At 65.3% G+C, this 56,967-nt stretch carries 51 protein-coding genes and 2 tRNA genes (2 of these 53 running past the window's edge); 41 read left to right on the top strand and 12 right to left on the bottom strand.

What is annotated here, in order from left to right; genetic code table 11:
• The 20 genes from ACTIGJ_RS00775 to pnp all read left to right on the top strand — a co-directional run.
• Positions 1–1,029 carry the 3' portion of an amidohydrolase gene (locus tag ACTIGJ_RS00775; RefSeq protein ID WP_439638363.1) on the top strand. 297 nt of this gene lie to the left of the window's left edge, so only the last 1,029 of its 1,326 coding nucleotides appear in the window; the start codon falls outside the window, past its left edge; its stop codon occupies positions 1,027–1,029.
• A 44-nt stretch (positions 1,030–1,073) separates the two neighbouring features.
• Positions 1,074–2,132 (top strand): PA0069 family radical SAM protein, encoded by a 1,059-nt coding sequence (locus ACTIGJ_RS00770; RefSeq protein WP_439638362.1) that lies wholly within the window; start codon positions 1,074–1,076, stop codon positions 2,130–2,132.
• A 180-nt stretch (positions 2,133–2,312) separates the two neighbouring features.
• Positions 2,313–3,464, top strand: a complete 1,152-nt coding sequence (carA, locus tag ACTIGJ_RS00765) for a glutamine-hydrolyzing carbamoyl-phosphate synthase small subunit (protein ID WP_439638642.1) — start codon at positions 2,313–2,315, stop codon at positions 3,462–3,464.
• Positions 3,457–6,684 carry a carbamoyl-phosphate synthase large subunit gene (gene carB / locus ACTIGJ_RS00760; RefSeq protein ID WP_439638361.1) on the top strand — a complete coding sequence of 1,076 codons (3,228 nt, stop codon included), beginning with the start codon at positions 3,457–3,459 and terminating at the stop codon, positions 6,682–6,684. Before carA ends, carB begins: the two co-directional genes overlap by 8 nt.
• Entirely contained in the window at positions 6,681–7,160 is a 480-nt protein-coding gene (greA, locus tag ACTIGJ_RS00755) for a transcription elongation factor GreA (RefSeq protein ID WP_439638360.1), read from the top strand. The genes carB and greA overlap by 4 nt, the downstream gene beginning before the upstream one ends.
• Before the next feature lie 7 nt (positions 7,161–7,167).
• Complete coding sequence (gene rlmE / locus ACTIGJ_RS00750; protein WP_439638359.1) at positions 7,168–7,797, top strand: 23S rRNA (uridine(2552)-2'-O)-methyltransferase RlmE; 630 nt, start codon at positions 7,168–7,170, stop codon at positions 7,795–7,797.
• A gap of 43 nt (positions 7,798–7,840) precedes the next feature.
• Positions 7,841–9,769 carry an ATP-dependent zinc metalloprotease FtsH gene (gene ftsH / locus ACTIGJ_RS00745; protein ID WP_439638358.1) on the top strand — a complete coding sequence of 643 codons (1,929 nt, stop codon included), beginning with the start codon at positions 7,841–7,843 and terminating at the stop codon, positions 9,767–9,769.
• A gap of 125 nt (positions 9,770–9,894) precedes the next feature.
• Positions 9,895–10,698: a dihydropteroate synthase gene (gene folP, locus ACTIGJ_RS00740; protein WP_439638357.1), complete on the top strand. Its 804-nt coding sequence runs from the start codon at positions 9,895–9,897 to the stop codon at positions 10,696–10,698.
• A gap of 7 nt (positions 10,699–10,705) precedes the next feature.
• Positions 10,706–12,067: a phosphoglucosamine mutase gene (glmM, locus tag ACTIGJ_RS00735; RefSeq protein WP_439638356.1), complete on the top strand. Its 1,362-nt coding sequence runs from the start codon at positions 10,706–10,708 to the stop codon at positions 12,065–12,067.
• Positions 12,068–12,087: 20 nt separating this feature from the next.
• A complete protein-coding gene (tpiA, locus tag ACTIGJ_RS00730; protein WP_439638355.1) occupies positions 12,088–12,870 on the top strand; it encodes a triose-phosphate isomerase in 783 nt (260 codons plus the stop codon).
• Between the two features lie 23 nt (positions 12,871–12,893).
• Positions 12,894–13,310: a preprotein translocase subunit SecG gene (gene secG / locus ACTIGJ_RS00725; protein WP_439638354.1), complete on the top strand. Its 417-nt coding sequence runs from the start codon at positions 12,894–12,896 to the stop codon at positions 13,308–13,310.
• A gap of 45 nt (positions 13,311–13,355) precedes the next feature.
• Positions 13,356–13,440: transfer RNA gene (locus ACTIGJ_RS00720), tRNA-Leu, on the top strand.
• 79 nt (positions 13,441–13,519) lie between these two features.
• A tRNA-Met gene (locus tag ACTIGJ_RS00715) sits at positions 13,520–13,596 on the top strand.
• A 101-nt stretch (positions 13,597–13,697) separates the two neighbouring features.
• Positions 13,698–14,168: a ribosome maturation factor RimP gene (rimP, locus tag ACTIGJ_RS00710; RefSeq protein ID WP_439638353.1), complete on the top strand. Its 471-nt coding sequence runs from the start codon at positions 13,698–13,700 to the stop codon at positions 14,166–14,168.
• Positions 14,165–15,658: a transcription termination factor NusA gene (nusA, locus tag ACTIGJ_RS00705; protein ID WP_439638352.1), complete on the top strand. Its 1,494-nt coding sequence runs from the start codon at positions 14,165–14,167 to the stop codon at positions 15,656–15,658. Before rimP ends, nusA begins: the two co-directional genes overlap by 4 nt.
• Positions 15,659–15,678: 20 nt before the next feature.
• Entirely contained in the window at positions 15,679–18,390 is a 2,712-nt protein-coding gene (gene infB / locus ACTIGJ_RS00700; protein WP_439638351.1) for a translation initiation factor IF-2, read from the top strand.
• Positions 18,391–18,396: 6 nt separating this feature from the next.
• Entirely contained in the window at positions 18,397–18,807 is a 411-nt protein-coding gene (rbfA, locus tag ACTIGJ_RS00695; protein ID WP_439638350.1) for a 30S ribosome-binding factor RbfA, read from the top strand.
• On the top strand, positions 18,788–19,747 hold the full coding sequence (truB, locus tag ACTIGJ_RS00690) for a tRNA pseudouridine(55) synthase TruB (RefSeq protein WP_439638349.1): 960 nt from the start codon (positions 18,788–18,790) through the stop codon (positions 19,745–19,747). Before rbfA ends, truB begins: the two co-directional genes overlap by 20 nt.
• Before the next feature lie 79 nt (positions 19,748–19,826).
• The gene (rpsO, locus tag ACTIGJ_RS00685) at positions 19,827–20,096 is read left to right on the top strand and encodes a 30S ribosomal protein S15 (RefSeq protein ID WP_292999902.1); all 270 of its coding nucleotides are present in this window, start codon (positions 19,827–19,829) and stop codon (positions 20,094–20,096) included.
• A 48-nt stretch (positions 20,097–20,144) separates the two neighbouring features.
• Entirely contained in the window at positions 20,145–22,244 is a 2,100-nt protein-coding gene (gene pnp, locus ACTIGJ_RS00680; RefSeq protein ID WP_439638348.1) for a polyribonucleotide nucleotidyltransferase, read from the top strand.
• Between the two features lie 409 nt (positions 22,245–22,653).
• On the opposite strand, the gene phaR is transcribed toward pnp, so the two are convergent.
• Together phaR and gluQRS are read right to left on the bottom strand one after the other, a co-directional pair.
• A complete protein-coding gene (phaR, locus tag ACTIGJ_RS00675; protein WP_439638347.1) occupies positions 22,654–23,160 on the bottom strand; it encodes a polyhydroxyalkanoate synthesis repressor PhaR in 507 nt (168 codons plus the stop codon).
• Between the two features lie 103 nt (positions 23,161–23,263).
• Positions 23,264–24,178, bottom strand: a complete 915-nt coding sequence (gene gluQRS / locus ACTIGJ_RS00670; RefSeq protein WP_439638346.1) for a tRNA glutamyl-Q(34) synthetase GluQRS — start codon at positions 24,176–24,178, stop codon at positions 23,264–23,266.
• Positions 24,179–24,292: 114 nt separating this feature from the next.
• On the opposite strand from gluQRS, the gene ACTIGJ_RS00665 reads away from it, so the two are divergent.
• A complete protein-coding gene (locus tag ACTIGJ_RS00665; protein WP_439638345.1) occupies positions 24,293–24,607 on the top strand; it encodes an antibiotic biosynthesis monooxygenase family protein in 315 nt (104 codons plus the stop codon).
• A gap of 43 nt (positions 24,608–24,650) precedes the next feature.
• Here the strand turns inward: ACTIGJ_RS00665 and queF are convergent, their stop codons facing one another.
• On the bottom strand, positions 24,651–25,076 hold the full coding sequence (gene queF, locus ACTIGJ_RS00660) for a preQ(1) synthase (protein WP_439638344.1): 426 nt from the start codon (positions 25,074–25,076) through the stop codon (positions 24,651–24,653).
• 165 nt (positions 25,077–25,241) lie between these two features.
• On the opposite strand from queF, the gene smc reads away from it, so the two are divergent.
• The 3 genes from smc to ligA are packed head-to-tail and all read left to right on the top strand — an operon-like array spanning position 25,242 to position 31,698.
• Positions 25,242–28,799, top strand: a complete 3,558-nt coding sequence (smc, locus tag ACTIGJ_RS00655) for a chromosome segregation protein SMC (protein WP_439638343.1) — start codon at positions 25,242–25,244, stop codon at positions 28,797–28,799.
• Positions 28,800–28,855: 56 nt separating this feature from the next.
• A complete protein-coding gene (locus ACTIGJ_RS00650) occupies positions 28,856–29,632 on the top strand; it encodes a cell division protein ZipA C-terminal FtsZ-binding domain-containing protein (protein ID WP_439638342.1) in 777 nt (258 codons plus the stop codon).
• A 2-nt stretch (positions 29,633–29,634) separates the two neighbouring features.
• The gene (ligA, locus tag ACTIGJ_RS00645; RefSeq protein ID WP_439638341.1) at positions 29,635–31,698 is read left to right on the top strand and encodes an NAD-dependent DNA ligase LigA; all 2,064 of its coding nucleotides are present in this window, start codon (positions 29,635–29,637) and stop codon (positions 31,696–31,698) included.
• A 17-nt stretch (positions 31,699–31,715) separates the two neighbouring features.
• Here ligA and ACTIGJ_RS00640 read toward each other — a convergent pair whose 3' ends face one another.
• Together ACTIGJ_RS00640 and ispZ are read right to left on the bottom strand one after the other, a co-directional pair.
• A complete protein-coding gene (locus tag ACTIGJ_RS00640; RefSeq protein WP_439638340.1) occupies positions 31,716–31,988 on the bottom strand; it encodes a BolA family protein in 273 nt (90 codons plus the stop codon).
• Positions 31,972–32,523 carry a septation protein IspZ gene (gene ispZ / locus ACTIGJ_RS00635; protein WP_439638339.1) on the bottom strand — a complete coding sequence of 184 codons (552 nt, stop codon included), beginning with the start codon at positions 32,521–32,523 and terminating at the stop codon, positions 31,972–31,974. Before ispZ ends, ACTIGJ_RS00640 begins: the two co-directional genes overlap by 17 nt.
• 123 nt (positions 32,524–32,646) lie before the next feature.
• On the opposite strand from ispZ, the gene ACTIGJ_RS00630 reads away from it, so the two are divergent.
• Positions 32,647–33,297, top strand: a complete 651-nt coding sequence (locus ACTIGJ_RS00630) for an L-threonylcarbamoyladenylate synthase (protein ID WP_439638338.1) — start codon at positions 32,647–32,649, stop codon at positions 33,295–33,297.
• Between the two features lie 49 nt (positions 33,298–33,346).
• Positions 33,347–33,583, top strand: a complete 237-nt coding sequence (locus ACTIGJ_RS00625; RefSeq protein ID WP_439638337.1) for a histone H1 — start codon at positions 33,347–33,349, stop codon at positions 33,581–33,583.
• Here ACTIGJ_RS00625 and ACTIGJ_RS00620 read toward each other — a convergent pair.
• From ACTIGJ_RS00620 to ACTIGJ_RS00610, 3 genes are read right to left on the bottom strand one after another with little or no spacing between them, the layout of a single operon-like run.
• Positions 33,580–34,059: a hypothetical protein gene (locus ACTIGJ_RS00620; RefSeq protein WP_439638336.1), complete on the bottom strand. Its 480-nt coding sequence runs from the start codon at positions 34,057–34,059 to the stop codon at positions 33,580–33,582. The genes ACTIGJ_RS00625 and ACTIGJ_RS00620 overlap by 4 nt on opposite strands.
• Before the next feature lie 14 nt (positions 34,060–34,073).
• Complete coding sequence (locus ACTIGJ_RS00615) at positions 34,074–35,195, bottom strand: helix-turn-helix domain-containing protein (RefSeq protein ID WP_439638335.1); 1,122 nt, start codon at positions 35,193–35,195, stop codon at positions 34,074–34,076.
• Between the two features lie 9 nt (positions 35,196–35,204).
• Positions 35,205–35,501, bottom strand: a complete 297-nt coding sequence (locus tag ACTIGJ_RS00610) for a type II toxin-antitoxin system RelE/ParE family toxin (protein WP_439638334.1) — start codon at positions 35,499–35,501, stop codon at positions 35,205–35,207.
• A gap of 113 nt (positions 35,502–35,614) precedes the next feature.
• Between ACTIGJ_RS00610 and ACTIGJ_RS00605 the strand changes: the two genes are divergently transcribed.
• The 8 genes from ACTIGJ_RS00605 to ACTIGJ_RS00570 are packed head-to-tail and all read left to right on the top strand — an operon-like array spanning position 35,615 to position 43,089.
• Positions 35,615–36,493: an IS1 family transposase gene (locus ACTIGJ_RS00605; RefSeq protein WP_439638333.1), complete on the top strand. Its 879-nt coding sequence runs from the start codon at positions 35,615–35,617 to the stop codon at positions 36,491–36,493.
• 59 nt (positions 36,494–36,552) lie between these two features.
• Positions 36,553–37,215 carry a site-2 protease family protein gene (locus tag ACTIGJ_RS00600; RefSeq protein WP_439638332.1) on the top strand — a complete coding sequence of 221 codons (663 nt, stop codon included), beginning with the start codon at positions 36,553–36,555 and terminating at the stop codon, positions 37,213–37,215.
• A 20-nt stretch (positions 37,216–37,235) separates the two neighbouring features.
• Positions 37,236–38,240 (top strand): tryptophan--tRNA ligase, encoded by a 1,005-nt coding sequence (trpS, locus tag ACTIGJ_RS00595; protein WP_439638331.1) that lies wholly within the window; start codon positions 37,236–37,238, stop codon positions 38,238–38,240.
• A complete protein-coding gene (locus ACTIGJ_RS00590; protein ID WP_439638330.1) occupies positions 38,237–39,094 on the top strand; it encodes a segregation and condensation protein A in 858 nt (285 codons plus the stop codon). The genes trpS and ACTIGJ_RS00590 overlap by 4 nt, the downstream gene beginning before the upstream one ends.
• Positions 39,091–39,849 (top strand): ABC transporter ATP-binding protein, encoded by a 759-nt coding sequence (locus ACTIGJ_RS00585; protein ID WP_439638329.1) that lies wholly within the window; start codon positions 39,091–39,093, stop codon positions 39,847–39,849. The genes ACTIGJ_RS00590 and ACTIGJ_RS00585 overlap by 4 nt, the downstream gene beginning before the upstream one ends.
• Positions 39,846–41,366 carry a hypothetical protein gene (locus ACTIGJ_RS00580; protein ID WP_439638328.1) on the top strand — a complete coding sequence of 507 codons (1,521 nt, stop codon included), beginning with the start codon at positions 39,846–39,848 and terminating at the stop codon, positions 41,364–41,366. Before ACTIGJ_RS00585 ends, ACTIGJ_RS00580 begins: the two co-directional genes overlap by 4 nt.
• A 38-nt stretch (positions 41,367–41,404) precedes the next feature.
• Complete coding sequence (scpB, locus tag ACTIGJ_RS00575) at positions 41,405–42,124, top strand: SMC-Scp complex subunit ScpB (protein ID WP_439638327.1); 720 nt, start codon at positions 41,405–41,407, stop codon at positions 42,122–42,124.
• Positions 42,121–43,089, top strand: coding sequence for a pseudouridine synthase (locus ACTIGJ_RS00570; RefSeq protein WP_439638326.1), 969 nt, complete (start codon positions 42,121–42,123; stop codon positions 43,087–43,089). The genes scpB and ACTIGJ_RS00570 overlap by 4 nt, the downstream gene beginning before the upstream one ends.
• Before the next feature lie 209 nt (positions 43,090–43,298).
• Here ACTIGJ_RS00570 and ACTIGJ_RS00565 read toward each other — a convergent pair whose 3' ends face one another.
• The 4 genes from ACTIGJ_RS00565 to ACTIGJ_RS00550 all read right to left on the bottom strand — a co-directional run bounded on the left by ACTIGJ_RS00565 (position 43,299) and on the right by ACTIGJ_RS00550 (position 47,389).
• Positions 43,299–44,063, bottom strand: coding sequence for a ParA family protein (locus ACTIGJ_RS00565; protein WP_439638641.1), 765 nt, complete (start codon positions 44,061–44,063; stop codon positions 43,299–43,301).
• A 63-nt stretch (positions 44,064–44,126) separates the two neighbouring features.
• Positions 44,127–44,636 carry a hypothetical protein gene (locus ACTIGJ_RS00560; protein ID WP_439638325.1) on the bottom strand — a complete coding sequence of 170 codons (510 nt, stop codon included), beginning with the start codon at positions 44,634–44,636 and terminating at the stop codon, positions 44,127–44,129.
• Positions 44,633–46,471 carry a long-chain-acyl-CoA synthetase gene (locus tag ACTIGJ_RS00555; protein WP_439638324.1) on the bottom strand — a complete coding sequence of 613 codons (1,839 nt, stop codon included), beginning with the start codon at positions 46,469–46,471 and terminating at the stop codon, positions 44,633–44,635. Before ACTIGJ_RS00555 ends, ACTIGJ_RS00560 begins: the two co-directional genes overlap by 4 nt.
• Positions 46,472–46,531: 60 nt before the next feature.
• A complete protein-coding gene (locus tag ACTIGJ_RS00550) occupies positions 46,532–47,389 on the bottom strand; it encodes a class I SAM-dependent methyltransferase (protein WP_439638323.1) in 858 nt (285 codons plus the stop codon).
• 101 nt (positions 47,390–47,490) lie between these two features.
• On the opposite strand from ACTIGJ_RS00550, the gene ACTIGJ_RS00545 reads away from it, so the two are divergent.
• The 7 genes from ACTIGJ_RS00545 to ACTIGJ_RS00515 all read left to right on the top strand — a co-directional run.
• Positions 47,491–48,204, top strand: a complete 714-nt coding sequence (locus ACTIGJ_RS00545; protein WP_439638322.1) for a TetR/AcrR family transcriptional regulator — start codon at positions 47,491–47,493, stop codon at positions 48,202–48,204.
• 103 nt (positions 48,205–48,307) lie between these two features.
• Complete coding sequence (locus ACTIGJ_RS00540) at positions 48,308–50,494, top strand: DUF1302 domain-containing protein (RefSeq protein ID WP_439638321.1); 2,187 nt, start codon at positions 48,308–48,310, stop codon at positions 50,492–50,494.
• A 114-nt stretch (positions 50,495–50,608) separates the two neighbouring features.
• Complete coding sequence (locus ACTIGJ_RS00535; protein WP_439638320.1) at positions 50,609–52,147, top strand: DUF1329 domain-containing protein; 1,539 nt, start codon at positions 50,609–50,611, stop codon at positions 52,145–52,147.
• 73 nt (positions 52,148–52,220) lie between these two features.
• The gene (locus ACTIGJ_RS00530; RefSeq protein WP_439638319.1) at positions 52,221–53,327 is read left to right on the top strand and encodes a WD40/YVTN/BNR-like repeat-containing protein; all 1,107 of its coding nucleotides are present in this window, start codon (positions 52,221–52,223) and stop codon (positions 53,325–53,327) included.
• Positions 53,328–53,416: 89 nt separating this feature from the next.
• Complete coding sequence (locus ACTIGJ_RS00525; RefSeq protein ID WP_439638318.1) at positions 53,417–55,993, top strand: efflux RND transporter permease subunit; 2,577 nt, start codon at positions 53,417–53,419, stop codon at positions 55,991–55,993.
• Positions 55,993–56,241 (top strand): hypothetical protein, encoded by a 249-nt coding sequence (locus ACTIGJ_RS00520; RefSeq protein WP_439638317.1) that lies wholly within the window; start codon positions 55,993–55,995, stop codon positions 56,239–56,241. The genes ACTIGJ_RS00525 and ACTIGJ_RS00520 overlap by 1 nt, the downstream gene beginning before the upstream one ends.
• A gap of 6 nt (positions 56,242–56,247) precedes the next feature.
• Positions 56,248–56,967, top strand: partial view of a hypothetical protein gene (locus ACTIGJ_RS00515; RefSeq protein WP_439638316.1) — the 5' portion only. Its footprint extends 333 nt past the window's final position; 720 of the gene's 1,053 nt are visible here — the first part of the coding sequence; it begins with the start codon at positions 56,248–56,250; its stop codon lies off the right edge, out of view.

Raw genomic sequence — 56,967 nt, 5'->3', positions numbered from 1 at the left:
GCGCTGCGTGCCGACATGGACGGGCTGCCGGTGGCCGAGGAAGTCGATCTGCCATTCGCGTCGACGGTGAAATCGACCTTCGACGGCAAGGAGGTCGGCGTGATGCACGCCTGCGGTCACGACACCCACATGGCGATGCTGCTCGGTGCGGCCGAGGTGCTGATGACGCTGCGCGCGCAGCTCCCGGGCACCGTCAAGCTGATCTTCCAGCCGGCGGAGGAAGGACCGCCGCCGGGCGAGGACGCCGGCGCCAAGCGGATGATCGAGGAAGGCGTGCTGAGCAGCGCGCCGGTGCCGGAAGTGATCTTCGGCCTGCATGTGCTGACCGAATACGAAAGCGGCAAGCTGGCCTTTCGCGCTGGCGGCCTGATGGCCTCGTCCGAAGATCTGACGATCACCGTCACCGGCCGTCAGACGCACGGCGCGATCCCGTGGAACGGCGTCGATCCGATCGTTGCCAGCGCCCAGATCATCAATGCGCTGCAGACCGTGGTCAGCCGCCAGATCGACATCACCCAGGGGGCGGCGATCGTCACCATCGGCAAGATCGAAGGTGGCGTGCGCAACAACATCATTCCCGAGCGGGTGGTGATGAAGGGCACCTTGCGGGCGCTGAACCCGGAAGCGCGCATCAAGCTGGCGGAAGCGGTGCGTCGCACGGCGACCCGGACGGCGGAAGCCACCGGCGCCACGGCCGAGGTGAAGATCGGGGTCGACCACCGCTATCCGGTCACCTACAACGACCCGTCGCTGACGGCCCGCATGCGACCGACCTTGGCCCGCCTGGCCGGCGATGCCAACCTGATCGAATCGACGCCGCAGACGGTATCCGAGGATTTCTCGTTCTACCAGCAGAAGATTCCCGGCCTGTTCGTGTTTGTCGGCGTCCGCAAGCCCGGCGCCAGCAGGGACGAGTACGCGCCCAACCATTCGCCACGCTTCAAGGTCGACGAAGCCGGGCTGCCGCTGGGCGTGCGGGCGCTGGTCGGCCTGACGCTCGACTACATGAGCGGCGCCGGAAGCCGTTGATGGCCATCTGTCCGCGCGGCCGTCGGGACGCCTGAAGGCGCGCCGTGCTGCGCAAGGGCAGGGGCGCCGGCTCCAACGAGGCGGGCCGTTTCGAGACGCAAGCCGTCAACAAGGTCGATGACGGCTGGGATCTGGCGCCGGAGTCCGAGGCATCGTTCCAGACCATCGTCAGCCCGGTGCAGGCGAAATCGATCCTGACCCGCAATGAATCGCCCGACATCGGCTTCGACCAGACCATCAACCCCTATCAAGGCTGCGAGCACGGCTGCAACTACTGCTACGCGCGCCCCAGCCACGGTTACCTGAACCTGTCGGCCGGGCTCGATTTCGAGACCCGCCTGTTCGCCAAGATCAACGCCGCCGAGGTGCTGGATGCCGAACTGCGGCGGCGCCGCTACCAGCCGGTGTTCACCATGCTCGGCGCCAACACCGACTGCTACCAGCCGATCGAGAAGACCTACCGGATCACTCGCCAGGTGCTCGAAGTGCTGGCGCGCTTCCGCCATCCGGTCGGCATCATCACCAAGGGCACCCTGATCGAACGCGACCTCGACCTGCTGGCGGATCTGGCGCGCGACCGGCTGGTGACGGTCGGCATCACGCTGACCACGCTGGAATCCGGCCTGAAGCGGACGCTGGAGCCGCGCGCCGCATCGCCGGCCGCGCGCTTGAAGGTGATGCGACAGCTGGCCGACATCGGCGTGCCGGTGCGGGTGATGTTCTCGCCGATCATTCCGTTCGTGAACGACGCCGAGCTTGAAGCGGTGCTCGAAGCGGGCCGCGACCACGGCGCGACCTCGGCCAGCTACGTGCTGCTGCGGCTGCCACACGAGGTCAAGGACCTGTTTCGCGGCTGGCTGGACACCCATCTGCCGCTGAAGGCGGCGCATGTGATGAGCCTCGTGCAGCAGATGCGCGGCGGCCGTGACTACGACGCGTCGTTCGGCACGCGGATGAAGGGCGAGGGCGCGTTCGCCGACCTGATCAGACAGCGCTACCGGCTGGCCACGCGCAGGCTCGGCCTCGACCGGCCGCGCTTCGAGCCCGATATCAGCCGGTTCCGGGTGCCGTCCGCCGGGGGGCAGGGACAGTTCGAATTCTGATCGGCACGAGTTGTGCACGAAATGCCGGTGGATTGATGGACGCCTTCCGGTCGCACCGGTAAAATGGCGTCTTAATCCTGCAAGGGGGGCGAACCATCGCGGTTCGGCCCCCCTTTGCTTATGCGCGGTCGCCGTGCAGCAGGGGAATACCTCAAGCTCATCAAGGACTTCTCCTACAACATGCGTCAAACGACACCGGCTCTTCTCGCGCTCGCCGACGGCAGCATCTTTCATGGCGTCTCGATCGGCATCGAGGGTTCGACGGTCGGCGAAGTGGTGTTCAACACGGCGATGACCGGCTACCAGGAAATCCTCACCGATCCCTCGTACCGCGAACAGATCGTCACGCTGACCTATCCGCACATCGGCAATGTCGGCGTCAACCCGGAGGACGACGAGTCCGAAAAGACCCAGCTGGCCGGCCTTGTCCTGCGGGAAGTGCCGCGTCCGCCGTCGAACTTCCGCTCCAGGCAGTCGTTCGGCGATTACCTGCTGGCACAGCGCGTCGTCGCGATCGCCGGCATTGATACCCGCCGCCTGACCCGGATCCTGCGCGACAAGGGTGCGCAGAACGGCTGCATCGTCGCGGGTCACGGCATCGACGAGCAGGCGGCACTTCAGCAGGCGCAGGCCTGGCCGGGCCTGAAGAACATGGATCTCGCCAAGGTTGTCACCACGGCGGCGCCCTATGCCTGGACGCGTGGCAGCTGGGAACTCAAGACCAATGCCGAGCCGGACATCAGCGGCGGCAGCCGCCATGTCGTGGTCTACGACTTTGGCGTCAAGCGCAACATCCTGCGCATGCTGGTCGATCGCGGCTGCCGGGTGACGGTGGTGCCGGCGAAGTCGACGGCGGCCGAGGTCCTCAAGCTCAAGCCGGACGGCGTGATGCTGTCGAACGGCCCCGGCGATCCGGCGCCCTGCGATTACGCGATCGCCGCCGCCCGCGAATTCCTTGCCATGAAGTTGCCCACCTTCGGCATCTGCCTCGGCCACCAGATTCTCGGTCTGGCCAGTGGCGCCAAGACACTCAAGATGAAGTTCGGCCATCACGGCGCCAACCACCCGGTGCAGGATCTCGAAACGCGGCGCGTGCTGATCACCAGCCAGAACCACGGCTTCGCCGTTGACGAAGCCAGCCTTCCGGCCAATGCGATCGTCACCCACCGCTCGCTGTTCGACGGTTCCAACCAGGGCATCCGCCTGACCGACGCGCCGGCCTTCAGCTTCCAGGGACACCCGGAAGCCAGCCCAGGACCCCATGACGTGAGTTATCTGTTCGACCGTTTCGTCACCCTGATCGACGCCACGAAGGAGCGCGCCCGTGGCTAAGCGCACCGACCTGAAGAGCATCCTGATCATCGGCGCCGGCCCGATCGTCATCGGCCAGGCCTGCGAGTTCGACTACTCCGGCGCCCAGGCCTGCAAGGCGCTGCGCGCCGAGGGTTACCGGGTGATCCTGGTCAACTCCAATCCGGCGACGATCATGACCGACCCGGAAATGGCCGACGCCACCTACATCGAGCCGATCCGCTGGCAGACCGTCGCCCGGATCATCGAGAAGGAGCGCCCGGACGCGGTGCTGCCGACCATGGGCGGCCAGACCGCGCTCAACTGCGCGCTCGATCTGGCCCGCGAAGGCGTTCTGGAAAAGTTCGGCTGCGAGCTGATCGGCGCCAACGCCCATGCCATCGATCTGGCCGAAGACCGCCAGAAATTCCGCGATGCGATGACCGAGATCGGTCTCGGCTCGGCGCGCTCTGGCGTGGCGCATTCGATGGACGAGGCCCGCACGATCCAGGCCGGCATCGGCTATCCGGTGATCATCCGGCCGAGCTTCACCTTGGGCGGCTCGGGCGGCGGTATCGCCTACAACGTCGAAGAGTTCGAGGAGATCGTCACCCGTGGTCTGGACCTGTCGCCGACCACCGAAGTGCTGATCGAGGAATCGCTGCTCGGCTGGAAGGAGTACGAGATGGAAGTGGTCCGGGATCGCCTGGACAACTGCATCATCGTCTGCTCGATCGAGAACCTCGATCCGATGGGCGTGCACACCGGCGACTCGATCACCGTCGCACCGGCGCAGACGCTGACCGACAAGGAATACCAGATCATGCGTAACGCCAGCATCGCGGTGCTGCGCAAGATCGGGGTCGACACCGGCGGCTCCAACGTGCAGTTCGCGATCAATCCTGACGATGGCCGGATGATCGTCATCGAGATGAATCCGCGCGTGTCGCGTTCCTCGGCGCTGGCCTCGAAGGCCACCGGCTTCCCGATCGCCAAGATCGCGGCCAAGCTCGCGGTCGGCTACACGCTGGATGAGCTGCGCAACGAGATCACTGGCGGTGTCACGCCGGCCTCGTTCGAGCCGTCGATCGATTACGTCGTCACCAAGATTCCGCGCTTCACGTTCGAGAAATTCCCGACCGCCGACTCGCGCCTGACCACGCAGATGAAGTCGGTCGGTGAAGTCATGGCGATCGGCCGCAACTTCCAGGAATCGCTGCAGAAAGCCCTGCGCGGCCTCGAAGTGGGCTCCGACGGCTTCGATCCGGTGGTGCCGGACCCGAGCAGCGAAGCAGGGCTGACCAAGATTCGCGAAGAACTGGCGACGCCGCGTTCGGGCCGCATCTGGTACGTCGGCGATGCCTTCCGCGCCGGCATGAGCCTGGCGGACGTGTTCCGCTATTCGAAGATCGATCCCTGGTTCCTCGACCAGATCGCCGAGATCATCGCCGTCGAGGCCGACATCGCACGGTCGCGTGTCGACGGCGTGTCGGCAGCCGAGCTGCGCAGCTGGAAGCGGCTCGGCTTCTCGGACCGCCGCATCGCCAGATTGCTTGGCATCAAGGCCGAGGCCGTGCGCGCCCGTCGCCACGCGCTCGGCATCCGGCCGGTCTACAAGCGCGTGGATACCTGCGCCGCCGAATTCCCGTCGTCAACCGCGTACCTGTATTCCAGCTACGACGAGGAATGCGAGGCGGCGGTCAGCGATCGCAAGAAGATCATCGTGCTTGGCGGTGGCCCGAACCGTATCGGCCAGGGCATCGAGTTCGACTACTGCTGCGTGCACGCCGCGATGGCACTGCGCGAAGACGGTTTCGAAACGATCATGGTGAATTGCAACCCGGAAACCGTGTCGACCGATTACGACACCTCCGATCGCCTGTACTTCGAGCCGCTGACGTTCGAAGACGTGATGGAGATCATCGAGCTGGAAAAGCCGGTCGGCGTGATCGTGCAGTTCGGCGGCCAGACGCCGCTGAAGCTGGCGCGGGCGCTGGAAGCCGCCGGTGCGCCGATCATCGGCACCAGCCCGGATTCGATCGACCTCGCCGAAGACCGCGAGCGTTTCCAGAAGCTGGTCGACACGCTCAAGCTCAAGCAGCCGCCGAACGGCGTCGCGACGTCGCTGGAAGCTGCGCTGGCCGTCGCGCAGAAAGTGGGCTACCCGCTGGTGGTGCGACCGAGCTACGTGCTGGGCGGCCGGGCGATGGAGATCGTCCATGACGATGCCGACCTGCAGCGCTACATGACCGAGGCGGTCAAGGTGTCGAACGATTCGCCGGTGCTGCTCGATCGCTTCCTCGAGAACGCCATCGAGGTCGACGTCGATGCGCTGGCCGACGCCGCCGGCAACGTGGTGATCGGCGGCATCATGGAGCACATCGAGCAGGCCGGCGTGCACTCCGGCGACTCGGCCTGCTCGCTGCCGGCCTATTCGCTGAGCCGCAAGGTGCAGGACGACATCCGGGAGCAGATGTTCAAGCTGGCGCGGGCACTGAACGTCTGCGGCCTGATGAACGCCCAGTTCGCGCTGCAGGGTGAAACCGTCTACCTGCTGGAAGTGAACCCGCGCGCGTCGCGCACCAGCCCGTTCGTGTCGAAGGCGATCGGCCGGCCGCTGGCCAAGATTGCGGCCCGCTGCATGGCCGGCCAGACCTTGGCCAGCCAGAGCGTGGTCAAGGAGATCGTGCCGGCCTACTACTCGGTCAAGGAATCGGTGTTCCCGTTCGCCAAGTTCCCGGGTGTCGATCCGCTGCTCGGCCCGGAAATGCGCTCGACCGGCGAAGTGATGGGTGCCGGCGCGCATTTCGGCGAGGCCTTCAACAAGGCGCTGCTGGCGGCCGGCATGACCCTGCCGTCGTCCGGCACCGCCTTCGTGTCGGTCCGCGAGGCCGACAAGACGCGGGCGGTGGAACTGGGCCGTCTGCTGATCGCCAAGGGCTTCAAGGTGGTGGCGACCGAGGGCACCGCGCGCACGCTTGCGGCGGCAGGGCTGGCCTGTGAGCGCGTCAACAAGGTCAAGGAAGGCCGCCCGCACTGTGTCGACATGATCAAGAACGGCGAGATCCAGTTCATCGCCAACACCACCGAAGGCAAGAAGTCGGTCGAGGAATCGCATTCGATCCGCGCCGCCGCCATCGCCCAGAAACTGTGCTATTTCACGACCATCGCTGGCGCCTGCGCGGCGGCGATCGCGATGGATCATCTCGACCATGTCGACGTGAATCGGCTCCAGGACCTTCACCAGCAAATCGCCGCATGAGCACCAAGACCCCGATGACCCTGCGTGGCGCCGAAGCGCTGCGCGAGGAACTGCGCTACCGGAAGAGCGAACTGCGGCCGAAGATCATCGCGGCCGTCGACGAGGCGCGCTCGCATGGCGACCTGAAGGAAAACGCCGAGTACGCAGCCGCGCGCGAGGAACATGGCTTCAACGAAGGCCGCATCGGCGAGATCGAGGGCAAGCTGTCGAACGCCGTGATCGTCGATCCGGCCGGCCTGCCGAAGTCCGGCAAGGTGGTGTTTTCGACGACCGTCGATCTGGTCGATGCCGATTCCGGCGACGAACTGCGCTACCAGATCGTCGGCGAGGACGAGGCCGACATCAAGAAAGGCCTGATCTCGGTGAATTCGCCGATCGCGCGGGCGCTGATCGGCAAGTCCGAAGGCGATGTCGCCCAGGTGCAGACGCCGGGCGGCGTCCGCGAACTGGAAGTCGTGAAGGTCAGCTACCTCTGAGACGGGATTGAGCAAGGCGCGCAGTAAGAGCAGCACCCAATGGCTGGCCGAGCACGAGGCCGATCCCTACGTGCAGCTGGCCCGCAAGGAAGGCTATCGCTCGCGGGCGGTCTACAAGCTCAAGGAAATCCAGGAACGGGACCGGATCTTCCGGCCCGGAATGACGGTCGTCGACCTGGGCGCCGCGCCTGGCGGCTGGAGCCAGTACGCCCGCCCGCAGATCGGCAAGAATGGGCGGCTGGTGGCGCTCGACATCCTGCCGATGAAGGAGGTGCCGGGGGTGGAGTTCATCTGCGGCGATTTCCGCGAGGATGTGGTGCTGCAGGCGCTGGAATCCCTGGTGCCGGTCGGAGCCGCCGATCTTGTGTTGTCGGACATGGCCCCCAATATCTCGGGTATCGACGTCGCCGACCAGGCGTCCTCGATCTACCTCTGTGAACTGGCGCTGGATTTCGCTGTCCAGCGACTGAAGCCGGGGGGCGCGTTCCTGGTCAAGCTGTTCCAGGGCGAGGGATCGGAGGCGTACCTGAAGATGGTGCGGAACCGTTTCAAGACCGTGCAGATTCGAAAACCCAAGGCCTCGCGCCAGCGTAGCCCGGAGGTTTACGTTCTGGCGCGTGACCATCGGGTCGTGTAGTGTCAAAACGCTGTCCTGCCGCACAAATTCCGAGGATTTCCCGTTGAACGATCTCGCCAAGAATCTGCTGCTCTGGTTGGTCATCGCTGTGGTGCTGGTCAGCGCGTTCCAGAGCTTTTCGTCGCGCAACGGCGTCCAGGCGAAACTGGCGTATTCGGACTTCCTCGAGCAGGTGAAATCCGGCGCGGTGGATTCGGCCGAGATCGAAGGCCAGAACATCCGCGGCAAGCTCAAGAGCGGCCAGTCGTTTTCCTCGGTCAGCCCGGAAACGATCAACAGCGGCCTGATCAAGGACCTGATCGACAACAAGGTGAAGTTCGACGGCGCACTGCCGAAGGAAACGCCGCTGCTGATGCAGATCCTGCTCAGCTTCGGCCCGATCCTGCTGCTGATCGGCGTGTGGATCTATTTCATGCGGCAGATGCAGTCCGGCGGCGGTGGCGGCCGTGGTGCGATGAGCTTTGGCAAGTCGCGCGCCCGCATGCTGAACGCCGACCAGGTCAAGATCACCTTCAATGACGTTGCCGGCGTCGAGGAAGCCAAGGCCGAAGTCTCGGAACTGGTCGATTTCCTCAAGGACCCGGGCAAGTTCCAGAAGCTGGGCGGCAAGATTCCGCGCGGCGTGCTGCTGTGCGGCTCACCCGGGACTGGCAAGACGCTGCTCGCCAAGGCCATTGCCGGCGAGGCGGGCGTGCCGTTCTTCACCATCTCCGGCTCCGACTTCGTCGAGATGTTTGTCGGCGTCGGCGCGAGCCGCGTTCGCGACATGTTCGAACAGGCCAAGAAGCACGCGCCGTGCATCATCTTCATCGATGAAATCGATGCTGTCGGCCGTCATCGCGGCGCCGGCCTCGGCGGCGGTCATGACGAGCGCGAGCAGACGCTGAACCAGTTGCTGGTCGAGATGGACGGTTTCGAAGGCAACGAGGGCGTGATCATCATCGCCGCGACCAACCGCCCTGACGTGCTCGACCCGGCGCTGCTGCGTCCGGGCCGTTTCGATCGTCAGGTGGTGGTGCCGCTGCCCGACGTCCGTGGTCGCGAGCAGATCGTCAAGGTGCATCTGCGGGCGTTGCCGCTGGCGGATGACGTGAAGCCGGAAATCATCGCCCGCGCCACGCCGGGATTCTCCGGCGCGGATCTCGCCAACCTCGTCAACGAGGCGGCGCTGTTCGCGGCACGTGGCAACAAGCGCCTGGTGGGCCAGGAAGATTTCGACCGCGCCCGCGACAAGATCATCATGGGGGCAGAACGCCGCTCGATGGTCATGAGCGAGGAAGAGAAGCGCAACACGGCGTACCACGAAGCCGGCCATGCCATCGTCGGCCTGACCGTGCCGGATCATGACCCGGTCTACAAGGTCACGATCATCCCGCGTGGCCGGGCGCTTGGCGTCACCATGTTCCTGCCCGAAGAAGATCGCCACTCGCGTTCGAAGCAGAACCTGAACAGCCTGATCTGCGTGATGTTCGGCGGCCGCATCGCCGAGGAATTGACGCTGGGACCGGATGGCGTGACCACCGGTGCATCCAACGACATCGAGCGCGCCACCAGCATCGCCCGCAACATGGTCACCAAGTGGGGGCTTTCCGAAAAGCTCGGCCCGCTCGCCTACAGCGAAGACGAGGGCGAAGTGTTCCTGGGCCGCAGCGTTACGCAGCACAAGAACATGTCGGACGACACCGCCAATGCGATCGACCGCGAGATTCGCGACATCATCGACACCAACTATGCCCGGGCCAAGGAAATCCTGGTTGCCAATCTCGACAAGCTGCATGCGATGTCGGATGCGCTGATGAAGTACGAAACCATCGACGGTGACCAGATTGCCCGCATCATGCAGGGCAAGGACCCGGGTGCGCCGGGCTCCTGGACCGACGGGCCGAGGCCGTCGCCGCCGAGCAGTGGCAACAAGCCGTCACCCACGACCGTGGTTCCGCCGGTATCGCCGAAGCCTGCCAGCCAGAGCTGATCCGGCTGGAGGTGAAAAGGGTCGGCGTTCGCCGGCCCTTTTTATTTTCTGTCCCTCGCCTCCAAGCCATGTTCAACCTCGAACTTCCTGGCGCCCGCCAGCTGACTCTGTCCGAGCCGGTCGTGATGGGCGTGCTCAACGTGACGCCGGATTCCTTCTCCGATGGCGGCCGCCATGTCGACGTGCCGGGCGCGGTAGCCGCCGCGTTGCGGATGGTCGCTGACGGTGCGGCGATCATCGACGTCGGTGGGGAATCGACGCGGCCCGGTGCGGAGCCGGTGCCCGCCGACGAGGAATGCCGGCGCGTGCTGCCGGTGATCGAGGCATTGCGACAGCAGACCGATTGCCTTTTGTCGATCGACACCATGAAACCCGGGGTGATGCAGGCGGCCTGCCGCGCTGGCGCCAGCATCATCAATGACGTCAATGCCTTGCGTGCAGATGGTGCGATCCAGGCGGCCGTGCAGTCGGGTGCCGCCGTCTGCCTGATGCATATGCAGGGCGAACCACGCACGATGCAGCTTGCGCCGAGGTATGACGAGGTCGTCGACGAAGTGCTGGCGTTTCTGGGCGAGCGTGTCGACGCCTGCGTGGCTGCCGGCATCCCGCGCAGTCGTCTGCTGGTCGATCCTGGCTTCGGTTTCGGCAAGCGTCTGGACGATAACCTGGCCCTGCTGGCGCACCTGCCACGGCTGGCAGCGCTGCAGTTGCCGGTGCTGGTCGGCATGTCGCGCAAGGGCATGCTGGGTCAGCTGACCGGGCGGGGCGTCGACGAACGCCTCGCCGCCGGCCTGGCGGCGGCGTCGATTGCCGTGCTGAATGGCGCCCTGATCATACGCAGCCATGACGTCGCAGCGACGGTCGACGCGATCAAGGTGGCCGCTTCGGTCCGAGCAGCGGCGCGTGCATCGTCGTCCGTCACTTCATAATGTCGGCATGAGCAGACAATTTTTCGGCACCGACGGTATTCGCGGACGCGTCGGGCAGGCACCGATGACGCCGGAATTCGCGCTCAAGCTGGGTTGGGCGGCTGGTTGTGTCTTTGGGCGCACGCCTGGCGCACGGGTGCTGGTGGGCAAGGACACGCGGCGATCGGGTTATCTGTTCGAGTCCGCCCTTGAAGCCGGCTTCGCTGCGGCGGGCGTCGAAACTTGTTTGCTCGGGCCCCTGCCGACGCCGGCCGTGGCCTATCTGACCCGGGCTTACCGGGCGCGTGCTGGGGTGGTGATTTCGGCGTCGCACAATCCGCACTTCGATAACGGCGTGAAGTTCTTCTCCGGCGAAGGCGACAAGCTCAGCGACGCGGTCGAGGAAGAAATCGAAAGCTACCTCGGCCGCGACCTCAACTGCGTTCCGCCCGAAGCCATGGGGCGTGCACGGCGCATCGACGATGCCCAGGGGCGTTACATCGAATTCTGCAAGGGCGCATTCGCCGGCGAATCGCTGCGCGGCTTAAAGCTGGTGGTCGACTGCGCCAACGGCGCGGCCTATCGGGTAGCGCCACTGGTGTTCGACGAACTGGGCGCGCAGGTGACCGCGATCGGCGTTTCGCCGAACGGCCTCAACATCAACGAAGGCTGTGGCTCGACCCACCTCGATGCGTTGCAGGCCGCCGTGCTGGCGCACGGCGCTGATCTCGGCGTCGCACTGGATGGCGATGGCGATCGGTGCCTGCTGGTGCGTGCGGATGGCGCCGTGGTCGACGGCGACGAAATCCTGTTCGTGCTCGCACGTGAGCGGCAGCGGACCGGCAGCTTGCGCGGACCGGTGGTTGGTACCGTGATGAGCAACTTCGGGCTGGAGCGGGCCTTCGTCGAACTCGATATTCCGTTCGAGCGGGCCGCAGTTGGCGACCGCCACGTGCTGGAGCGGCTGCGGGCCGGTAACGGCATCGTCGGCGGCGAGACTTCCGGCCACACGATCTGTCTCGATCGCGCCCGGACTGGCGACGGCATCATCACGGCACTGCAAGTGCTGGAAGCGATGGCCAGCAGTGGCCAGACGCTGGCCCAACTCGTCTCGGGCATGAGCAAGCTGCCGCAGGTGCTGCTCAATGTGCCGGTGTCCGGGCGTGCGCGGGACGTGCTGGATGTCGCTGGCGTTCGGGCAGCGGCCGAAGCCGTCGAGGCGAATCTGGTAGGCCGGGGCCGCTTGCTGTTGCGTGCCTCGGGCACCGAACCGGTGGTCCGGGTGATGGTCGAGGCGACCGAACGGACGGTGGCCATCGAGGCAGCCGAACAAGTGGCAGATTCCGTACGTGCCGCTGCAGCGGTGCGCGAAACAGCAGTAGCAATCTAGATCATCGAATCGGAGGGGTGATGGCTCGCGGGTACCTGGTAGCAGGCAACTGGAAAATGAATGGCTCGTCGGCGTCGAATGCGGCGTTGCTCGAAGGGCTGGTGCGCGGCGTGGCGGAGTGCCCGGCCATCGACGTGCTGGTGTGTCCGCCGGCTGTTTATCTCGAGGCCGCGCATCGGCATTTGGCGGCCTCGCCAATCGCCCTGGGCGCTCAGAACCTGAGCGATCAGTCGAAGCCGGGCGCCTTCACCGGCGAGATCGATGCCGCGATGCTCAACGACGTGGGCTGCAGCTATGTGCTGGTCGGCCATTCCGAACGGCGCACGCTGTATGGCGAAGATGACGACTGCGTTGCGCGCAAATTCGTGGTCGCGCAGGCTGCCGGCCTGATCCCGGTGCTGTGCATCGGCGAAACACTCGACGAGCGTGAAGCGAGCACGACCGAATCGGTGTTGCAGCGGCAGCTGGAGGCGGTGATCGAAGCGGCGGGCGTTGAAGCCTTCCGCAACGCGGTGATCGCGTATGAACCGGTCTGGGCCATCGGCACCGGTCGCACCGCGTCGACAGAACAGGCACAAGCAGCGCATGCGTTCATTCGTGGCGTCGTCGCCAGCAAGGATGCTAAAGTCGCAAGCTCGGTGCGAGTTCTTTACGGCGGCAGCGTCAAGGCAGACAACGCGGCGTCCCTTTTCTCGTGCGAGGACGTCGACGGTGGCTTGATTGGTGGCGCGTCGTTGAAAGCGCCGGATTTCCTCGCCATCTGCGCAGCGGCTCAGATCCTGGCTGCGTCGCGCGACGCCTGACCTTACGACAACGATCGGTTTTCATGTACACAATCTTGGTGGTGCTGCACGTGCTGGTGTCCATTGCGCTGATCGCCCTCGTGCTGATCCAGCACGGCAAGGGCGCGGACGCGGGAGCTGCGTTCGGCAGTGGTGCATCGGGGACGGTGTTCGGCGCCCGCGGGTCGGCCAATTTTCTGACTCGTGTGACGGCATGGCTTGCCGCCGTGTTCTTCGTGCTCAGCCTCGCGCTCGCCTACATCGTGCATGGTCGCTCGAATAGCGAGAGCGTTGTCGAAGGAATTGGTGCGCCGGCTGCCGACTCGCCGGCGGCGCAAGTGCCTGCGCCTGCCGCAGCGGCAGAAGGCGCCGAACCCTCCGTTCAGATTCCGGAAGCAAAGACGGAAGAAATTGCGCCGCCGGCTGAAGAAAATGTACCCAAGCCGCAAGTTCCGCAGTAGACTATGCGACGCGCTGCGGTTTTAGATCGCAGCGAAGACGGCAGGGCCGACGTGGCGGAATTGGTAGACGCACTACCTTGAGGTGGTAGCGGCGAAAGTCGTCCGAGTTCGAGTCTCGGCGTCGGCACCACAGCTGTAAAAGCGCAGCTGGTCGTCAAATAAAAGATTGCGTGAGAGATACCGAGTCGCTATACTAGTTAACTGAACGGTGCGGGGTGGAGCAGTCTGGCAGCTCGTCGGGCTCATAACCCGAAGGTCGTAGGTTCGAATCCTGCCCCCGCTACCAATTCAGGCTGTACGTTGCATTCGGGCCCCACGTGGGCCTTTTTTATTGGATTTTTCAGAGTTCGTGGTTACGCGGTGGCGTGGCGCGAATGAGGACGTTGGGTGCTTCGAGATCGCTTGATCGAATTGCTGGAGCCAGTGGTCAATGCCATTGGCTACGAGCTTGTGCTGCTGGAATACAGTCCGCGAGACGGTTCCGGAATGCTGCGCCTGTTCATCGACACGCCGGATGGCATCACGCTGGATGACTGCGAGAAAGTCAGCCGCGAAGTGGCGGCCACGCTGGATGTCGAAGACGTGATCACCCAGGCCTATCGCCTGGAAATCTCGTCGCCCGGCCTTGATCGCCCGTTGGTCAAGCCAGAACACTATCAGCGCTTCAAGGGCGAAGTTGCCAGAATTCAGATGCTGGCCCCGGTCGCCGGTCGCCGCCGCTTCCAGGGCGTGCTGCTTGAAGCCACCGATGACGAAGTCTCGATCGACACCGCTGACGGTGTCATCACATTGCCGCTCGCCGATATCGACAAGGCGAAGCTGGTCCCGAATTTCGACAAGGAGAAGACAGGTTCATGAACAAGAACGTATTGCTCATGGTGGATGTCGTCTCCAACGAAAAAGGCGTCGAAAAGGAAATCATCTTCCAAGCCCTTGAAGCCGCGCTGGCGTCGGCCAGCAAGGAACACTACGGTTCCGAATGGGATATCCGGGTCACGATCAATCGCGAGACCGGCGACTATGAAACCTGGCGGCGCTGGACGATCGTTGACGACGAGGACGAGAACTTCGAGTCCCCGCTGCGTCAGATCCTGCTGGCGCGCGCGCAGGAGTCGGCGCCGGATGCCAAGCCGGGTGACGTCCGCGAGGAATCGCTGCCGTCGATCGAGTTCGGTCGCATCGGCGCCCAGAAGGCCAAGCAGGTCATTTTCCAGCGCGTCCGTGACGCCGAGCGCGCCCGCATCGTCGATTCGTATGCCGATCGTGTCGGCGAATTGATGACCGGCCTCGTCAAGCGCATCGAACGCGGCGCGATCATCGTCGACCTCGGCGGCACGACCGAAGCCATCATTCCGCGCGATCAGGTGATCCCGCGGGAGCCGGTGCGCCCGGGCGATCGCGTGCGCGGTTACCTGTACGAGGTCAGCCCGCAGGTGCGGGGGCCGCAGCTGTTTCTCAGCCGCACCGCGCCGCGCTTCCTGATCGAACTGTTCAAGCTCGAAGTGCCGGAAATCGCCCAGGGCCTGATCGAGATCAAAGGCGCTGCGCGCGACCCGGGCCTTCGCGCCAAGATTGCGGTGCAAGCCAAGGACAAGCGTATCGATCCGGTCGGTGCCTGCGTCGGCATGCGCGGCTCGCGGGTGCAGAGCGTGTCCAACGAACTGGCCGGCGAGCGGATCGACATCGTGCCCTGGGACGACAACATCGCCCAGTTCGTCATCAATGCGATGGCGCCGGCCGAAGTGGAATCGATCATCGTCGACGAGGACGCGCATGCGATGTCCATCGCCGTATCGGAAGACAAGCTCGCCCAGGCGATCGGACGCGGTGGCCAGAACGTGCGCTTGGCTTCAGAGCTGACCGGCTGGACGCTGAACGTGATGACGGCGGCCGAGGCCGAGTCGAAGAAGGAACAGGAAAACCAGGGCGTCCAGGCGATGTTCATGGAAGCGCTGGAAGTCGATGCAGAAGTGGCGCTGATCCTGGTACAGGAAGGTTTCGCCTCGCTCGAAGAAATCGCCTACGTACCGGACGAGGAACTGCTCGACATCGAGGAGTTCGACGAGCAGATCGTCGAGGAGCTTCGCAATCGTGCCAAGGACGTACTGCTGACGCGCGCGCTGGCCAAGGCCGAGCAGGCTGCCTCCGTGCAGCCTGCTGAGGACCTGCTCGCCGTGCCGGGTGTCGATGAAGACCTGGCCTATCGCCTGGCGGCGGCCGGTGTGGTGACGCGCGACGATCTCGCCGATCTCGCGACTGACGAACTGACTGAAAAAGTGCCGATGGACGATGACCTCGCGGCCCGGTTGATCATGACCGCCCGTGGCCTTGAGTCGAACAAGGCCTGAACCACTTCCGGAGCGCGCCGATGAGCAGCCTTACCGTGTTGGACCTCGCCGCCGAGCTGCGCAAGCCGGTTCCTGAAATGCTGACGCAGCTCAGGGATGCGGGTGTCGCCGTAGCCAGTGCCGATTCGCCGATCAGTCCGTCGGACAAGATCGCCCTGTTGCAGCATCTGCAGAAGATGTCGCGCATGCCGTCGACGTCGGGAACCACGTCGACGCTCGGCGCCAGCAGCCGCATCTCGATCAAGCGCAAGGAAACCACCGAGCTCAAGCTCGGCGGTGGCCGTGGTGCGCCGACCAAGACGGTCAGCATCGAAGTCCGCAAGCGCCGTACCTACGTCAAGAGCGACGAAGTCGAAGCGGCGGACAGCGCGGTGGCGGCACCCGCCGCCGCAGCATCTGCGGCGCCCGCGCCCGTGGTGGCCCCGGTGGTCGCCGAAACGGTCGCAGCGGTCGACGATGCCGCACCGGTGGTCCATGAAACAGCCGTGCCGGCACCGGCCGTCGAGGTCGTTGACGAAGCCGCGGTTGCCCGTGCGGTGGCAGAAGAAGCAGCCCGTCTGGCGCGCGAGGAAGAAGAGGCCAAGGTTCGCGAGGCCGCTGCCGAGGCGGAGCGCGTCAAGGCTGCCGAAGCCGAGCGGATGCGCACCGATCCGATCTACCGTGCGCGCATGGAAGCGGAGTCTTCGCGTCGCCGCGCAGCCGAGAACCTGCGGCGCGCCACCGAGGTGAAGATCATTCCGCCGCCGGCGCCAACGCCGCCGGCTGCTGCCGCCAAGAAGCCGGATCGCCCCGACCGCGACAAGGACCGCGCTGGAGGCGGTGGTGATCGTGGCCGCGAACTGCACCTGGCCGCCGGCAAGGGTGGCAAGCGAGACAAGAAGGCCAAGCGCAAGCCCAGCGGCCAGATCCACGTCGAGAACGCGCATACCTTCGAGCGCCCGACGGCGCCGGTCATCCGCGAAGTCGAAGTGCCGGAAGCAATCACTGTGGCCGAGCTCGCCAACCGCATGGCGGTGAAGGCGACCGAGTTGATCAAGGTCATGATGAAGAATGGCCTGATGGCGACGATCAACCAGATCATCGACCAGGACACGGCGGCGCTGATGGTCGAGGAAATGGGTCACAAGACCCGCTTGGTCAAGGACAGCGACGTCGAGGACGGCCTGATGAACGCCGCCACTGGCGACGTGCAGGAAACCAAGGCCATGCCGCGCCCGCCGGTCGTGACCATCATGGGCCACGTCGATCACGGCAAGACCTCGCTGCTCGACTACATCCGCAAGACGCGTGTCGCCGCTGGCGAAGCGGGTGGCATCACCCAGCACATCGGCGCGTATCACGTGCAGACGCAGAAGGGCGTCATCACTTTCCTCGATACCCCGGGTCACGCCGCGTTCACTCGCATGCGCGCCCGTGGCGCACAGCTGACTGACATCGTGATTCTGGTGGTCGCGGGCGATGACGGCGTGATGCCGCAGACCCGTGAAGCGATCCAGCACGCGAAGGCAGCCGGCGCACCGGTGATCGTCGCGATCACCAAGATCGACAAGCCCGATGCCGACCAGGCGCGGGTCAAGACCGAGCTGCTGAAGGAAGAGCTGGTGGCCGAGGACTTCGGTGGCGACACCCAAGTCGTCGGCGTGTCGTCGTTCAACGGCGCCGGCATCGATGATCTGCTCGACGCGATCCTGCTGCAGGCCGAAGTGCTCGAACTCAAGGCGCCGGTCGAAACCATGGGGCGCGGCGTCATCGTCGAAGCGTCGATCGAGAAGGGGCGTGGCCCGGTGGCCACCGTCCTGGTGCGCGCCGGCACGCTGCGGCAGGGCGACGTCATCATTTCCGGTGCGCACTACGGTCGCGTGCGCGCGATGTTCAACGAGGCCGGCCTGCCGGTGAAGGAGGTCGGGCCGTCGATCCCGGTGGCTGTGCTCGGACTTTCCGGCGCGCCGGATGCCGGCGATGACATCGTCGTGGTCGCCGACGAGCGCAAGGCCCGCGAGCTGACGATCCTTCGCGAGGCCAAGCAGCGCGAAGCCAAGCTGGCGTCGAATCAGGCCGTCCGCATGGACCAGGTGTTCGCGCGGATGGGCGAAGGTTCGGCCGAGCAGAAGTCGCTGAACCTGATGATCAAGACCGACGTGCAGGGCAGTGCGGAAGCGCTGGCCGAAGCACTGCGCAAGCTGCCGAGCGCCGAGGTCAAGGTCACCGTGGTGTCGAGCTCGATCGGCGGCATCAGCGAGTCCGATGTCGACCTGGCGCTGGCATCGCGCGCGATCATCATCGGCTTCAATGTCCGCGCCGACAGCGTCGCCCGTCGTCGTATCCAGGACACCGGCCTCGACGTTCGCTACTACTCGATCATCTATGACGTGCTCGACGACGTGTCGGACGCCATTGGCGGCCTGCTGGGCACCGAGACCCGCGAGCAGATCGTCGGCATCGCGCAGGTGCGCGACGTGTTCCGTTCGTCGAAGTTCGGCGCCATCGCCGGCTGCCTGGTCATGGATGGCGAAGTGCGTCGTGGTCTGCCGATCCGCGTGCTGCGCCAGAACGTCGTCATCTTCGAAGGCGAGCTGGAATCGCTGCGCCGTCACAAGGACGATGTCAACAAGGTGGTGGTCGGCACCGAGTGCGGTATCGGCGTGAAGAACTACAACGACGTCAAGGTCGGCGACCAGATCGAGTGCTTTGATCGCGTGCAGGTCAAGCGCACCGTGAAGGCCGAGGCCTAATTCCGAGTGCCGAGAGAGTATTCCCGTACCCTGCGGATCAACTCCCAGCTGCAGCGCGAGCTGTCGGAGTTGATTCGCACCGAGTTGACCGATCCGCGTATCGGGCGCTTGACGATCACGGACGTCGTCGTCGCCCAGGACGTTCGCAACGCCAAGATCTCGGTGTCCCAGCTGGGAACGGACGACGAGCTCAAACAGGCGGTGAAGGCATTGAACGGTGCGGCCGGTCGCCTGCGCCATCTGCTCGTCGATCGTTTGCGGATCCGTCACGTTCCGACGCTGCACTTTTCGGCCGACATGGCGCTGCGCGATGCCGATCGGGTCGGCGGGCTGATCCGGGCTGCGATCGCCAGCGATCAGGCCAGCGCCGCCTCTTCCAGCGACGATGCGGGTGGCGATGAGCCGTCGGCGTCGTGAACGCACGCTGATCGACGGCTTCCTGCTGCTCGACAAGCCGGCTGGCGTCAGTTCCAACAACGTGCTGCAGCAGGTTCGGCGTCTCTATGACGCCGACAAGGCGGGACATACCGGCAGTCTCGATCCGTTCGCAACCGGTCTGCTGCCGATCTGCTTCGGCCAGGCGACCAAGCTCGGCGGCTTTCTGCTGGAGTCCGACAAGCGCTATCAGGCGGAGGTACTGCTGGGCGTGCAGACCAGCACCGGCGATCCGGAAGGCGAGGTGATCGCGACGTCGGACCCGTCCGCCGTGACCCGAGAGCAGATCGAAGCCGTGCTGCCGCGCCTGCTCGGCGACATCGAACAGATCCCGCCGATGTACTCCGCCATCAAGCAGGCCGGCCGGCACCTGTATGAGCTGGCCCGTGAAGGCCTCGAGGTTGATCGTCAGCCGAGGCAGGTCCGCATCCATGAGCTGAAACTGCTTGACGTTAGCCCGTCCGGCTTCTCGTTCGAGGTGTTCTGCTCGAAAGGCACCTATATCCGCACGCTGGGCGAGGACTGGGCTGCGCTGCTTGGACAGAAAGGCCACCTGATCGGCCTTCGGCGCCTGGAAACCGGACCGTTCAGGCAGGTTCGCATGGTCACGATGGCGGATCTGGATGCCTGCAACTTCGATGCACAGCGGTTGCAGGCTTTGCTGATGCCGCTGTCCGCCGCGCTCGGCGACTGGCCGCGTCTGGAGGTCGACGATTTCGATGCAGCGCGGCTGCGGCGCGGCCTGGAATGCGGGCCTTACCCGCTGGCGGAGCCGGGCGAGGTGATCGTCTACGGCACGCATGGTCTGGCTTGCAGCATTGCCGAAGTGAACGCACAGCGGCGCGTGCTGCCGCGACGCTGGATCGGCCCCGAACCGACCGAAGAAATGCTGGCGGCGACATTCTCACCGCGCCGTCCATGACCAGCGGTTGTGACCGAAAGTCACGGCCGCTACAATAGCTGGTTTACAGAACCGTAAAAATCATCCTTGGAGCTTGACGATGTCCCTTTCCGTTGAACAGAAGTCCGCCGTTGTTTCGAAGTTTGCCCGCGCCAAGGGTGATACCGGTTCGCCGGAAGTGCAGGTTGCGCTGATCACCGAGCGTCTGAAGACGCTGCAGCCGCACTTCGAAGCCAACAAGAAGGACCATCATTCGCGCCGCGGCCTGACCATGATGGTCAACCAGCGCCGCAAGCTCCTTGACTATCTGAAGCGCGAAGACGAAGGCCGCTACTCCAAGCTGATCGCCGAACTCGGTCTGCGTCGCTAAAGCAGACGCAACGTCGCTGTTCCCTCTCCGAGTTCGACAGAGCCAGACATGGTCTATCCCGTAGCGCCCATCAAGAAATCATTCCAGTACGGTGCCCACACCGTCACTTTCGAAACCGGTGCCATCGCCCGCCAGGCGACTGCAGCGGTGCTCGTCACCGTCGACCAGACTGTCGTGCTGGTGTCGGTCGTGGCGAAGAAGGAAGCCAAGGAAGGTCAGGACTTCTTCCCGCTGACCGTCGATTACATGGAGCGCACCTACGCGGGTGGCCGCATCCCGGGTGGATTCTTCAAGCGTGAAGGCCGTCCGACCGAGAAGGAAACGCTGACCTCGCGCCTGATCGATCGGCCGATGCGTCCGCTGTTCCCGGAGGGCTATTACAACGAGATCCAGGTCGTTGCGATGGTGGTGTCGTCGAATCCGCAGATCGACGGCGACATCCCGGCTCTGCTCGGCGCCTCCTGTGCGATGTCGTTGGCCGGCGTCCCGTTCCAGGGCCCGATCGGCGCCGCGCGTGTCGGCTACATCGACGGCGCCTACGTGCTGAACCCGACACACAAGCAGCTCGAAGAATCGAAGCTTGATCTGGTCGTTGCCGGCACGGCCGATGCCGTGCTGATGGTCGAATCCGAAGCCCAGCAGCTGTCGGAAGACGTGATGCTCGGCGCCGTGCTGTACGGCCACGAGCAGATGCAGGCCGCGATCAAGGCGATCAACGAACTGGTGGCAGAAGCCGGCAAGCCGAAGCAGGCTTGGGCCGCCGCTGCCGCCAATGCCGACCTGACCGCCGCGCTGGCTGCCTACACCAGTGACGTCACCACCGCTTACGCGATCACTGACAAGAAGGCCCGCCAGGACGCCGTCAAGGCCGTTCGCGATGCCGCCATTGCGGCGCTGGCTTCGGGCGATACGCCGAAGTTCGACGCCGCCAAGGTCAAGACGGCCTTCGGCGACCTCGAGTACTCGGTGGTCCGCGACCGCATCCTGTCGGGCGCCCCGCGCATCGACGGCCGCGACAACAAGACCGTGCGCCGCCTCGACATGGGCGTCGGCATCCTGCCGCGCACCCACGGTTCGTCGGTGTTCACCCGCGGCGAAACCCAGGTGATTGGTGTCGTCACGCTCGGCACCGGCAAGGACGCTCAGCTGATCGAGAACCTGCAGGGCGAGTCGCGCGACCAGTTCATGCTGCACTACAACTTCCCACCGTACTGCGTTGGCGAAACCGGCCGCCTGAACGCGCCGAAGCGCCGCGAGATCGGCCACGGTCGTCTGGCCAAGCGTGGCGTTGCCGCTGTGATGCCGGATCTGGTCAAGGATTTCCCGTACGTCGTCCGCGTCGTCGCCGAAGTGACCGAATCGAACGGTTCCTCATCGATGGCTTCGGCCTGCGCGGCGAGCCTTGCGCTGATGGATGCCGGCGTGCCGATCAAGGCGCCGGTGGCTGGTGTCGCGATGGGCCTGATCAAGGACGGCGATCGCTGGGCGGTGCTGACCGACATCCTTGGCGACGAAGATCACCTCGGCGACATGGACTTCAAGGTCATCGGCACGACCTCGGGCGTCACCGCGCTGCAGATGGACATCAAGATCACCGGCATCACCGGCGAGATCATGAAGCAGGCACTCGAGCAGGCGCGCGCCGGCCGTCTGCACATTCTCGAGTCGATGACGGCGACGATCGCCAAGCCGCGTGCCGAGATGTCGGAGTTCGCGCCGCGCATCACCACGATCAAGATCCACCCAGACAAGATCCGCGACATCATCGGCAAGGGCGGCGTCACCATCCGCTCGATCACTGAAGAGACCGGCACCTCGATCGACATCGACGACGACGGCACGATCCGTATCGCCGCCATCGACGGCGATGCCGCCAAGGCCGCGATCGCCCGCATCGAAGCGCTGACCCGCGAAGTGCAGGTCGGCGAAGTCTACGAGGGCAAGGTTGCCAAGCTGATGGACTTCGGTGCCTTTGTGACCATCCTGCCGGGCAAGGATGGCCTCGTGCACATTTCGCAGATTTCCGAGAAGCGCGTCGAAAACGTGTCGGAAGAACTCAGCGAAGGCCAGACGGTTCGCGTCAAGGTGCTGGAAATCGACAAGCAGGGCCGTATCCGTCTGTCGATGAAGGCGGTCGACGTCGCCTAACGCTGTCAGGGCTGGCCAGCGCTGCTGCCGCTGGTCAGCCCGCAAGGATTAACCCTTGGTTTTGCTTGTAAGTCCCGCGAAGTTCATTCAAGCTCCGGGAACTGTCGATAAATCAATTATTACCAATCGTCGACGGACAAAAAAAACCCCCTGAGGCAGGGGGCAAGGTGCGAGAAAGGCGCGAGGCCTTTCTGGAGGAGACATTCAAAGCGCAGACAAGAATAATAATGTTCGCTGCGCTTTTTGTTTGTTTGTTGATTGTTGCGGTGCACTATAGACATTGACGACGGTGTTGTCAATTTTCACAATCAATAATTATCTTCAAAAATCAATACTTTAAAAATTTCTGAAAAATCTTGACGTCTACGTCAAGATTTTTCGTCATCCGATGCTCGTTGGCTAGCACTCATTATCCGGCATCAAAGTCCGTGCCACCTTTTTCTCGGCCAACGGTGACCGCCTTTGCGCGAGAGAGGTTCTTCAGGAATTCCTTGCGAACCGTGCGCCAGATCGGCACCTGACGTTCGGCAAGATCCTTCAGGCGCTGTACCGGCTGCTGGGCCTGGCCAAGCAATTCCTTCAACTGCTCACTGAAATGGGTCTGTTGCTGCAGGAAAAGCTGCAGCGACATTTCCAGATACCGGCTGATGCTGGGCTGCATCGGATCGCCGTAGAACCGGATGATGTGGGTCAGCAGTTCCGAGCTGAAGATCGGATTGCCGCCTTCTTCCTGCTCCGAAATCACCTGCAACAGGATGCTGCGGGTAATGTCTTCCTTGGTGCGCTTGTCTTCGACGCGGAACCGGACGTTGCTCAATACCAGCTGTCGCACTTCCTCCAAGGTGATGTAGCGGCTCACATTGGTGTCGTACAGACGACGGTTCGGATACTTCTTGATGACGCGAATATCGTTCATGCGAAATCTTATGTTGCGGTGCGCCAAGAATGCCAGACCTTGATGCACAGCACCATTACGGCGCGCCGGCCGTCGATCCGCCGTTTCCGGAGCCCTAAACGCCTTACGCGGGCAGGTGAAGCTGCTTCGGAATCCGGGCCGGGTCCCAATCCCGGATGGCGCGTGCCAGGATTTCATCGACACGGCCATGCCAGGCCGCAGCAAACGGGGCCTGTCCGAGCAGATGCAGGCCGCGAATGAGGTTCTGCGCCGCAGTCTCTGTCTGCAGCGGCGCGGCGTGGTTCTGCTTGCTGAGCTTGTTGCCGTTGTGGTCGAGCAGTACCGGGATGTGCAGGAAGGCCGGTACGGCATGTCCCAACTGCTGCATCAGGTACTTCTGGCGAAGGCTGGAGCCGATCAGGTCGGCGCCGCGCACCAGATGCGTGATGCCTTGCTGCTGTTCGTCGATGACGCTGGCCAGCTGATAGCCGATACGGCCATCGGCGCGGCGGATGACGAAATCGCCCATCTCGCGGCAGAGGTCTCGCTCGATCCGGCCATGCAGCAGGTCATCAAGCCAGATGCGGCCCGGGGGCAGCCGCAATCGCCAGGCGGCATCCGGTTGCTGATGACCGGCCTCCCGGCAGGTCCCGGGATAGACGGGGCCATCGATGCCGGCCGGTGAACTGGCCGCCAATCGGGCCCGGGTGCAAGTGCAGCGATAGCAGGCACCGGATTGGCGCAATTGCTCGAACGCCGCCTGGTAGGCGGCTTCATGACCGGACTGGTAGCGAACAGCTTCGTCCCAGTGCAAGCCGTGGCGATCGAGCTGATGCAGGATGGTGTCGGCATGTTCCGGCCGGCAGCGCGGGCCGTCGATGTCGTCGATCCGCAGCAGCCAGCGACCGCCGGCATGGCGCGCTGCCAGAAAGCTGGCCAGCGCCGTGATCAGGGAACCAAGATGCAGCGGGCCCGAAGGGGTGGGGGCGAAGCGCCCGCGATAAGGGCGCTGTCCGGAGTGATCGGCTGCCGTGTCCATGCTGGGAACTCGTTCAGTACACTGTGATTCGCGTTACGGACCCCGATCTGCCGATCGGTGCCGTGCGGGTGCTGGCGCGGCCCGTCCCGATCCTCGAAACATGCCAACGTCCAGATGAAAGTCGGCTTTGCGGTCCTCTACCAATGGCAGGTCAAGGCCGGCAAGGTCCGTCAGTTCGCGACCGCGTGGGCCGACATGACCGATGCACTGAAGGCGCAACGCGGCGCGCTCGGCTCTCGTCTGCATCGCTCGGATCAGGGAACCTGGATGGCGTATGCGCAGTGGCCGGACCGGGCCACCTACGAGCGGGTCGGCACGCTCGACCAGATCTTCCCTGATGCGCTCGAACGTCTGCTGGACGCGGTCGAGGACACTTGGCCGCCGATCTTCATGACCCCGCACGACGATCGTCTCGACCCGATCGAATGACGAACCGGCCCCGGTGCGCATGGCCCGGGGCCGAATCCGCTCCTCAGTGTCCCTGGAAGCCCTGCCACATCGCCGGCGGCAGCGACACCGTGTCGGCAAAGCTCGGCGTCCAGCCGGGCGCGCGGTGCTCCACCGTCACATGGGTGTAGATCCCGCCGCGCACGTACCAGTCGGCCGTCAGGCGCATGAAGCGCGGCTGCGTCACCGCCACCAGATCATCGAGAAGCCGGTTGGTCACCGCCTCGTGGAACGCGCCTTCGTCGCGGTAGCTCCACAGATAGAGCTTCAGCGACTTCAACTCCACGCAAAGTGCTTCCGGAATGTATTCAAGGTACAGCGTGGCGAAATCCGGCTGCCCGGTCTTGGGGCACAGGCAGGTGAACTCCGGCATCCGCATGCGGATGACGAAGTCACGCCCCGGGTTCGGGTTCGGGAAGTTTTCCAGCGATTTCGAAGGCTTGGTGGACATGTTGAATGACGTTGCGGGGAAATTGAGACCGCTATTGTCGCAAATGACGACCGTTGCCGATGCACCGAAAGGCGGCTCCGGCCTCCGATCCGGTGTCATCCCTTAAACTGGCGGCCTTCCACGACGGGTGTTCGTCCCGTCCCTCGTCCTCGAAGCCTTCCGTCCATGCGTTTATCCGGAATCAAACTCGCCGGGTTCAAGTCGTTCGTCGACCCGACCAGCTTGCCGCTGCCGTCCCGCCTTACCTCGGTGGTCGGGCCGAATGGCTGCGGCAAGTCGAACCTGATCGACGCGGTGCGCTGGGTGCTCGGCGAAGCCAGCATCAAGAACCTGCGCGGTGCCGATTCCGAAGACGTGATCTTCAACGGCTCGCGCAGCCGCAAGCCGGCGGGTCGGGCCAGCGTCGAGCTGACCTTCGACAACAGCGACTTCCAGGTCACCGGGCCGTTCGCGGCCTACGCCGAACTGGCGGTCAAACGCGAACTGACGCGCGACGGCGGCAGCCAGTACTACCTGAACGGCACCAAGTGCCTGAAGCGCGATGTCACCGACCTGTTTCTCGGCACCGGTCTCGGCGGTAAGAACCAGTACGCGATCATCGAGCAGGGCATGGTCTCGCGGATGGTCGAGGCCAAGCCGGAGGAATTGCGCCAGCTGCTTGAGGAAGCCGCCGGCATTTCCAAGTACAAGGAGCGCCGCCGCGAAACCGAATCGCGTATCAAACAGACGCGCGAGAATCTCAGTCGCCTCCATGATTTGCAGGGCGAACTTCGGGCGCGTCTGGAAGTGTTGGCGAAACAGGCTGCGAATGCCGAGAAGTACAAGCAATTCAAGGAAGAAGAGCGACAGCTGAAAGCCGAGGTGCTGCTGCTGCGGCTGCGCGCGCTGGAAGCCCAGGGCGCTTCGCAGGAAGCGGCAATCACCGCGCTCGAAGAAGCACTGGAAGAAGCCCGTGCTGCCGTCACCGGCGCCGAGGCGGCGCGCGATGCGGCCGATCTCCGGCTGCGCGAGGCCGGCAACCTGCTGGGAGCCGAGCAGGCGCAGGTGTTCGAGACCGAAAGCACGCTGGCACGCCACGAGCAGAACCTGGCCCACGCCCGCGAACTGAAGAACCTGCGGGTGCGCGAACTCGAACAGCTCGAAGCCCAGCTGTTCGAACTGACCCGCCGGCGTGATCAGGAGCAGCTGCGCCATCAGTCGCTGACGCAGGCCGCTGCCGCTGCCCAGGCCCGCGCCAGCGAAGCCGAGGCCCGCGAGCAGGAGCAGCAGGAAGCACTGGCGACGGCCGAGGCGCAGGTCGCCGAGCAGCAGAGTCGCTGGGAAGAGTTCTCTCAGCGGTCGCAGGCGCCGATGCTGGCCGCCGAAGGCGAGCGGGTGCGCGTGCAGAGCCAGGAACGCGGGCTGCAGCAGCTGGAAGAGCGGCTGCGCCGGACCACCGGCGAACGCGCCGCGCTCGATGCGGCGCCGATCCGCGATTCCCTGAACGAAGTCGACATCGAACTGGCGACCCTCGACGAGGAACTCGCCGAAGCGCAGTCGCGGCTGCAGGATGCCGATGCCGAACTGCAGGCGGCGCGCGAGCAGCGCAATGCCGTCGAAGCCGGGCTGCACGAGGCGCGGCAGGCGCTGCAGAGCGCGCGTGGTCGCCAGGCTTCGCTGGAAACCCTGCAGCAGGCGGCCCTGCGCGAAGACGACGCCGAGCTGGGCAACTGGCTGCGCGGCAATGGCTGGGCCAGCCTGCCGCGCCTGAACGCGGCGCTGCAGGTCGAGACAGGCTGGGAGGCGGCGGTCGAGCATGTCCTGAGCGGCCTGCTGCAGGCGCCGCTGCTACCGGAATGGCTGTCCGCGCAGACGCCGGCCGGGCCGAAATCCGGCGCCACCCTGCTGCATGCCGAGTCGGGCAGCGGCGGTCGCGACGGGACGCTGGCCGCCCGGGTCGGCGGCCCGGCGGCGGTGATCGACTGGCTGTCCGGCGTCCATACGGCGGGGTCCGCCGATGAGGCCGCGCGGATCGCCGGCGGGCTGACGGCGGGCGAATCCGTCATCACCCCGGACGGCGTCTGGCGCGGCCGGGCGTGGATCCGTTACCCGAAGCTCGATCCGCAGCACAGCGGCGTCATCGCCCGTGGCCTGCTGCTGAAGCAGCTCAAGGCCTCGGTCGAGGAGCTGACGATCAAGGTCCGCGACGGCGAGCAGCGGCTGACCGAGATGAACACCCGTCGCGTGCAACTCGATAACGAGCGTCGCGCCGTCGTGGCCCGCTTCGACCAGACCCGCAGCCGCCACGGCCAGCGGCTGGCGCACCGGCAGGCCCAGGCGGTGCGGCTGGAACAGACCGAAAACCGCATCCGCAGCCTCAGTCAGGAATTGGAAGCGCTCGCCGCCCAGCGCCAGCAGCAGGCCGAGGAACTGGAAGAGGCGCGGGCGCGGCTCGGTGATCTCGAGGACAGCGCCGAACGGCTGCGCCAGGAGCGTGCCGAACGCAGCCGCCTGCTGGCTGCCAGCCGCGATACGCTGAACCAGGTGCGTGCCGCCCAGGTCCAGGCCAGCCAGCAGCGCAACCAGGCGCAGATCCACGTCGCCAGCCAGAACAGCGCGCTGGCTGCCGCCAACCAGGCCCTGCATTCGCTGGCCGAACAGCGCGAGGCGCTGGTCGAAGGGCTGGAGTCGCGGCGCGTGGCCGGCGAGGAACTCGATGCCCCGATCGTCGCCAAGACCGCCGAGGTCGAGGCGGCTCGGGCCGCTGTCGGTGCAGCACGCGAACGCCTGAACGGCGCGCGCGGCCAACTGACGGCGGCCGAAGCGGCGCAGCAGGAGCAGGTCCGCGCGCTGCGCGCGGCCGAAACCCGCAAGGAAGCCGCGCAGGAGCGGCTGCAGTCGGCGCGCCTGGAGTTCGAGAACCTGCGCGCCCGGCGCGAAGTGGCCGACAGCCAGTTCGCCGAAACCGGCTTCAGCCGCGAAGAACTGGCGGAATACCTGACGCCGGACGCCAACGGCAACCTGCCGATCGAGCTGTGGGAAGAAAAGCTGGCCGCGATCGGCCGACGCATCGACCGTCTCGGCGCCATCAATCTGGCCGCGATCCAGGAGCTGGAAGAGGGCCGCGAGCGCGCCGCCTACATCGATACCCAGCACGCCGACGTCAGCGCCGCGCTGACCACGCTGGAAGACGCGATGGCCCAGCTCGATCGCGAAACCACGGACCGCTTCAAGACCACGTTCGATCAGGTCAACGACATCTTCAAGGCGCGCTTTCCGCAGCTGTTTGGCGGCGGCGAGGCCTATCTGGAGCTGACCGGGGATGCGCCGGAAGGCGAGACCGCCACCGTGCTCAACCGCGGCGTCAAGGTCATGGCCCGGCCGCCGGGCAAGCGCAATTCGACGATCCAGCTGCTGTCAGGCGGCGAAAAGGCGATGACTGCGGTGGCGCTGCTGCTGGCGCTGTTCCAGCTCAATCCTGCGCCGTTCTGCCTGATGGACGAAGTCGATGCACCGCTCGATGACGCCAACGTCGGCCGCTTCTGCGAAGTGGTGCGGGAAATGTCGCAGGGCGTTCAGTTCATTATCATTACGCACAACAAGATCACGATGGAGCTGGCCGAGCACCTTCATGGCGTGACGATGCAGGAGCCGGGCGTTTCCCGGCTGGTCAGCGTCGACGTGCAGCAGGCGGTTGCCATGGTCGGCACGCCGGAAGAAGCAGCGGCTGAACAGGCGAATTGATCGTCTGGGCTTGAGGTCAGGCCAATCGTGGAGATTTCGGGGGCTAAGGCGAAACGATGAGTCCATTGCAGTGGGCGTTGCTGATTTTCGCGGTCATCGCGGTGATCGCCGTATACGTGCTGTCACGCCGCGACCGTCGGGCCATGAGCCTCGACGTGCCGCCGGAGCCGTCGTCGCCGCGATCCCGCCAGCTCGACATCTTCGGCGCCGAAGGCCAGCAGTTCGACGAGTTCGGCGTCGGCAAGCCGCGCAAGGTCGAACCGCGCTTCGGCCAGCCGGCTGATGTGGACGCCGAGCCGTCGCCTGCGCCGGTCCCGGCACGCGGGCCTACCCTGAATCCGGCCGCCGTGCCGAAGCCGGTCGAGGCCGCGAAGCCGGCCGCTGCCGCCGCTGCGCCGGTGGCCGACAGCAAGCCGCAGGTGCAGAAGATCGTGTCGCTGCTGGTCGCGCAGCCGACCGGCCAGCCGATGTCCGGCGTCGAGCTGCACGCCGCGCTGGCCGGCCAGCGTCTGAGCTTTGGCGCACGGCAGATCTATCACCGCATCAGCCGCAACGAGATCGTCTTCAGCGTCGCCAGCCTGCTGAAGCCGGGGCATCTCGATCCGGCGATGGCCGAGGATTTCGAGACGCCGGGCCTGACCTTGTTCATCGTGCTGCCCGGCCCGGTGCGTGCGGCCGATGCGATCCGCGACATGATCGCCACGGCCGAGCGGCTGGCGACGGCACTCGGCGCCGAGGTCTACGACGCCAAGAAGCAGCCGTTCACGCCGTCCAGCGCCCGCGAACTGCAGCAGGACATCGAGTCCTGGGCCCGCCAGCATCTGCCAGCCTGAACGTGGATACGGCGGCGGAACGCGCCGCCGAGCTGCGGCGGCAACTGGAGCGGGCCAATCACCGCTACTACGTGCTCGACGACCCGGAGCTTCCGGACGCCGAATACGACCGGCTTTTCAGCGAGCTGCAGCGGCTGGAAGCCGAACACCCGGAACTGAAGACGCCGGATTCGCCGACCCAGCGGGTCGGCGGTGCGCCATCGCCGGCGTTTGCGCCGGTTCGACATCGCCAGCCGATGCTGAGCCTGCGCAAGGCCGACGATGAAGCCGCGCTGCAGGACTTTGATCGCCGCGTGCGCGAGGTGCTGCTGAAGGGCACCGTCGACTACATCGCCGAACCGAAGCTCGACGGGCTGGCCGTGTCGCTGGTCTACGAGCACGGCGTACTGAAGCAGGGCGCCACCCGTGGCGACGGCGAAACCGGCGAGGACATCACCGCCAACCTGCGCACCATCCGCAGCCTGCCGCTGCGCCTGCACGGCGAGGTGCCACCGCTGGTCGAGGTACGCGGCGAGGTCTACCTGCCGCTGGCGGGCTTCAGGAAAATGGTCGCTGACGCCGAGGCGCGCGGCGAGAAGCCGCCGGTGAATCCGCGCAATGCCGCCGCCGGCAGCCTGCGGCAGCTGGAATCGGTGATCACCGCGAAGCGGCCGCTGGCGTTCTACGCCTATGGCGTCGGCGTGTCGGACGGCTGGGCCGCGCCGGCGCGCCATCGCGACATGCTCGAACAGCTGAAGCGCTGGGGCTTTCCGGTGTCGGATCTGATCGAGGCGGTGCAGGGCGCCGATGGCTGCCAGCGCTACTTCGAGGCCATCGGCGCGAAGCGCGCCAGCCTGCCATTCGACATCGACGGCGTGGTGTTCAAGCTTGATGACCTCGCCGGCCGCGAGGAACTGGGCACGGTGTCGCGCGAGCCGCGCTGGGCGGTGGCCTACAAGTTCCCGGCCGAAGAAGCGGTGACGGTGCTGGAGAACGTCGAGTTCCAGATCGGCCGCACCGGCGCGGTGACGCCGGTGGCACGGCTCCAGCCGGTGTTCGTCGGCGGCGCCAATGTTTCGAATGCCACCCTGCACAACATGGACGAGGTGCAGCGCAAGGACGTGCGGATTGGCGACACGGTGATCGTGCGCCGCGCAGGCGACGTGATTCCGGAAGTCAAGGAAGTGGTCCTGGCGCGGCGACCGGCCGATGCCCGCATCGTCGAGCTGCCGCCGGCCTGTCCGGTCTGCGGCGGCGCCATCGCCCGCGAGGAAGGCGAGGCGATCGCCCGCTGCACCAACGGCCTGTCCTGCCGCGCACAGCTGCATGGCGCGCTGATCCATTTCGTGTCGCGCAAGGCGATCGACATCGATGGCCTCGGCGACAAGCTGCTGGCGCTGGTGATCGATGAACTCGAGGTCCGCACGCCGGCCGACATCTACCTGAAGCTCGATGTCGAGAAGCTCGCAGCGCTGGAGCGGATGGGCGAGAAGTCGGCGCAGAACCTGGTCAAGGCGATTGCCGCCAGCTGCAGCACGACCTTCGGCCGCTTCCTGTTCGCACTGGGCATTCCAGTGGTCGGGGAAACCACGGCGCGCGATCTGGCCGTGCATTTCGGCACGCTGGAAGCCTTGCTGGCGGCGGCCGACGCTGATCTGGCCACCGAGCACGCGGAGAAGAAGAAAGAGCGTTTCCCGCTGCTGCAGGCCGTGCCCGATGTCGGTCCGACCGTGGCGGCGTCGATCTGCCACTTCTTCGCCGAACCGCGCAATCGCGTGGTGATCGACCAGCTGGTGCGGCCGGCGACCGAGGGCGGGGCCGGCATCCACTGGCCAGCGCCGAAAGCCGCTGCCGAAGGCGCGCTGAGCGGCAAGACCTTCGTGATCACCGGCACCTTGCCGGGAATGTCGCGGGAAGAAGCGAGCGCGCTGATCGAGTCGCACGGCGGCAAATGCACCGGCAGCGTGTCGGCCAAGACCGATTACCTGCTGGCAGGCGAAGCGGCGGGCTCGAAGCTGGCGAAGGCCGAAAAGCTCGGCGTGCCGGTGCTTGATCTGGCGGCGCTGCAGGCCCTGATCGACGGTTGATCAGCGACTGAGCGGCCTTATTCGCCGACTTCGTCCGGCGCCTTGGTGACCAGCGACAGCGCGTGGATGTCGCCCTTCATCTGCTCGGCCAGCGCTTCGTAGACCATCCGGTGACGGGCGATCAGCGTGCGGCCGCTGAACTTCGCCGAGATGATGTAGACGCGGTAGTGACCGCCGCCCTTGGCGCCGGCATGGCCGGCATGGCGATGGCTGTCGTCCTCGATGTCGAGGCGGGTCGGCGCCAGCACCGCTTCGAGCGTCTGGCGGATGTTGTCAACGCGGAGCGGCATCTTTCGGGGAGTCGACCAGGTAGCGGGACAGGAACGGGATGTGCGCCAGCATGAACACGAACATCAGCGCCGTGAAGCCGAACACCTTGACCTTCACCCAGACTTCCTCGCTGAAGTTCAGCGCCACGTAGACGTTCAGCAGCGCGCAGAACACGAAGAACAGTGCCCAGGCGAAGTTCAGCCGCCGCCACAGCGCATCCGGCATCACCATCGCTTTCTGCGGTATTCGTTGCATCAGCACCTTGTCGCCGATCACGTGACTGCCGAGCAGCGCCAGCGCGAAGGCGCCGTAGATCGCGGTCGGCTTGAACAGGATGAAGGTCGGGTCGCGGAACCACAGCGTCATGCCGCCGAGCACGGTTGCCACCAGGGCCGTCGCCAGCTGCAGCTTCGGCACCGACTTCGTGCGCAGCCAGGTGATCAGCACCATCAGCAGCAGCGACACGACCAGCACGGCGGTGGCCGTGAACATGCCGTACAGCTTGTAGGCCGCGAAAAACAGGATCGCGGGAATCAGGTCGAGCACGGCATTCATGGCGCGGCGTGAGGCTCTGGCAGCGGTCCGGCAGACCGCGAATGGGCCGAATTATAGCCACGCGTCCTGCGGCGTCATCGGCCGGTCCAACGCCCTGCCGCAAAGGCATGGGACAATGCCGGCATGGCTTCCGAATGGCTTGAACTGCATCCCGTCGATCCGCAGCGCCGCTGGCTCCAGCGGGCGGCTGACCGCGTCCGCCAGGGCGCGGTGATCGCCTATCCGACCGATTCCTGCTACGCCTTCGGCTGCCGGCTGGCTGACCGCGACGCGGCCGAGCGCATCCGCGGCCTGCGCGAGTTCGATCGTCACCACCAGTTCACGCTGGTCTGCCGCGATCTCTCCGAAATCGCCACCTACGCGCGGGTCGACAACTGGCAGTTCCGGCTGCTAAAGCAGCTGACGCCGGGGCCGTACACCTTCGTGCTGGAGGCCACCAAGGAACTGCCGCGCCGCGTGCAGCACGAGAAGCGCAAGACCATCGGCATCCGCGTGCCCGAGCACAAGGTGACCCAGGCGCTGCTGGAACTGGTCGGCGAGCCACTGCTCAGCTGCACGCTGCAGTGGCCGGACGAAGAACAGCCGCTGAACGACCTCGACGACGACCGGGCGCGGCTGGAGCGGTCGGTTGATCTGGTGCTGGATGCCGGCAACTGCGGCACCGAACCGACCACCGTGCTCGACCTCACCGGCGACGCGCCGGTGCTGCTGCGCCGGGGCAAGGGCGACGTCTCGATGCTCGGGCTGGCGGACGACGGTAGTGTCTCAGTTTGAAATCCGCTGATGCTTGACCGCTCAGGCTGGCCGGTCCAAGCTTTCGGGCATGGCCAAGACACCCAAACGCCCTCGCGATACGAACCAGCTCGCCGCCTTCATCGTAGGCGTTGCTACGGGCGAGGTTGAGCCGCCCAAGACCGACGACGGTAAAGACCCGGCGGCCGTCGCCCTGGGGCGCAAGGGTGGCTTGAAGGGTGGCAAGGCTCGCTTCGAGAAGCTGACGCCCGACCAACGCTCGGAGATAGCGCGAGTTGCCGCTTCTGCTCGCTGGAAAAAATTCTAACCGGGCTCGGATTCTTCCAGCATCAATGCCTGGGCTTCTTCCACGTCGTGAGTGAAATCAAGATGCAAAGGAATAGGTTCCTGATGCGGCTTGCTGTCGTTGTAAACGTCCACGTCATTTTTCAGTGACACGCAGTCCGCAGCGATGCCTTTACGTCGCTGAGCCACCGACTTGACCATAAAGCCTCGCGGTGCATTTTCGCCAGTAGACCAGATGGAATACTGCACGCCGCCGTGTCGCTCGCGAACGTTGTGGTTGACGCGATACTTCCGGCCGAGCGGGTCGATCTTGTACTCAGCGCGGAGCGCGGCGGACATTTCTTCGGCGAGCTTCGCGTACGGATCGACCGGCGGAGCGACCAACAGGCCACTCTTAACAGCCCACGCAACCACGTCGCTGGTCGTTGCAAACTGCTCGCCAGTTTCAGCCTCATACTTGTGAAAAATGCTCTGCAATCGCTCTTGATAAGTAGCCATTTCAAGCCCTCCTATTAATTTGATAGTGGGGCGACCTGACCCCATCCATCGCACATCGCAGTTGACAAGACTGACTGCCGTATCTTCACGAGATGCTTTGAGAACAAGTCCCAGCGATTAAGTCGCCGCCTAAGCTGACCGGCAACTATGCCGGGATGAACCTGCATTCGCTTTGCAAAGCCCAACAGATCGCGTTCGGAAAAGAAGGGATTTTTGCGTAGGAAGAACGATTCCATTTCGCGGATCGGAACGCAGTAGTCCGCAGCCTCTTTATTCGCATTCCGCTCCTGCTCGGGGACTTCTGAGCCTGTTCCTCCTCCTGCGCCCTCAAGCTCTGAATCAATGATCGCCAAATCGCGCCCATCCCCTTGAAGGACGTGTTCAATTTCGTGCCGTAGGACGAACCAGAAATTGTCGATGCGATCCTTGAGGATCGACATGCCGATCACCGGCGAATCATCAATCCAGAAGCACACGCCATCAATTTTTGAGTTCGGCAGAGCTTCCACCACTACGTACCGAATGCCGCATTCGCTAAGCAATCGCGCAACGTGCCTCGTATCGGCGGGATCGATCATGTACTGCTTCATCTCGGCAAGGGCCTTGCGCAGCGCCTTCTCGGAATAGGCAGGGACGACCATTTCTTTTGCAATCTGCCGCACTCGGTACAACCACGCGAGCTGGGCCGCAGGAACGTCGCCATAGTTAGATTTCATCGCGGCATGAGCAAGCTGCGGCACTTCGTTAATGCTGCTGGCTTCAAAAAAACTCGCTAGCTGAGCCTCCAGCAGCGATGCCGCCGAATCGATCAACCACCCGCGCTTAATCATGTCCCTGATGGGATAGACCGATTGGAGGCGTGCTTTGCGCTCGACATTGGGATCAGGCTCTCTGGCTCGTGACAAATCGTAGGCATTCTGGAGATTGGCGAAGAGCTCCGCAGCCACGTCAAACGCCTTGCCAAAAGCCTTGGCTCTCTCAGGGGTGATCCCTCTCTTTCCAGCAAGGATCGCACTGAGTTCAGACTCAGCGATGCCAAGCACGTAGGCCAAATCTGACTGGGTCCATCCACGCGCTTCCAACTCTTCTCTGATGAAGAGTCCGGGAGCGGGAACATCGTTTACAAATCCGTCCATATGGTCTCCTCAGTGATAGTCCTCAACAGCAAGGACCACTAATGTCGCGGGGCTTGAAGCCTCGTCTAGTTGAAAAACCAGCCTCCACTGATCGTTGATCCTGATCGAGCGCTGACCTTCTCGATCACCCTTCAATTTCTCGTACCGCAAGCTCTTCCAGTTCCTGATTGTTCGTTCGTCCGGTGCGGACTCCAGAAAGACCAACTTATCTCTGCATGACTTAATCACCGGGAACGGTAACTTCGTCTCCGCAGCTTGGTCGGTACGTATGAGCGCGAGGGACTTGTCCCGAAACTCGATCTTCATACCTGCGGATTATGAAGCTGGGCGGCATGCACGTCAATACGGTAGTTAACTAAAGCAGTTAAAATGAGCAATATGCTTGACCGATATGCATAACGTTCAGTATGATTTGCGCCATGAACAAACTAACCATTCAACGGCGGGCGCAGATCATTGGAATGCTGGTCGAAGGCAACAGCCTGCGCGCCGTCTCGCGGATGGCGGACTGCTCCATCAACACCGTGACCAAACTGCTCGTGGATGTCGGCATGGCCTGCGCGGAGTATCAGGACAAGGCGCTGCGTAACCTGCCCTGCCAGCGCATCCAGTGCGACGAAATCTGGGCCTTCGTCGGCGCCAAGGCGAAGAACGCCAGCGCAGAGGAGAAGGCAGCCGGCACGGCTGGCGACGTTTGGACCTGGACGGCGATCTGTGCCGATACGAAGCTGGTGCCGTCCTGGGTCGTCGGCCGCCGGGATGCGGCTGCGGCCAATGAGTTCATGAACGACCTTGCCGAACGCCTTGCCCATCGCGTGCAGCTCACAACGGACGGCCACCACGCCTATCTGACAGCGGTCCGCGAAGCCTTCGTGCACGAAATCGACTATGCGATGCTCGTCAAGCAATACGGCGCGCCGGTTGGCGCTGAGAATGAGCGCCGCTATAGCCCGGCGGAATGCATCGGAGCGGTCAAGCAGCCCGTTTCAGGCCGTCCGAACGAGGCGCATATTTCGACGAGCTACGTCGAGCGCGCGAACCTAACGATGCGGATGGGCATGCGCCGTTTCACGCGCCTTACCAATGCATTCAGCAAGAAGGTCGAGAACCACGCGCATGCAGTTGCGCTGCACATGATGTTCTACAACTTCGGCCGTGTGCATAAAACGCTGCGCGTGACTCCGGCAATGGAAGCAGGCATCGCCGATCATGTCTGGTCGCTGGCAGAGATCGCCGCGCTGGTGCCGGAACCAATCGCCAAGAAGCGCGGACCCTACAAGCCGCGCAATTCAAACTGAGACACTACCCGGACGACTGAGCCGGCGGCTGGCCGGCGGCCGGCCGGTATAATCGCCGCATGGACTCCCTCGATCTCTTTCAGCGGCTGGCGGTTTCGCTGCTGCCGCTGGTGCTGGCACTCACCGTTCGCGAAATCGCTCGTGGCCGCGTCGCGCTGCTGCTCGGCGACAACACCGGCAAGCAGTACGACCGCATCAGCCTCAATCCGCTGAAGCGTGTCGATCCGATCGGCACCCTGCTGCTGCCCGGCGTGTTCATCGCGCTGAGTCAGGCGGGGCTGGGCGGCCTGCTGATCGGCTGGCCGAAGTTCGTGCCGATCTCGGAACGCAATTTTCGCGATCCCAGGAGCGGGGCGATCAAGGTGGCGGCGGCCGGCCTCGGCGCCAACTTCCTGATGGCGCTGGCCTGGGCCTTCGTCTTCAAGTTCACCTATGGCGCCAGCGAAGGTGTGGGCCTTGGCGTGCACCTGATGGCCCAGCTCGGCATCAGCTTCAACCTGAGCTTTCTGGTGCTGAACCTGCTGCCGCTGCCGCCGTTCGATGTCGGCCGCATGCTGCTGGTGACCCTGCCGCCGAAGCCGGCGCAGCAGCTGGAAAGCATCCAGCCCTACACCTTCCCGATCATCCTGCTGCTCGCCTTCGTCGGCGTGCTTGGCGCGATCATGACCCCGCTGATCAGCCTGATGCTGGGGCTGATCTCGATGATCGTCACCCTCGTCTGAACCCCAACGCTTTTCGACCGATGACTGCGAACCCGCGCCCCACCGTCCTGTCCGGCATCCAGCCGTCCGGCCGTCTCACGCTTGGCAACTACCTCGGCGCGATCAAGAACTGGCTGCCGCTGTCGGCGACGTACGACTGCCACTACATGCTGGTGGACCTGCACGCGATCACCGTGCGCCAGGACCCGGCAATCCTGCGCGAGCGCTGCTACGAGTTCCTGGCGCTGTACATCGCCTGCGGGCTCGATCCCAAGGACAACGTGCTGTTCGTGCAGAGCCATGTGCCGGCGCATTCGCAGCTCGGCTGGATCCTCAACTGCTACACGCAGTTCGGCGAGCTGGGCCGGATGACGCAGTTCAAGGACAAGAGCGCCAAGCATGCCGACAACATCAATGCCGGCCTGTTCGGCTACCCGGTGCTGATGGCGGCCGACATCCTGCTCTACGACGCCGCACAGGTACCGGTCGGCGATGACCAGAAGCAGCATCTGGAGCTGACCCGCGACATCGCCAACCGGGTCAACAACATCTACGGCCCCGTCTTCACGGTGCCGGAGCCGATGATCCCGCCGGTCGGCGCCCGGATCATGGGCCTGCAGGACCCGACCGCGAAGATGTCGAAGTCCGACGACGCGGAAACCAATGCCCTGTACCTGCTCGATGGTCCGGACGTGATCGTTCGCAAGATCAAGCGCGCGGTCACCGACATGGACGGCGTGGTGCGCTTCGACATCGCCGCCAAGCCCGGCGTGTCCAACCTGCTGTCGATCCTGGCGGCGACCACCGGCAAGACCGTGGCCCAGCTCGAAGCCGAGTTCGAAGGCAAGCAGTACGGCGCCTTCAAGGGTGCGGTCGCCGACGCGGTGGTCGAGTGCCTGAAGCCGGTGCAGGCCAAGTACGCTGAACTGCGCGAGGATCGCGACGGCCTGCGCGCCGTGCTGAAGGACGGGGCCGAGCGCGCCAGCCGGCGCGCCAACGCCACCTTGGCCCGTGTCCACGAAGCACTGGGGCTGATCCCGGCGTGAACGAGCCGGACCTGTTCCCGGCCGAGGCCGAAGCGGCCGCCGAGCCGTCCGCCGAAAGCCGCGTGCCGCTGGTCAACGGCGCGCCGCTATCGCAGCTGCCGAGCGATCTGTACATCCCGCCGGATGCGCTGGAGGTGTTCCTCGAAACCTTCGAAGGCCCGCTCGACCTGCTGCTGTACCTGATCCGCAAGCAGAACCTGGACATCCTCGATATCCCGGTGCTGAAGATCACCCAGCAGTACATGGACTACATCCGCCTGATGCGCGAGCTGCGCCTGGAACTGGCGGCCGAGTACCTGGTGATGGCTGCCTGGCTGGCCGAGATCAAGTCGCGCATCCTGCTGCCGAAGCCGCCGGCGCACGAGGACGAGACCGGCGGCGATCCGCGCATGGAGCTGGTGCGCCGGCTGCAGGAATACGAGCGCTTCAAGACGGCGGCCGAGAACCTGGACGCGCTGCCCAGAGTCGGCCGCGAGATCGCCGTCGTGCAGGCGCGGCCGGACAAGCTCGTCGATGCCCGGCCGCCGCCGCCGCCCGGCGTGCGCGAGCTGATGCTGGCGTTCCGCGAAGTGCTGCTCAGAGCCGAGCTGTTCACCCGCCACACCATTGCCCGCGAGCCGCTTTCCGTGCGCGAACGGATGAGTTCGGTGCTCGACCGGGTCCGCAACGGGCCGATCCGCTTCGTCGACCTGATCGACCTCGCCGAAGGCCGCGCCGGTGTCGTGGTCTGCCTGCTGGCGATCCTCGAACTGGCCAAGTCGTCGATGCTGGAAATCACCCAGGCCGGGCCGTTCATGCCGGTGACCATTGCCGCCGCCGGGTCTGCCGAAACCGCGCTCGCCGAAGACGCATGACCGCAGCGCTGCAGCTGCGCGAGGTTGCGCGGACCTTCGGCGGCAAGCCCGCCGTCGCCGGCCTGAACCTGCGCATCGAAGGCGGCGAGTTCTACGCGCTGCTCGGCGCCAACGGCGCCGGCAAGACCACCACGCTGCGGATGATCGCCGGCCTGCTGCAGCCCGACAGCGGCAGCATCGAGGTGCTGGGCCACGACCTGGTGAAGGCGCCGATCGCCGCCAAGCAGCGGTTGGCCTTCCTGCCGGACGAGCCGCTGCTGTACGGCAAACTGCGCTGCACCGAGTACCTGGAATTCGTCGCCGGGCTCTGGGGTGTCGATGGCCGGATCGCCGAGAAGAAAGGCGAGGAACTGCTGCGCTGGCTCGATCTCTGGGACGCGCGCGGCCACTACTGCGAGAACCTGTCGCGCGGCATGCAGCAGAAGCTGACCCTGGCTGGCGCGCTGATCCACGATCCGGCGCTGCTGATTCTCGATGAGCCGCTGACTGGCCTTGATGTCGCCGCCGCGCGCCGGGTCAAGGATTTCCTCGGCCAGCTGGTGCGCGATGGTCTGACCGTGCTGTTCACCACCCACATCCTCGAAGTGGCCGAACGCATGGCCTCGCGCATCGGCCTGATCCGCAGCGGCCGGCTGCTCGCCGAAGGCACGCTGGACGAACTGCGCGCCCGCTATGGCGCGGACGATTCAACGCTGGAAGACCTGTTCCTGTCGGCCACCGGTCCCGATGCGGCAGCGGGCGCGACCTCGGCATGAGGATGTCGGCGGGCAGCCTGCCGTGGCTGATCGTGCAGGATCTGCGGCTGAGCATCCGCAGCTTCGGCTTCGGCAAGAACCGGCGCTGGGCGCTGGCGCTGTACGCGCTGTTCATCGCGCTGCTGCACGCCGGTGCCGGCCTGGTGCTGTGGAGCATGTTCCAGTCGGCGCGGCCGATGCCGACCGACAAGCTGCTGGAGTTTTCCGGCGTGCTGCTGCTGAGCCTGGAGTTCTTCATGCTGATGGCGGCGCTGCTGGCCACCTTCCGACTGATCCTCGCCGGCCGCGAACTGAGCCTGCACCTGATGAGCCCGCTGCCGTTCCGCCGGATCATGGCGATGCGGGTGCTGTCGCTGATCGTCAGCACCTGGGCGATCTCGATTCTGCTGGTGACGCCGGTGGCCAACATGGGCGCGCTGCTCGGCCGGCCGGTGTTCCTGCTGGCCTATCCGGTCACCGTGATGCTGGCAGCGCTGACGGTGGCGCTGGCGCTGGCCGTGATGGCCCTGGCCGTGCGGCTGTTCGGGCTGGTGCGCGGCCGCCGCGTGCTGCAGGGCGTGCAGGCTGGCGCACCGCTGCTGTTCGTGATCGGCAGCCTCGTCGATCACGGGCCGGCCGGACCGCAGGCCGATGTGTCGACGCTGTCGCTGTCCGGCAATGGGCTGAGCGCCGGGGCCGGCCTGCTGCGGCTGCCGGCGCTGGCGCTGACCGGTGACGCGACGGCGCTGCTGAGCCTGCTGCTGCTGGCGACCCTGGCGCTGCTGGCCGCCGCCCGTTTCGCGGTGCCGGCGGTGCTGCTGGCTGTGCAATCCCCGGAGCAGGCCGCACCGGCCGCGCCTGCCTCGTCCGGCGGGCTGCGTTTCGACACCCGCCTGTTTCGCGTGCTGTTGCTGAAGGAGTGGCGGACCATCCTGCGCGACGGTCGTCTCGCGATCGCGCTGGCGGCGCAGCCGCTGCTGATCGTCGCGTTCTTCTACGGCAACCTGTTCCGGGGCGACACCCGGCTGGCGGCGGCCGTGGCGGCCACCACCTTCTTCGCCGCACAGCTGAGCCAGTACGTGTCGAACCTGATGATCAGCGCCGAGGAATCGCCGGCGCTGCTCGGCAGCGCGCCGCAGCCCCGCAGTCGCCTGATCGCCTACAAGTGCATTGCCGCGCTGGCGCCGGTACTGGCGCTGATGCTGCTGGCCTCGCTGTGGGCGGCGCTGCAGGACCCCTGGAGCGGGCTGGTCTGCCTGATCTGTGGCTTCGGCGCAGGCTTTTGCGCCTGCGCCATCGAAGTGGCACGGCCGTATCCGGTGACCCGCCGGTCGTTCGTGCAGGTGGCGGCCGCGCGCCGCAATCGCGATCCGCTCGACATCGTCAGCGTGCTGGCCATGCAGTTCGGCTGGGCCGGTGCCGCCTGGTTCCTGGCCATCGGCAGCCTCTGGGGCGCCGCGATCGTGCTGCTGGTGGTGCTGGTGCCGTTCTTTGAATGGTGGCGCGACGCGAACCGCCAGGCTTTGCTGGGATACTGAGACACCAACTGCTTTGTGGCACTGAAGGAATCGAACCCGTGGAAGAAGACGTGCAGGACAAGCCGATCGCCGACGCCGACGCGAACCCCGCGCCGGCGGTCGACCTCGCCGCGATCAGCCTGATCATCGAAGCGCTGCTGCTGGCCTCCGATGGCCCGCTGTCGATGGAGCAGCTGGTGCGCTTCGTCGGCTCCGAATTCAACCTTGGCAAGCGCGAGTTGCGCGAGGCGCTGGCGCTCGTCGACGCGCGCTTCTCCGGCACCGCCAGCGAACTGCGCGAAGTGGCCGGCGGCTGGCGCGTGCAGGTGCGCCCCGAGTACGCCGAATGGGTGGCGCGGCTGTGGCAGGAAAAGCCGCCGAAGTATTCGCGCGCGCTGCTGGAAACGCTGGCGCTGATCGTCTACCGCCAGCCGATCACCCGGGGCGAGATCGAGGACGTGCGCGGCGTGGCGGTGTCGTCGAACATCCTGCGCACGCTCAGCGAGCGCGGCTGGATTCGCGAGCTGGGCCAGAAGGACGTGCCCGGCCGTCCGGCGCTGTTCGGCACCACGACGCAGTTCCTCGACGACTTCAACCTGAAGACGCTCGACCAGCTGCCGGCGCTGCCGGACGTCAAGGATCTGGAACAGCTGGAAGCTGCGCTGTCGAAGCTCGGCGCCGGGCTGGCGCCGACCGCGATGCCGGCCGAAGAGGGCGATGTCGACGAACAGACGGCGCCACCCTCGGCCGAACCGCCCACCGATGCGGTGCTCCATTGAGCGCGCCCAAGCCGGGATCGAAGGCCGGCGGCGGCGAGCGCATCCAGAAGGTGCTGGCCGATGCCGGCGTTGCCTCTAGGCGAGCGATCGAAGCGATGGTCGCCGAGGGCCGGATCAAGGTGAACGGCGATCCGGCGACCCCCGGCCAGAAGGTGGTCGCCGGCGACCGGGTGACGGTCGACGGTCGTTCGGTACGCCATTCGATGGACCGCGAAGCGACCCAGGTGCTGCTCTACAAGAAGCGGGTCGGCGAACTGGTGACGCGTGACGATCCGGAAGGCCGCAAGACCGTGTTCAGGAAGCTGCCGAAGCTCGATTCCGGCCGCTGGATCGCGGTCGGCCGGCTCGATCTCAACACCTCCGGCCTGCTGCTGCTGACCAATGACGGTGAACTGGCGCGGCGGCTGACCCATCCGAGCTTCGAGCTGGAACGCGAGTACGCGGTGCGCGTGCTCGGCAACATCACCACCGAAACCTTGAACAAGCTGCGCAAGGGCGTGGAACTGGAAGACGGCCCGGCGCACTTCGACAAGATCGAGGCCGGCGGGCACAACGAGGCCGCGTTCGAGGACGAGGATGATGGCGCCGAAGCCAAGTCCGCCGCCAACACCTGGTGGCGCGTCACGCTGAAGGAAGGCCGCAACCGCGAGGTGCGCCGGCTGTTCGAATCGCAGGAACTCAAGGTCAGCCGCCTGATCCGCGTCCGCTACGGCCCGATCGTGCTCGGCCGCGGCGTGAAGTCCGGCGGCTACCGCGAACTGGACAAGGACGAACTGAACGCGCTGCGCGCAGCCGTCGGCTTCGCAGCGCCGAAGAAGGCAAAGCCGCAGCGCGAACGCCGTTCGCGGCCGGGTGCGGAAGAACGCAGAGCCGGTGACGTGCCGCGCCGCGATGCGGTCAAGAAGGTCGACCGCACGGCCAAGCCCGCCGGCTGGACCGGTTACCGTCCGCGCAAGCCCGAGTAAGACCACGAACGGGCCCCTTCACCGGGGCTTTCCGGGTGCCACGTACATCTTTGCGCAGCTGTCATCCCGGCGAAGGCCGGGATCCAGCCTCGACGCTGTCGCAGCGCTTGCCGATAGCGGCACACCGGATTCCGGCTTTCGCCGGAATGACGAGATGGGTGGAGCCGTTTCCCGATCGCAAGAGCTGCTTCCGGTTCCGCGATCGGCTCTCAGCGCGCCAGCGAGTCGTACAGCGCGATGTATTCCTGCGTGACCCGGTGCGTCGGATCGAGATGGATCATCGGCTGGTGGCGTTCGTGCGATTCCTTGACCCGCACCGATGACGACAGCGTGGCATCGAGCAGCGGCTGGCCCTCGGCCTTCAGTTCGGCGACCACGCGCTGCATCAGCTTCGCGCGCGACTGGAACTGGTTGACGATGATGCCTTCGATCTTCAGATCGTCGTTGTGGTCGGCGCGGATCTCGTGGATGTTGTCGATCAGCGTGTACAGCGCCTGGCGCGCGAACTCGTCGCAGTCGAACGGAATCAGCACGCGATCCGCCGCGATCAGCGCCGAGCGGCTGTAGAAGTTCAGCGCCGGCGGCGTGTCGATGAACACCGCGTCGTAGCCCTTCAGCTTGTCCAGCGCCTGGTTCAGCTTCTGCACCTTCTGCTTGGCTTCGAGCTTGACCTGCAGGTCATCGAGCCGCGTGCTGGCGGCGACCACGTCGAGGTTCTCGAACGGCGAGTTGGTCGCGTAGGTCACGAACGGCGGCGGCTGGATCGAGAAGCCGAGCGTCGATTCGAAGAAGTCGGCGATCGAGCGGTCGGCGGTGGCTGCCAGCGGGCCCAGCAGGTACTGCGTCGAATTGCCCTGGGTGTCGAGATCGATGACCAGCGTGCGCAGGCCGCGGCTGGCCGCGATGGCCGCCAGGTTGCTGACGATGGTCGTCTTGCCGACGCCGCCCTTCTGGTTGAACACGACACGACGGATCATCGTTGGAGCCTGAAAAATGGTGCAGCGCACATGCGCCAGCGGATTATTGCCGGATTCGGCTCAGCCCTTGGCGATTTTTCCGGAGGCCGGCGATGCGGCGCCGTCGCCGCGCAGCGCGGCAGCCGTGGCGGCGAGGTAGCGCTCGATCAGCACGCCCATCTTGTTGACGATGAACGGCCCGGCCAGCGGCCGGTACAGCAGCGGTACCGGCACGTCGTGCATCACGCCGTCGACGGCGAAGCGCATTTCGGTCTGCGCGCCCTGCGCCCGCAGCTGGATTTCGCCGCCGATCAGCGCGTTGCCGTGGCCGGGCAGGGGCTTCCAGCGGATCGTGGCGCCCGGCCGGTCGACGTCGTACTGGGCGGCATAGCTCAGGTCGTGCGCGATCTTGGCGATCCGCACGCCCATCGTCCGCATGTCCCAGCGGTACTGGTTCGGGCCGAGCCGGGTCAGCTTCTTCAGGTTCGGGAAACGGCCGATGGTCGCTTCGAGGTCGTCGAGCAGGCGCAGGGCCTGCGTCGGGTCGACCGGCAGCAGCAGGCGGCGCTCGATGTCGAGCGTGATGTTCACAGGCGCAGTCCTCCTTTGATCAGGGTGTCGTGCACGGCCGGCGTCAGCTTGCGGTAGCGGTTGCCATCGAGCACGTACAGCGGTTCGTCGATCCGCGCCGGGTCGAAGCCCTCGCGCTTCAGATCGACCTTGCGGAACTTGAAGGTGGCGGTCACCTCCTGTTCGCGGCGCAGGCGGATGAACAGCGGCACGGCGTAGGCCGGCAGCGCGGCGCGCAACTGCGCGGCGACGCCGGTCGCATCGAAGCGGGACGGCGTCCACGACAATGCGGCCATGCCGGCGCGGCCGTCGCAGCCCGGCACTTCGACGCCGTAGACCACGGCCTGCTCGACGCCATCGATCCGGTTCAGGGCTGCCTCGACCTCGGTGGTGGCGACGTTCTCGCCCTTCCAGCGGAAGGTGTCGCCGACCCGGTCGACGAACTGGATGTGACGCCAGCCCTGGTCGCGGACCAGGTCGCCGGTGTTGAACCAGCAGTCGCCCGGCTTGAAGACATCGCGCAGCAGCTTGGCTTCGTTGGCGCGCGTGTCGGTGTAGCCGTCGAACGGCGCGCGTTCGGTGATCTCCGAGATCAGCAGGCCAACGCCGCCGCTGGCGACCCGCCGGAGCCGGCCATCGGGTCCGCGCAGCGGTGCTTCGGCGTCGTGATCGAAGTCGACGATCGCGTACGGCAGCGGGCAGAAGCCGGCGGTCTTCGACAGGTTGAAGCCGTTGACGAAGGCGAGGTTCGATTCGCTGGCGCCGTAGAACTCGGCGATCCGGGCAATGCCGAAACGGTGCTGGAAGGCGTCCCAGATTTCCGGTCGCAGGCCGTTGCCGACCATCAGGCGGACCGGATGCTTGTGGTCGCGTGGCGTCGGCGGCTGGTTCAGCAGGTAGCGGCACAGTTCGCCGATGTAGCAGAACGCGGTGGCTTCGCAGGCGCGGATCTCGTCCCAGAAGCGCGAGGCCGAGAACTTGCGGCTCAGCGCCAGCGCCGCGCCATCGGCCAGCACCGCGCCCCAGCAGACCGTCAGCGCGTTGTTGTGATATAGCGGCAGCGGGCAGTACAGCGTGTCGCCCGCGCTCAGCCGCAAGGTCATTTGGCCGAGGCCGGCCATGCCTTTCATCCAGCGGTAATGGGTCATCACGCTGGCTTTCGGCAGCCCGGTGGTGCCCGACGTGAAGATGTGGAAGCAGGGCTCCTTCAGCCGGATGGTCGCCGTTTCCGGCGGATTCGCCGAGGCTTCGCGATCGGCGGCGGCGGCCCAGTCGTGCCAGCCCGGCGGCGGGCTGGCGCCGTCCCAGGCTTTCGCTGGAACGGTGTCCAGCACGCCCGAACCGGCCAGCGAGGCAATCGCTTCGGCGCATTCCTCGCCGGCCACGATCATTGCCGGCTTGCTGAGGCGCAGCGAATGGGCCAGCACCTCGCCACGCTGCTGGTGGTTGAGCATCGCCGCGATCGCGCCGCGCTTGATGACGCCGGCGATGGTCGCCAGCGTTTCCGGGCGGTTCGACATCAGGATCGCCACCACCTGGCCGCGCTGCACGCCGGCCTGTCGGCAGGCGCCGGCGACCCGGTTGGCCCAGGCGTTGAACTCGGCGTAGGTCCAGCGGCGATCGTCGAACTTCAGCGCCGTGGCATGCGGTTGCGCTTCGGCCAGGGCCTGCAGCCGCAGGCCGATCGAGCCGACCGAGGTCGGCCGCGCGGTGGCCAGGTTCCACAGGCCGCGCTGCACCTTCAGCACATCGGGCAAGGTTTCCACGGCGCCTTTCAGCAGATCGCCCAGGTGGACGCGCTCGCCGTCGGCGCCGGGCGCGGGAACGGATGGCCGGAAGTTCGGGAATCGGATCATGGCGAGGGGCGGGCGTCGGCGCGGCGGATGGTGGAACAAGTGTTCACAGACTGCCAGCGTTCAGGCGGCTGCGGTCGTCGCGCGGACGATCCTGACCAGCCGCGCGGCCGGATCGCGGCAGACGCGGTAGCGGTCGGCGAAATCGGCCGGCGACAGCAGCTGCGCGGTACGGAAACCGGCGGCCAGCAACTGCGCCTCGGCGTCGGCGGCGGTCCGGAAATGCAGGTGGACCCGGCCGCGCACGAAGGCCGACAGCAGACCGACGAAGGCCTGCACGGCAAGCTGGCGATTCTCGCCGCCGACATGCAGGTCGGACAGGTACAGGCCGTTCGGGAAGCCCTTCAGGGTGCTGGCGATGCGCGCCCACAGCGCCGTCACCGCCGCCGTCGGGAAGTAGTTGACCAGCCCTTCGGTGATGATCGCGGTGCCGGCCTGGGCATCGAGCGTGGCGGCGATGCCGGCCAGGCTGGCCGGGCCGTCGACGGCGAAGGCGTCGATGTCCGCCACTCGGTGCTGTGGACCGTTGTGGCAGCCGATGCGCGCCAGCAGCGCCCGCTTGCGGGCCGCCATGCCGGGCAGGTCGGCTTCGACGTAGCGGATCCGCTCGCCGTACTGGCGCGCGAAGCGCCAGCCGCGCGGCGACAGGCCGGCGGCGATCTCGATCACCTGCGACACGGTGCCGGCCTTGATCGCGGCATGCAGTTCCTCGTCGATCACCCGGTGCCGGGCCAGCAGCAGCCCTTCCAGGGTCGGGCCGCCGAGGGCGCGCGACAGCTGCATCGCCGGTCGTCCGGCGGCATGCATCAGCCGGCCTTCGGGCGTTGCGAATGCCGGGTGCGACAGCCGGTGACGGGCCCAGACGGCGCCGGTGTAGTGGGCGGTCGGGCTGACGGTGGCGGAATGTCCGGTTTTGGGCATGGCAGGGGTCCTGATGGAATTTTTTCGTCGCGGGCTTGCCGCTCAAACCTGAATACGTCTATCGTAATGAACGCGCATTAACCGGAGCATGTTTTCCGCCCATGCTGATGGCTGTCAAGAAATCAGTCACGCCGAAGCCTGCAAGCCGCAGTGCGCGGCGCAGCCGTGCGGCGGAAGCCGGTGTCAGCACGCGCGACGTGCTGATCCGCGAAGCGATGAAGCTGTTTGCCGAGCGGGCGATCGACGCGGTGTCGCTGCGCGAGATCGTGCAGAAGGCGGGTCAGGGCAACCAGTCCGCGATCCACTATCACTTCAAGGACAAGCAGGGGCTGGTGATCGCGGTTGCCGAGTTCGTGCGTGCCCGGTTCGAGCCCTATTTCGCGGCCGCGCTCGGCGAGATCGTCCGGCTGGAGCGCGACGGCGCGCTGCGCGACGAGGATCTGGTGGCCGGGCTGGTGATGCCGCTGATCCAGGTGTTTCATGCCGACGACACCGGCCGCGATGCGATCCGCTTCGTCGCCCGTCTGGCATCGGACGGTGGCGACCTCGGGCAGTCGCTGGTGCTTCAGCAATGCGCACCGTTTCTCAACGAGATCGAACCGCGGCTGGCGGCGCGGCATCCGGGCAAGCAGCGCGAAAAGCTGCAGTTCCAGATGCTGCTCGGCATGAGTTCGACGATCTTCGGCTTGACCGCGATCGGCGGCCTGCGCCATTCGCCGTTCGGCGGCAACCACGCGACGCTGTATGCCGGTCGTTTCGACGACCTGATTCGCGATTACGTGCACTTCGTCGGCCGCGGCCTGCTCGGCGACTGAAGGACTGACAGCTACGCCGGTGCCCGAGGCAGGTGCGCCGGATCGAGACATGAAATTGGCCATCGCGCACAGACGCGATGCCGGCACGAGGGGGAGAGACGTGATGAAGCGCAAGTTGATGAGCAGTGCGACGCTGGCCGCGATCGCGTTCAATCTGGCCCCGGCGCATGCGCTGGAATTCGAGCTCGGAGAGCTGACCGGCACCTGGAAGAACACCCTGTCGTACTCGGGTGCGTTCCGCGCCGAAAAGCCCGACGCCCGGCTGCTGGGCAAGCTCAGCATCAACCCTGATCTCTGCCCTGACGGCTGCCTGTCGTTTACCGGTGACCCCGCGCCGAACCAGCGGCTGGTCGACGCCCCCGGTGCCTTTCTCGGCACCAACAAGGATGACGGCGACCTCAACTACAAGCAGTGGGACCCAACGGCGGCTATCGTCAAGCTGTCGAGCGAGCTGGCCGGCAACTACGGCGATTGGAACTACAAGTTTGCGGCGATCGCATTCTTCGATCCGGTCAACTACCGGTTCACGGAAACCAACGCTGACACCACGTTTCAGCCGCGCAACGAGGGACGTCCCTATCGGCGCGGCCATCCGATCGGCCAGGACCTGCAGATTCGCGATTTCTTCATCGGCCGGCCGTTCACGCTGCTCGATCACGAGTACAGCGTCACCGTCGGCTGGCAGCGCTACCGCTGGGGCGAGTCGACCTACTTCGCGCTCAATGCGCTGAACGAGCTGCAGCCGCCCGATGCGCGCCTGCTGCGTCATCCAGGGACGCCAATCAGCGAAGTGTTCCGCTCCACGCCGCTGATCGCGCTGAACACCTCGATCGGCGAAGGCATGTCGCTGGACCTGATCTACCAGATCGCGTTCCGGCCGGTGGTGGTCGATCCGGGTGGTGCCTTCAACTCTGACATCGACTTCTACAACAACGACAACTTCAACATCTCGATCGGCCAGTTCCACGACGATCCGCAGCGCCTGCAGCGGATCCCGTTCCCGATCAATGCGATCTCGAATTCCTCGTTCACCGCGGAAGTGCTGCCGCTGAAGTACGCGCGGCCGAACAACCAGGGCCAGGTCGGCGGCAAGTTCACCTGGTATCTGCCGGAACTCAACGGCGGCACCGAACTCGGCTTCTATGCGCTGAACTACCACAGCCGCCTGCCGTATTTCAGCGTCATCGCCACCGATGAATCCTGCGCCCGCAACGCTGCCGGCTTCGTCGAGGCGTTCACGGCCTGCAACGGTTTCATCGGCCTGAACCCGGAAACCGGCCTCGAGCCGGCGCCGCTCGACTCGGGAAAGGTGTTCTTCGCCTATCCCGAGAACATCCAGATGGTCGGTGTCAGCTTCAACACCAACGTCGGCAAGTGGTCGATCGCCGGCGAATATTCGTTCCGTCCGAACATGCCGTTGCAGGTGGCGGCGTCCGACGTGTTCTTCGCCGGCCTGCAGCCGTCGCTGCCCCGTCAGGACATCACGCTCGGCACATCGCCGGAATTCATTGCCCAGACACTCGCTTCGCTGCCGGGAGCGATCAACGACATCGTGACTTCCAATCCGCAGCAACTGCTCGGTCAGGTGACGGCGCTGATCAACGGCCTCGGCGTGCTGCTGCCGGCAGCGGCGTCGAATGTCACCCTGCCGGCTTCGCGAAACGCGGTGCCGGATTTCCTGTCCGTGTACCGCGGCATCGAGATCCAGCCGAACCAGCGCATCAACGGCTATGAGCGGTTTCCGGTGCAGCAGGTCGACATCACCGGCATTCGCGCGTTGGGCTCGTCGGAGAATCCGTTCGGCGCCGATCAGGTGATCATCCTGGTCGAGGTCGGCTTTACGCACGTCATCGGCATGCCGAGCCGCGGCCGGCTGCAGCTGGAAGGCGGTGACAACAATGGCACGCACGCCAGCCCGGGTGCCGATGGAACCGGCCGACCGAACGGCACGCCGGACACCCGCTCACTGGTGCCGACTCAGCAGACCAAGGGCTTCGCCGACAGCTTTTCTGCCGGCTACCGGGTACTGACCCGCCTTGAGTACAACAATGTTTTCCTGGGCATCAACGTCAAGCCGGAACTGCTGATCGGTCACGATGTGTACGGCATCGCGCCGCTGCCGATCCAGAATTTCATCGAGGGCCGCGTGCAGTACCAGGCGTTGGCGATCTTCGAGAACGGCGGCCCTTGGACCGGGCAGCTGGTCTACCAGGGCTCGACCGGTGGCGGCACCGTCAACACGCAGAGGGACCGCGACATCATCGGTTTCCAGGTCGGCTACACGTTCTGATTCGCCGTCATCTCCCCCCAGTCGCGCGGTCTGCCACCTTTCGGGCGATCCCGCGGTCGTAGTACACGATTCGTCAAAGAGGAGTCACTTATGTTGAAGCGCATGAATTGGGTCATGTTTGCTGGAGCGATCAGCCTCGGCATGGGCCTCGGCGCCACGTCGACCGCGCAGGCGAAGGCCTCGGCTGCCGATGCCGCGAAGCTGGGCAAGGAACTGACGCCGGTCGGCGCGATTGCCGGACCGAACGCTGACGGCACGATCCCGGCGTGGATCGGCGGCAAGCAGTTCGATGCCGACATCCGCGGCCTGACACCGACCAAGCTCGAAGAGCTGCGGCTGAAGTTCGAGGACATCCGCAAGGCCTCGCCGGCCGACTTCGACAACCTGCTGAAGTATGTCGACAACTTCACGATCGCCGACTACCCGAAGATCAAGAAGCAGATCGACGACATCATCGCCAAGCTGCCGCCGGACCTGAAGGCGCTTGCGCAGAAGCAGCGCGAGCAGATCGGTGGTGGCGGCAAGTACGAGGCGCCGTCCTTCATCATCACCAAGGACAACATGGCGAAGTACGCCGACAAGCTGACCGACGGCCAGAAGGCGTTGTTCGCGAAGTATCCGGCGACCTACAAGATGATCGTCTACCCGACCTTGCGTACGGCGTTCTTCCCGGACCAGATCAACGCGGCCTCGATCAAGAATGCGTCGACCGCCGAGCTGAAGGGCACGGATGAGGTCGAGGGCGCGGTGCTCGGCTTCCCATTCCCAATTCCGCAGAGCGGCGCGGAAGTCATGTGGAACCACAAGATGCGCTACCGCGGGTCGGCGGTGCGGCGCTTCAACAATCAGGCAATCGTCAAGCAGGACGGCACCTTCAAGATCACCAAGCTGATCGAGGACGTGAAGTTCAAGTATGCGAACCTCGAAGAAGCGGCTCCGGGCACCAAGATCCTGCTGTACTACCTCTCCAACGTCGTGGCGCCGGCCCGTGTGGCCGGTCAGCTGACCTTGGTGCATGAAACCTCGGGTGCCGAAGGCTCGGGCCGCAACGCCTGGATCTTCAACCCCGGCCTCGGCCGCGTGAACAAGGCGCCAGACGTGGGTTACGACAACCCGTACATCGGCACCGACGGCGAGCAGTTCAACGACCAGGTCGACATGTTCAACGGCGCGCTCGACCGCTACACCTGGAAGCTGGTCGGCAAGAAGGAGATGTATATCCCGTACAACTCGTTCCTGATCAACGCGCCGCTGATCAAGTACAAGGACATCATCCGTCCCGGCCACATCAACCAGAACCTGTCGCGCTACGAGCTGCACCGCGTCTGGGTTGTCGAGGCGACCATCCGTGATGGCCTGCGCCACCAGTTCAAGAAGCGCCGCTTCTATGTCGATGAGGACAGCTGGGCGATCGCTGCGGTCGATGCCTACGACAACCGCGACCAGCTGTGGAAGGTGCAGGAAGCGCAGCTGATCTCGGTGCCGTTCGTGCCGACCGTGACCGGCATTCCGGAAATCATCTACGACCTGCAGAGCGGCCGTTACTTCGTCACTGCACTGCAGAACGAAGACAAGATTTCCGACTTCAAGATCAGCTTCAAGGACGACGAATTCTCGCCGGGCAGCCTCAGCCGCAAGTCGCGCAACAAGTAATTCGCAACAGCGCTGCAACGATGGCCGGCGAGGGGTCGCCGGCCATCTTTTCGATGCCTTCAGGGAGCCGTGCATGACCTTCCAGACCATAAAGCTGCGACCGTCGCTGATCGCTGCGGCGATCGCGGCCACACTTGCATTCCCGGCCTGGCTGCTGGCCCAGGAAGAGGAAGACAGCGGCGACGCCGACACCGGTGTCGACACCACGCTCGTCGCTCGTCCGTCGGTGCTGGCGCCGCGGGCCTCGTCGAGCCTGCTGCTTGGCGTCACGCGCGCCGGCAACCGCTTCGTGGCGGTGGGCCAGCGCGGCGGCATCCTGCTGTCGGACGACGGCAGCCAGTGGAAGCAGGTGCCGACGCCGGCCGACGCGACGCTGACCCGCGTGCATTTCGTCGACGCCGAGCACGGCTGGGCCGTCGGCTACGACGGCACCATCCTGGCGACCACGGACGGCGGCGCCAGCTGGACCCTGGCGCAGTTCGACGCCGCCTGGGGCCGCGCCTACTACGACGTGCTGTTCACCGATGCCCAGAACGGCTTTGTCGCCGGCGGCAACGGCCGGCTGCAGAAGACCGCCGACGGCGGCAAGACCTGGGAAGCGGTGGAATCGCCGGTGTTCGAGGATCAGCCGAACCTCTACAACCTGACCCGGCTTGGCAACGGCGCGCTGGTGCTGACCGGCGAGCGCGGCTTCATCGCCTCGTCGACCGACCAGGGCAGCACATGGACGCAGCTGAAGTCGCCGTACACCGGCTCCTTCTTCGGGGCTGTGGCCAGTGGCGCTTCGGGCGTCGTGCTGTTCGGCCTGCGCGGCAATGCCTTCCATGCTGCCGACGTGGCAAAGGCGGCGCTGCTCAGCGAAGCCGATCTCGCCGCACTGCGCGAGGCGGCGGCGAATCCGGAAGCCTCCGGCGGGGCCAGCAATCCGGTCAGCGAGGTTGCCGGCTGGGTGCGTCTGGCTTCGGACGACACCGAAAGCCTGTTTGGCGGCTCGGCTGCCGAGGACGGCAGCCTGCTGCTGTTCGGCGGCAACGGCCGGGTGATGAAGGCCGATCTCGCCGGCCGCCGGCTGGTGCGCCAGCAGCTATCGACCAACATCAACATGAACGCCGGTCTGGCGACCGCCGACAGCCTGATCGTCGTCGGTACCTCGGGTGTCCAGCGCTTCGCCAAGCCCTGACATCCGGGCCTCGCTGAACAACCAACGATCGCGGCAGCACAACCAGAAGAACACGGGGAAGGCATATGGCAGGTGCAGCAGTAGGCGGCGTGTGGGCCGACAGAATCCTGAAAGCGGTCGAACCGATCATCTATGGCCGGCGCAAGCTCACGCACTGGATCCTGATCGCGCTGACCCTGTTCTTCACGGTGCAGATGGCGCGGCTGCAGCCCGATGCGGGCTGGCTGAAATCGGTGCCGCTGGAACATCCGTACATGGAGAAGTTCCGCGAGTACTACCGCGACTTCGGCGGCGCCAACACCGTGCTGGTGGCGCTGATCAAGGATGAAGGCACCGGCGACATCTACACGCCGGAATTCATGGACACGCTGCAGAAGGCCAATGACGAGGTCTTCTTCATGCCGGGCGTCGATCGCGCCCGCGTCACCAGCCTGTTCACGCCGAACGTCAATTACGTGGAAAACGTCGAGGGCGGCCTCAGCGGCGCCACGGTGATCCCGCCGGATTACCAGCCGACGCCGGAAGTGCTGCAGAAGGTGAAGTCCAACGTCGCCAAGGCGCAGGTGATCGGCCGCATCGTCACCAACGACCAGCGTGGCGCGATGATCCTCACCGAGCTGCTGGAAGTCGATCCGCAGACCGGCGAGAAGCTCGACTATCTGAAGGTCGGCCAGTACCTCGAAAAGCTGCGCGCGAAGTACGAGAAGGATGGCGTCAAGGTCCACATCATCGGCTTCGCCAAGATCGTCGATGACATGACCAAGGCGTCGCTGGAAGTGGCGGCGTTCTTCTTCCTGACGCTGATCATCACCGGCTTCCTGCTGTGGATCTATTGCGGCTCGTTCAAGCTGGCGATGATCCCGCTGTTCTCCTCGGTGGTCGCGGTCGTCTGGGAGATGGGCCTGCTGAAGACGCTCGGCTACGGCGTCGATCCGTTCGCGATCCTGGTGCCATTCCTGATCCTGGCGGTGTCGGTGTCGCACGGCGTGCAGTACGTCAACGCCTGGGTCGATGAGGTCCACGCCGGCAAGTCCAGCTTCGATGCCAGCCTGGAAACCTTCCGCCGGCTGGCGATCGCCGGCACCATCGCATTGATGACCGACGTCGCCGGCTTCGCGACCATCTACCTGATCAAGATCCAGATCATTCAGGAGATGTCGATCAACGCCGTGCTCGGCGGCCTGGCGATCATCGTCGCCAACAAGATGTTCGTGCCGATCTGGCTGACCATGGTGAAGTTGAAGGATGTCGATGCCTTCATCGCGCGCCAGACCAAGAAGGACGCCAAGCTCGATCCCGTCTGGTGGTGGCTGTCCGGCGTCACCAAGCCGGCGGTGGCCACGACGGTGCTGGTGTCCTGCGGCGTGATGCTCGGCTGGGCGCTGTGGGGCAAGGCGGACCTGAAGGTCGGCGATGCCCTGAAAGGCGTGCCGGAGCTGCGTCCGGACTCCCGCTTCAACCAGGATTTCAACGCCATCACCGACAACTTCCAGATCGCCGTCGACATCTTCAAGGTGATCGCCGAAACCCGGCCGAACGGCTGCGTCAGCTACCAGCTGATGGATCAGGCCGATCGCTTCGCCTGGAAGATGGAGAACACCGAAGGCGTGCAGTCGACGCTGTCGCTGCTGACCTTCGCCAAGCTGGTCTACCAGGGCTTGTCGGAAGGCCGCCTGAACGCGCTGGTGCTGCCGCGCAACCAGTTCGCGCTGGCCCAGGCCACGGCACTCGTGCCGACTTCCACCGGCCTGCTGAACGATGATTGCGACGCGCTGGCGATCTACCTGTTCACCAAGGATCACAAGGCCGAAACGATCAGCCACATCGTCGAGGAAGTGAAGAAGTTCAACGACGAGAATGCCAAGGATTTCTACGCCAAGGCGCCGGACACCAAGCCGGAATACTGCGCCACCAAGTACGACACCTTCCAGAAGCTGAAGGCCACCAACCTCGATGTGTTCAGGCTCGGTGAAGGCGCCGGTGCCGATCCGGCGAAGCTCGAGGCCGCCAAGAAGCGTCAGGGCGAACTGCAGGCCAGCTACGAAGGCATGAGCCTGGAATGCCCGGTGAACTTCGCGCTGGCCACCGGCAACGTCGGCGTCATGGCGGCGACCAACGAGGTCGTGCACGAGCAGGAAGGCCGCGTGGTGCTGCTGGTCTATGTGGTGATCCTGATCCTGCTGTGGATGTGCTTCCGCGAGTGGAAGGCGATCGTCTGCATCGTGCTACCGCTGGCGCTGGTGTCGGAGATGGGCTACGCGGTGATGGCGATGCTCGACATCGGTATGAAGGTCGCCACGCTTCCGGTGCTGGCACTGGCGGTCGGCATCGGCGTGGATTACGGCATCTACGTCTATGGCGTGCTGGTGTCAGGCCTGAAGGAAGGCAAGAGCCTGCGGGTGGCCTACTTCGAAACGCTGCGCGGCACCGGCAAGGCGGTGATCTTCACTGGCGTGACCCTCGCGGCGTCGGTGTCGACCTGGCTGCTGTCACAGCTGCAGTTCCAGATCGACATGGGCCTGCTGCTGCTGTTCATGTTCACCGCCAACATGTTCGGCGCGGTGCTCGGCCTGCCGGCGGTTGCGGCGTTCCTGTTCCCGCCGAGGCCGGGCGAAGCGCCAGCGACGATGCCGAAGAACCTGGCGCCGGCGAAGACGGCGCACTGATGGCCGCGCCGGCAGCGGGCGGGGCGGATGGGCGGCGGTCCTCGCTTTCCGCCCTGCAGACGGCGCTGGACCGCGCGCCGCCGGCTGGCCTCGAGGCGCTGGAAGCCGATGAACTGGCGCGGCTGGCGACGTTGCTGGCCGATGCCAAGCGCCGGCAGAAGGCGCAGGTCGATGCGGCGCTGACCGAATCGCTCAGCCACGTGCCGCTGCTGCTGCGCGGCGCAGTGCGCAAGATCCTGGATCTCTAGCCGCCGATGGCCACTCCGCAGACCGGTGCCGCGCTGTCGGCGCTGTCATTGGCGCAGCGCGCCGAGGTGATCAAGCTGGCCCGGCTGTGCCGGGTCGACGAGGCCTCGCTGGCCTGGCTCGGCAAGCTCGACGCCACGCTGATCCGCACGCTGCGCGAGCAGGCCACGGCGGCGATGTTCGATGCCGACCGCAAGCGTTTCCACAACATGGCGGCGGCCAGCCGGCTGCTGCCGATCCCGATCCTGGTGCTGATCATCGAGAAGGTGATCGGCCCGCTGATCTGCGCCCGGGTCTGCGGTCTGGTGCCGCCGGCGCGGGCGATCGAGATCGCCGAGAAGCTCAAGCTGCCGTTCCTGGTCGATGCCTGCATGGAGCTCGACCCGCGTTCGGCGCAGGCGCTGATCGCCGGCTTCCCGCGCCATCTGGTGGTCGCCATCGCCCGTGAACTGGCCCAGCGCGGCGAGTACGTGACAATGGGGCGCTTCATCGATCTGATCGCGCTCGACGCCATCGGCCCGGTCGTCGACGCGATCACCGACGACGCCCGGCTGCTGCACATCGCCTTCTTTGCCGAAGGCACCGAGCGGCTCGGCGACATCGTCGAGCGCATTGCCCCGGCGCGCCTGCAGGCCATCGTCAGCCACGCCGCCACCGGCTCGGCCGAACTGTGGGGCGAGGCGCTGGCGCTGATTTCCGGCGTCGACGGCGCGCTGCAGCAGAAGCTG

It is taken from the genome of Nevskia sp. (assembly GCF_051860985.1).
In the GTDB taxonomy this organism is placed as follows: domain Bacteria; phylum Pseudomonadota; class Gammaproteobacteria; order Nevskiales; family Nevskiaceae; genus Nevskia.
The sequence above is the reverse complement of the archived record's forward strand: the minus strand, read 5'-3'. Positions and strand labels throughout refer to the sequence as shown.

Bases quoted from the DNA above. Each gene is read 5' to 3' on its own strand.
- ACTIGJ_RS00615 (WP_439638335.1), bottom strand. From the start codon at position 35,195: ATGGACGGATTTGTAAACGATGTTCCCGCTCCCGGACTCTTCATCAGA.
- rpsO (WP_292999902.1), top strand. From the start codon at position 19,827: ATGTCCCTTTCCGTTGAACAGAAGTCCGCCGTTGTTTCGAAGTTTGCC.
- trpS (WP_439638331.1), top strand. From the start codon at position 37,236: ATGACTGCGAACCCGCGCCCCACCGTCCTGTCCGGCATCCAGCCGTCC.
- ACTIGJ_RS00535 (WP_439638320.1), top strand. From the start codon at position 50,609: ATGTTTGCTGGAGCGATCAGCCTCGGCATGGGCCTCGGCGCCACGTCG.
- ACTIGJ_RS00620 (WP_439638336.1), bottom strand. From the start codon at position 34,059: ATGGCTACTTATCAAGAGCGATTGCAGAGCATTTTTCACAAGTATGAG.
- ACTIGJ_RS00545 (WP_439638322.1), top strand. From the start codon at position 47,491: ATGCTGATGGCTGTCAAGAAATCAGTCACGCCGAAGCCTGCAAGCCGC.
- ACTIGJ_RS00580 (WP_439638328.1), top strand. From the start codon at position 39,846: ATGAGGATGTCGGCGGGCAGCCTGCCGTGGCTGATCGTGCAGGATCTG.
- ispZ (WP_439638339.1), bottom strand. From the start codon at position 32,523: ATGAATGCCGTGCTCGACCTGATTCCCGCGATCCTGTTTTTCGCGGCC.
- ACTIGJ_RS00555 (WP_439638324.1), bottom strand. From the start codon at position 46,471: ATGATCCGATTCCCGAACTTCCGGCCATCCGTTCCCGCGCCCGGCGCC.
- glmM (WP_439638356.1), top strand. From the start codon at position 10,706: ATGAGCAGACAATTTTTCGGCACCGACGGTATTCGCGGACGCGTCGGG.
- nusA (WP_439638352.1), top strand. From the start codon at position 14,165: ATGAACAAGAACGTATTGCTCATGGTGGATGTCGTCTCCAACGAAAAA.
- ACTIGJ_RS00520 (WP_439638317.1), top strand. From the start codon at position 55,993: ATGGCCGCGCCGGCAGCGGGCGGGGCGGATGGGCGGCGGTCCTCGCTT.
- carA (WP_439638642.1), top strand. From the start codon at position 2,313: ATGCGTCAAACGACACCGGCTCTTCTCGCGCTCGCCGACGGCAGCATC.
- infB (WP_439638351.1), top strand. From the start codon at position 15,679: ATGAGCAGCCTTACCGTGTTGGACCTCGCCGCCGAGCTGCGCAAGCCG.
- folP (WP_439638357.1), top strand. From the start codon at position 9,895: ATGGGCGTGCTCAACGTGACGCCGGATTCCTTCTCCGATGGCGGCCGC.
- secG (WP_439638354.1), top strand. From the start codon at position 12,894: ATGTACACAATCTTGGTGGTGCTGCACGTGCTGGTGTCCATTGCGCTG.
- tpiA (WP_439638355.1), top strand. From the start codon at position 12,088: ATGGCTCGCGGGTACCTGGTAGCAGGCAACTGGAAAATGAATGGCTCG.
- phaR (WP_439638347.1), bottom strand. From the start codon at position 23,160: ATGAACGATATTCGCGTCATCAAGAAGTATCCGAACCGTCGTCTGTAC.
- ACTIGJ_RS00600 (WP_439638332.1), top strand. From the start codon at position 36,553: ATGGACTCCCTCGATCTCTTTCAGCGGCTGGCGGTTTCGCTGCTGCCG.
- ACTIGJ_RS00585 (WP_439638329.1), top strand. From the start codon at position 39,091: ATGACCGCAGCGCTGCAGCTGCGCGAGGTTGCGCGGACCTTCGGCGGC.
- ACTIGJ_RS00625 (WP_439638337.1), top strand. From the start codon at position 33,347: ATGGCCAAGACACCCAAACGCCCTCGCGATACGAACCAGCTCGCCGCC.
- ACTIGJ_RS00630 (WP_439638338.1), top strand. From the start codon at position 32,647: ATGGCTTCCGAATGGCTTGAACTGCATCCCGTCGATCCGCAGCGCCGC.
- ACTIGJ_RS00610 (WP_439638334.1), bottom strand. From the start codon at position 35,501: ATGAAGATCGAGTTTCGGGACAAGTCCCTCGCGCTCATACGTACCGAC.
- ACTIGJ_RS00550 (WP_439638323.1), bottom strand. From the start codon at position 47,389: ATGCCCAAAACCGGACATTCCGCCACCGTCAGCCCGACCGCCCACTAC.
- smc (WP_439638343.1), top strand. From the start codon at position 25,242: ATGCGTTTATCCGGAATCAAACTCGCCGGGTTCAAGTCGTTCGTCGAC.
- truB (WP_439638349.1), top strand. From the start codon at position 18,788: ATGAGCCGTCGGCGTCGTGAACGCACGCTGATCGACGGCTTCCTGCTG.
- ACTIGJ_RS00530 (WP_439638319.1), top strand. From the start codon at position 52,221: ATGACCTTCCAGACCATAAAGCTGCGACCGTCGCTGATCGCTGCGGCG.
- ACTIGJ_RS00605 (WP_439638333.1), top strand. From the start codon at position 35,615: ATGAACAAACTAACCATTCAACGGCGGGCGCAGATCATTGGAATGCTG.
- pnp (WP_439638348.1), top strand. From the start codon at position 20,145: ATGGTCTATCCCGTAGCGCCCATCAAGAAATCATTCCAGTACGGTGCC.
- greA (WP_439638360.1), top strand. From the start codon at position 6,681: ATGAGCACCAAGACCCCGATGACCCTGCGTGGCGCCGAAGCGCTGCGC.
- gluQRS (WP_439638346.1), bottom strand. From the start codon at position 24,178: ATGGACACGGCAGCCGATCACTCCGGACAGCGCCCTTATCGCGGGCGC.
- ACTIGJ_RS00665 (WP_439638345.1), top strand. From the start codon at position 24,293: ATGAAAGTCGGCTTTGCGGTCCTCTACCAATGGCAGGTCAAGGCCGGC.
- queF (WP_439638344.1), bottom strand. From the start codon at position 25,076: ATGTCCACCAAGCCTTCGAAATCGCTGGAAAACTTCCCGAACCCGAAC.
- ACTIGJ_RS00650 (WP_439638342.1), top strand. From the start codon at position 28,856: ATGAGTCCATTGCAGTGGGCGTTGCTGATTTTCGCGGTCATCGCGGTG.
- ACTIGJ_RS00540 (WP_439638321.1), top strand. From the start codon at position 48,308: ATGAAGCGCAAGTTGATGAGCAGTGCGACGCTGGCCGCGATCGCGTTC.
- ACTIGJ_RS00640 (WP_439638340.1), bottom strand. From the start codon at position 31,988: ATGCCGCTCCGCGTTGACAACATCCGCCAGACGCTCGAAGCGGTGCTG.